The 56,693-nt window shown below is 68.3% G+C and carries 50 protein-coding genes and 1 pseudogene (2 of these 51 only partly in view); 28 read left to right on the top strand and 23 right to left on the bottom strand.

The genetic code is table 11. The annotated features are described in order from the left end of the window. From AC1RJ9_RS04890 to AC1RJ9_RS04875, 4 genes are all read right to left on the bottom strand, one after another. Positions 1-258, bottom strand: the 5' portion of a protein-coding gene (locus tag AC1RJ9_RS04890) for a hypothetical protein (RefSeq protein ID WP_492836496.1). It extends 1,908 nt beyond the left edge of the window; the window shows 258 of its 2,166 coding nt (coding positions 1-258); it begins with the start codon at positions 256-258; the stop codon falls past the left edge of the window. 117 nt (positions 259-375) lie between these two features. After that, entirely contained in the window at positions 376-1,773 is a 1,398-nt protein-coding gene (locus AC1RJ9_RS04885) for an efflux transporter outer membrane subunit (protein WP_492836494.1), read from the bottom strand. Positions 1,774-1,856: 83 nt separating this feature from the next. Continuing rightward, on the bottom strand, positions 1,857-5,036 hold the full coding sequence (locus AC1RJ9_RS04880; RefSeq protein WP_492836492.1) for an efflux RND transporter permease subunit: 3,180 nt from the start codon (positions 5,034-5,036) through the stop codon (positions 1,857-1,859). Positions 5,037-5,185: 149 nt separating this feature from the next. Then, positions 5,186-6,364 carry an efflux RND transporter periplasmic adaptor subunit gene (locus tag AC1RJ9_RS04875; protein WP_492836490.1) on the bottom strand — a complete coding sequence of 393 codons (1,179 nt, stop codon included), beginning with the start codon at positions 6,362-6,364 and terminating at the stop codon, positions 5,186-5,188. Between the two features lie 426 nt (positions 6,365-6,790). On the opposite strand from AC1RJ9_RS04875, the gene AC1RJ9_RS04870 reads away from it, so the two are divergent. Next, complete coding sequence (locus tag AC1RJ9_RS04870) at positions 6,791-7,432, top strand: TetR/AcrR family transcriptional regulator (RefSeq protein WP_492836488.1); 642 nt, start codon at positions 6,791-6,793, stop codon at positions 7,430-7,432. 57 nt (positions 7,433-7,489) lie between these two features. Here AC1RJ9_RS04870 and modB read toward each other — a convergent pair whose 3' ends face one another. Further along, a complete protein-coding gene (modB, locus tag AC1RJ9_RS04865) occupies positions 7,490-8,164 on the bottom strand; it encodes a molybdate ABC transporter permease subunit (RefSeq protein ID WP_492836486.1) in 675 nt (224 codons plus the stop codon). Between the two features lie 2 nt (positions 8,165-8,166). After that, positions 8,167-8,916 (bottom strand): molybdate ABC transporter substrate-binding protein, encoded by a 750-nt coding sequence (modA, locus tag AC1RJ9_RS04860; RefSeq protein WP_492836484.1) that lies wholly within the window; start codon positions 8,914-8,916, stop codon positions 8,167-8,169. Between the two features lie 71 nt (positions 8,917-8,987). On the opposite strand from modA, the gene AC1RJ9_RS04855 reads away from it, so the two are divergent. Further along, positions 8,988-9,770 (top strand): TOBE domain-containing protein, encoded by a 783-nt coding sequence (locus AC1RJ9_RS04855; RefSeq protein WP_492836483.1) that lies wholly within the window; start codon positions 8,988-8,990, stop codon positions 9,768-9,770. 23 nt (positions 9,771-9,793) lie between these two features. Here the strand turns inward: AC1RJ9_RS04855 and AC1RJ9_RS04850 are convergent, their stop codons facing one another. Further along, entirely contained in the window at positions 9,794-10,243 is a 450-nt protein-coding gene (locus AC1RJ9_RS04850) for a MarR family winged helix-turn-helix transcriptional regulator (protein ID WP_492836482.1), read from the bottom strand. Positions 10,244-10,343: 100 nt separating this feature from the next. Between AC1RJ9_RS04850 and AC1RJ9_RS04845 the strand changes: the two genes are divergently transcribed. Next, positions 10,344-11,789, top strand: a complete 1,446-nt coding sequence (locus tag AC1RJ9_RS04845) for an FAD-dependent oxidoreductase (protein ID WP_492836480.1) — start codon at positions 10,344-10,346, stop codon at positions 11,787-11,789. Here AC1RJ9_RS04845 and mtgA read toward each other — a convergent pair. Continuing rightward, positions 11,786-12,463 carry a monofunctional biosynthetic peptidoglycan transglycosylase gene (gene mtgA, locus AC1RJ9_RS04840; protein ID WP_492836478.1) on the bottom strand — a complete coding sequence of 226 codons (678 nt, stop codon included), beginning with the start codon at positions 12,461-12,463 and terminating at the stop codon, positions 11,786-11,788. The genes AC1RJ9_RS04845 and mtgA overlap by 4 nt on opposite strands. A 121-nt stretch (positions 12,464-12,584) precedes the next feature. On the opposite strand from mtgA, the gene AC1RJ9_RS04835 reads away from it, so the two are divergent. After that, positions 12,585-13,247, top strand: a complete 663-nt coding sequence (locus AC1RJ9_RS04835; RefSeq protein ID WP_492836476.1) for a nitroreductase — start codon at positions 12,585-12,587, stop codon at positions 13,245-13,247. Positions 13,248-13,389: 142 nt separating this feature from the next. On the opposite strand, the gene AC1RJ9_RS04830 is transcribed toward AC1RJ9_RS04835, so the two are convergent. Beyond that, positions 13,390-14,421 carry a WD40 repeat domain-containing protein gene (locus AC1RJ9_RS04830; RefSeq protein WP_492836474.1) on the bottom strand — a complete coding sequence of 344 codons (1,032 nt, stop codon included), beginning with the start codon at positions 14,419-14,421 and terminating at the stop codon, positions 13,390-13,392. A gap of 263 nt (positions 14,422-14,684) precedes the next feature. Between AC1RJ9_RS04830 and AC1RJ9_RS04825 the strand changes: the two genes are divergently transcribed. Together AC1RJ9_RS04825 and AC1RJ9_RS04820 are read left to right on the top strand one after the other, a co-directional pair. Continuing rightward, positions 14,685-15,134 (top strand): biopolymer transporter ExbD, encoded by a 450-nt coding sequence (locus tag AC1RJ9_RS04825; RefSeq protein ID WP_125156952.1) that lies wholly within the window; start codon positions 14,685-14,687, stop codon positions 15,132-15,134. A 132-nt stretch (positions 15,135-15,266) separates the two neighbouring features. After that, a complete protein-coding gene (locus AC1RJ9_RS04820; RefSeq protein ID WP_492836472.1) occupies positions 15,267-16,022 on the top strand; it encodes a hypothetical protein in 756 nt (251 codons plus the stop codon). Between the two features lie 5 nt (positions 16,023-16,027). Here the strand turns inward: AC1RJ9_RS04820 and AC1RJ9_RS04815 are convergent, their stop codons facing one another. Beyond that, a complete protein-coding gene (locus AC1RJ9_RS04815; RefSeq protein ID WP_492836470.1) occupies positions 16,028-17,143 on the bottom strand; it encodes a CobW family GTP-binding protein in 1,116 nt (371 codons plus the stop codon). Positions 17,144-17,183: 40 nt separating this feature from the next. Continuing rightward, the gene (locus AC1RJ9_RS04810; protein WP_492836468.1) at positions 17,184-17,813 is read right to left on the bottom strand and encodes a hypothetical protein; all 630 of its coding nucleotides are present in this window, start codon (positions 17,811-17,813) and stop codon (positions 17,184-17,186) included. Between the two features lie 201 nt (positions 17,814-18,014). Here AC1RJ9_RS04810 and rplU point away from each other — a divergent pair, with 201 nt between their 5' ends. The 3 genes from rplU (at position 18,015) to AC1RJ9_RS04795 (ending at position 19,612) form a co-directional block, all read left to right on the top strand. Further along, positions 18,015-18,587, top strand: a complete 573-nt coding sequence (gene rplU / locus AC1RJ9_RS04805; RefSeq protein WP_492102102.1) for a 50S ribosomal protein L21 — start codon at positions 18,015-18,017, stop codon at positions 18,585-18,587. A 31-nt stretch (positions 18,588-18,618) separates the two neighbouring features. Continuing rightward, positions 18,619-18,888: a 50S ribosomal protein L27 gene (gene rpmA, locus AC1RJ9_RS04800; protein ID WP_096052697.1), complete on the top strand. Its 270-nt coding sequence runs from the start codon at positions 18,619-18,621 to the stop codon at positions 18,886-18,888. A 190-nt stretch (positions 18,889-19,078) separates the two neighbouring features. Continuing rightward, positions 19,079-19,612: a GNAT family N-acetyltransferase gene (locus AC1RJ9_RS04795; protein WP_492836465.1), complete on the top strand. Its 534-nt coding sequence runs from the start codon at positions 19,079-19,081 to the stop codon at positions 19,610-19,612. Positions 19,613-19,663: 51 nt separating this feature from the next. On the opposite strand, the gene AC1RJ9_RS04790 is transcribed toward AC1RJ9_RS04795, so the two are convergent. After that, positions 19,664-20,623 (bottom strand): hypothetical protein, encoded by a 960-nt coding sequence (locus AC1RJ9_RS04790; protein ID WP_492836463.1) that lies wholly within the window; start codon positions 20,621-20,623, stop codon positions 19,664-19,666. A 218-nt stretch (positions 20,624-20,841) separates the two neighbouring features. Between AC1RJ9_RS04790 and obgE the strand changes: the two genes are divergently transcribed. From obgE to AC1RJ9_RS04740, 10 genes are all read left to right on the top strand, one after another. Then, positions 20,842-21,906, top strand: a complete 1,065-nt coding sequence (obgE, locus tag AC1RJ9_RS04785; RefSeq protein ID WP_492836461.1) for a GTPase ObgE — start codon at positions 20,842-20,844, stop codon at positions 21,904-21,906. After that, positions 21,903-23,033 carry a glutamate 5-kinase gene (gene proB, locus AC1RJ9_RS04780; RefSeq protein ID WP_492836459.1) on the top strand — a complete coding sequence of 377 codons (1,131 nt, stop codon included), beginning with the start codon at positions 21,903-21,905 and terminating at the stop codon, positions 23,031-23,033. The genes obgE and proB overlap by 4 nt, the downstream gene beginning before the upstream one ends. A gap of 21 nt (positions 23,034-23,054) precedes the next feature. Then, positions 23,055-24,584 carry a UbiD family decarboxylase gene (locus tag AC1RJ9_RS04775; RefSeq protein ID WP_492836457.1) on the top strand — a complete coding sequence of 510 codons (1,530 nt, stop codon included), beginning with the start codon at positions 23,055-23,057 and terminating at the stop codon, positions 24,582-24,584. A 41-nt stretch (positions 24,585-24,625) separates the two neighbouring features. After that, positions 24,626-24,886 (top strand): AbrB/MazE/SpoVT family DNA-binding domain-containing protein, encoded by a 261-nt coding sequence (locus AC1RJ9_RS04770; protein WP_492836455.1) that lies wholly within the window; start codon positions 24,626-24,628, stop codon positions 24,884-24,886. Then, a complete protein-coding gene (locus AC1RJ9_RS04765) occupies positions 24,880-25,197 on the top strand; it encodes a type II toxin-antitoxin system PemK/MazF family toxin (RefSeq protein WP_492836453.1) in 318 nt (105 codons plus the stop codon). The genes AC1RJ9_RS04770 and AC1RJ9_RS04765 overlap by 7 nt, the downstream gene beginning before the upstream one ends. A 45-nt stretch (positions 25,198-25,242) precedes the next feature. Further along, positions 25,243-27,018, top strand: a complete 1,776-nt coding sequence (locus AC1RJ9_RS04760) for a M14 family metallopeptidase (protein ID WP_492836451.1) — start codon at positions 25,243-25,245, stop codon at positions 27,016-27,018. 180 nt (positions 27,019-27,198) lie between these two features. After that, on the top strand, positions 27,199-27,600 hold the full coding sequence (locus tag AC1RJ9_RS04755; protein WP_492836449.1) for an MAPEG family protein: 402 nt from the start codon (positions 27,199-27,201) through the stop codon (positions 27,598-27,600). A 57-nt stretch (positions 27,601-27,657) separates the two neighbouring features. Then, on the top strand, positions 27,658-28,989 hold the full coding sequence (locus AC1RJ9_RS04750) for a TldD/PmbA family protein (RefSeq protein WP_492836447.1): 1,332 nt from the start codon (positions 27,658-27,660) through the stop codon (positions 28,987-28,989). Continuing rightward, positions 28,986-29,765, top strand: coding sequence for a 3'(2'),5'-bisphosphate nucleotidase CysQ (locus AC1RJ9_RS04745; RefSeq protein WP_492836445.1), 780 nt, complete (start codon positions 28,986-28,988; stop codon positions 29,763-29,765). The genes AC1RJ9_RS04750 and AC1RJ9_RS04745 overlap by 4 nt, the downstream gene beginning before the upstream one ends. A 20-nt stretch (positions 29,766-29,785) precedes the next feature. Beyond that, positions 29,786-30,019: a DUF4170 domain-containing protein gene (locus AC1RJ9_RS04740; RefSeq protein ID WP_492836443.1), complete on the top strand. Its 234-nt coding sequence runs from the start codon at positions 29,786-29,788 to the stop codon at positions 30,017-30,019. Positions 30,020-30,141: 122 nt separating this feature from the next. Here AC1RJ9_RS04740 and AC1RJ9_RS04735 read toward each other — a convergent pair whose 3' ends face one another. After that, positions 30,142-30,807: a fused DSP-PTPase phosphatase/NAD kinase-like protein gene (locus AC1RJ9_RS04735; RefSeq protein ID WP_492836441.1), complete on the bottom strand. Its 666-nt coding sequence runs from the start codon at positions 30,805-30,807 to the stop codon at positions 30,142-30,144. A 144-nt stretch (positions 30,808-30,951) separates the two neighbouring features. Here AC1RJ9_RS04735 and AC1RJ9_RS04730 point away from each other — a divergent pair, with 144 nt between their 5' ends. Genes AC1RJ9_RS04730 through lpxK form a run of 5 tightly spaced genes read left to right on the top strand, consistent with a single transcriptional unit; the run spans position 30,952 to position 36,770 of the window. Continuing rightward, a complete protein-coding gene (locus AC1RJ9_RS04730) occupies positions 30,952-32,772 on the top strand; it encodes an ABC transporter ATP-binding protein (protein WP_492836439.1) in 1,821 nt (606 codons plus the stop codon). Then, on the top strand, positions 32,769-33,470 hold the full coding sequence (locus AC1RJ9_RS04725; protein ID WP_492836437.1) for a lysophospholipid acyltransferase family protein: 702 nt from the start codon (positions 32,769-32,771) through the stop codon (positions 33,468-33,470). Before AC1RJ9_RS04730 ends, AC1RJ9_RS04725 begins: the two co-directional genes overlap by 4 nt. A gap of 31 nt (positions 33,471-33,501) precedes the next feature. Further along, on the top strand, positions 33,502-34,497 hold the full coding sequence (locus AC1RJ9_RS04720; protein ID WP_492836435.1) for a cation diffusion facilitator family transporter: 996 nt from the start codon (positions 33,502-33,504) through the stop codon (positions 34,495-34,497). Positions 34,498-34,506: 9 nt separating this feature from the next. Continuing rightward, the gene (locus AC1RJ9_RS04715) at positions 34,507-35,766 is read left to right on the top strand and encodes a 3-deoxy-D-manno-octulosonic acid transferase (RefSeq protein WP_492836433.1); all 1,260 of its coding nucleotides are present in this window, start codon (positions 34,507-34,509) and stop codon (positions 35,764-35,766) included. Next, positions 35,763-36,770, top strand: a complete 1,008-nt coding sequence (gene lpxK / locus AC1RJ9_RS04710) for a tetraacyldisaccharide 4'-kinase (RefSeq protein ID WP_492836431.1) — start codon at positions 35,763-35,765, stop codon at positions 36,768-36,770. Before AC1RJ9_RS04715 ends, lpxK begins: the two co-directional genes overlap by 4 nt. Position 36,771: 1 nt before the next feature. Here the strand turns inward: lpxK and AC1RJ9_RS04705 are convergent, their stop codons facing one another. The 10 genes from AC1RJ9_RS04705 to AC1RJ9_RS04660 form a co-directional block, all read right to left on the bottom strand. Further along, positions 36,772-38,070, bottom strand: coding sequence for a metal-dependent hydrolase family protein (locus tag AC1RJ9_RS04705; protein WP_492836429.1), 1,299 nt, complete (start codon positions 38,068-38,070; stop codon positions 36,772-36,774). Between the two features lie 6 nt (positions 38,071-38,076). Continuing rightward, positions 38,077-39,159, bottom strand: a complete 1,083-nt coding sequence (locus AC1RJ9_RS04700; RefSeq protein WP_492836427.1) for a phosphotransferase family protein — start codon at positions 39,157-39,159, stop codon at positions 38,077-38,079. A gap of 62 nt (positions 39,160-39,221) precedes the next feature. Continuing rightward, positions 39,222-40,505 carry a phosphoribosylamine--glycine ligase gene (gene purD / locus AC1RJ9_RS04695; RefSeq protein ID WP_492836425.1) on the bottom strand — a complete coding sequence of 428 codons (1,284 nt, stop codon included), beginning with the start codon at positions 40,503-40,505 and terminating at the stop codon, positions 39,222-39,224. A gap of 61 nt (positions 40,506-40,566) precedes the next feature. Next, on the bottom strand, positions 40,567-42,468 hold the full coding sequence (locus AC1RJ9_RS04690; protein WP_492836423.1) for a HAMP domain-containing methyl-accepting chemotaxis protein: 1,902 nt from the start codon (positions 42,466-42,468) through the stop codon (positions 40,567-40,569). A 494-nt stretch (positions 42,469-42,962) separates the two neighbouring features. Then, positions 42,963-43,655, bottom strand: a complete 693-nt coding sequence (gene phoB, locus AC1RJ9_RS04685) for a phosphate regulon transcriptional regulator PhoB (RefSeq protein ID WP_492836421.1) — start codon at positions 43,653-43,655, stop codon at positions 42,963-42,965. 20 nt (positions 43,656-43,675) lie between these two features. Then, complete coding sequence (phoU, locus tag AC1RJ9_RS04680; protein WP_492836419.1) at positions 43,676-44,368, bottom strand: phosphate signaling complex protein PhoU; 693 nt, start codon at positions 44,366-44,368, stop codon at positions 43,676-43,678. A 23-nt stretch (positions 44,369-44,391) separates the two neighbouring features. Continuing rightward, positions 44,392-45,234 (bottom strand): phosphate ABC transporter ATP-binding protein PstB, encoded by an 843-nt coding sequence (gene pstB / locus AC1RJ9_RS04675; RefSeq protein WP_492836919.1) that lies wholly within the window; start codon positions 45,232-45,234, stop codon positions 44,392-44,394. Between the two features lie 58 nt (positions 45,235-45,292). Continuing rightward, complete coding sequence (gene pstA / locus AC1RJ9_RS04670; RefSeq protein WP_492836417.1) at positions 45,293-46,591, bottom strand: phosphate ABC transporter permease PstA; 1,299 nt, start codon at positions 46,589-46,591, stop codon at positions 45,293-45,295. Next, on the bottom strand, positions 46,584-48,017 hold the full coding sequence (gene pstC / locus AC1RJ9_RS04665; RefSeq protein WP_492836415.1) for a phosphate ABC transporter permease subunit PstC: 1,434 nt from the start codon (positions 48,015-48,017) through the stop codon (positions 46,584-46,586). The genes pstA and pstC overlap by 8 nt, the downstream gene beginning before the upstream one ends. Before the next feature lie 211 nt (positions 48,018-48,228). Then, positions 48,229-49,644, bottom strand: a complete 1,416-nt coding sequence (locus AC1RJ9_RS04660) for a sensor histidine kinase (protein WP_492836413.1) — start codon at positions 49,642-49,644, stop codon at positions 48,229-48,231. A gap of 162 nt (positions 49,645-49,806) precedes the next feature. On the opposite strand from AC1RJ9_RS04660, the gene AC1RJ9_RS04655 reads away from it, so the two are divergent. The 4 genes and pseudogenes from AC1RJ9_RS04655 to lovK all read left to right on the top strand — a co-directional run. Beyond that, on the top strand, positions 49,807-53,067 hold the full coding sequence (locus AC1RJ9_RS04655; protein WP_492836411.1) for an autotransporter outer membrane beta-barrel domain-containing protein: 3,261 nt from the start codon (positions 49,807-49,809) through the stop codon (positions 53,065-53,067). A 264-nt stretch (positions 53,068-53,331) separates the two neighbouring features. Beyond that, the gene (locus tag AC1RJ9_RS04650; RefSeq protein WP_492836409.1) at positions 53,332-54,792 is read left to right on the top strand and encodes an OprO/OprP family phosphate-selective porin; all 1,461 of its coding nucleotides are present in this window, start codon (positions 53,332-53,334) and stop codon (positions 54,790-54,792) included. A gap of 75 nt (positions 54,793-54,867) precedes the next feature. Then, positions 54,868-55,905 carry a sulfate ABC transporter substrate-binding protein gene (locus AC1RJ9_RS04645; RefSeq protein WP_492836407.1) on the top strand — a complete coding sequence of 346 codons (1,038 nt, stop codon included), beginning with the start codon at positions 54,868-54,870 and terminating at the stop codon, positions 55,903-55,905. Between the two features lie 248 nt (positions 55,906-56,153). Continuing rightward, a pseudogene (lovK, locus tag AC1RJ9_RS04640) lies at positions 56,154-56,693 on the top strand (photosensory histidine protein kinase LovK); its annotated part runs 96 nt beyond the window's last position; the annotation flags it as partial.

Here is a 56,693-nt window from a genome sequence, read left to right as displayed (position 1 = left end):
GTTCGGCGAGATCAGATAGTCCAGGCCAAGCGCCGTCGGCGTCGCCCCGGTGAAGAAGTTGTACGAGAGATTGGCCACCGTGGTGGACGCGGTCACCAGCTTGCCGATCTCGATGCGCGCGTCGGCCAGGCTCAGGGTCGAGGCGTCGACGCGCCCGGCCAGGGTCTGCAGGGCGGTCAGGTCCGCCGCGGGGATGTTGGCGAACGGGAGACGCGAGACGTCGCTGTAAGCGGATTTCAGAATTTGAAGCGTAGCCATGACTCAACCTCCGGCACATGTCGCCAGGATTGGTATTGAGTTTGCTGTACACATGCAAGCGGAGCCGTGAAAAATAGTTCGCCCCGGTCGCGCAATGGCCGGGGCGAACTTTCGGTGTCAGGCCTTCCAGCCGCCGCCGAGGGCCTTGTAGATGGCCACGACGTCGGTGTTGACGCCGGTCTCCGCGACGCTGAGGCTGTCCTCGGCGGCCAGCAGGGTGCGCTCGGCGTCCAGCAGCACCAGGAAGTCGATGCCGCCCTCCTTGTACTGGATCCGGGCCAGCTCGGCCGCGCGACGCGAGGCGGCGGCCTGGCTGGTCAGGCTGACCAGTTGGGCCTGCTGCTGGCGGTAGGAGACCAGGGCGTTCTCCAGGTCCTCCAGCGCCCGCAGCACGGTCTGGTCGTAATTGGCCAGGGCCGCGTCGTCGCGGGCCCGCGCCGCCCGCAGGCGGGCATGGGCGCTGCCCAGGTCGAGCGCCGGCCAGCTGACGCTGGGGGCCACGGACCAGGCCTTGCTGGCCCCGGCGCCGAAGCCGGCCGAGGTTCCCGACAGGAAGCCGACGAAGCCGGTCACCGAGACGCGCGGGAAGAGGTCGGCCGTGGCCACCCCAACCTGGGCGGTCTGCGAGGCCAGGCGACGCTCGGCCGCCTGCACGTCCGGACGGCGGCGCAGCAGATCGCCGGCCTCGCCGATCGGCAGGGCGGTGATCAACGGACGGGTGTCGACATCGCGCGGGACCAGCAGGGCGTCCAGCGCGCCGGGACGCTGACCCGTCAGGACCGCCAGGCGGTAGTTGGCGCGCTTCTCGGCCGTGATCAGGCCCGGAATCGCCGCTTCGGTGGCGTTCAGGCGGGCCTGAGCGCTGGCCACGTCGATCGGGCTGCCGGCCCCGGCGTCGAACCGCACCTTGGTCAGGCGCAAGGTCTCGCGCTGGGTCTCGAGGTTGCGGTTGGCGACCTTCAGCCGGGCCTGGGCGCCGCGCAGTTCGAGATAATTTCGAGCGACTTCCGCCGCGACCGTGACCTGGGCGTCGCGCAGCTCGGCCTGGGCCGCGCCGGCTTCCGCCCCCGCCGCCTCGACGCCGCGACGGACGCGCCCGAAGAGGTCGATCTCCCAGCCGGCGTCGAAGCCGGCCTGGTAGGTCTGGCTCTCGACGCGCTGGCCGTTCGAGCCGGGCTGCTGCTGGTTGCTCTTCACATAGGTCCCGTCGGCGGTGACATGCGGCAGCAGATCCAGCTTCTGTTCGGTGAACAGGGCCCGGGCCTCGGCCACACGGGCCACGGCGATTTTCAGGTCCAGATTGGCCGAGAAGGCCTGGCCGACCAGCTGGTCCAGCACCGGGTCACCGAACGCCTTCCACCATTCGGCTTCCGGATTGGCGGCGGTGAAGACGGCCGGGTCGGCGTTCTGGAAGGCCGCCGGCGGGGTCGCCGGCGCCTTGTAGTTCGGCCCCACCGCGCAGGCGGCGGCCGTCAGGGAAATGCCGGCGATGAGGGCCAGCTTGAAGAGGGTCATGGCGGACCTCGAAGGTCTCCCTTCCCCCTTTGACGGGGGAAGGGTGGGGATGGGGGTGGAAGCGGTTCCGGAGGTGGCGCGCATCAGTGGCTCTCCACCGGCGCAGCCGCGATCCGCGCCGCCTTGCTCGCGGCCCGGCGGGCGGCGGAGCGACGGATGACGTAGTAGAAGATCGGCGTCAGGATCAGGCCGAAGACCGTGACGCCGAGCATGCCGGAGAACACCGCCACGCCCATCGCCTTGCGCATCTCGGAACCCGCGCCGTGGCTGACGACCAGCGGCCACACGCCCATGATGAAGGCGATCGAGGTCATCAGGATCGGCCGCAGGCGAAGGCGACAGGCTTCCAGCACCGCTTGCAGCGGCGTGTCGCCATGTTCCTCGCGCTCCTTGGCGAACTCCACGATCAGGATGGCGTTCTTACAGGCCAGCCCCACCAGCACGATCAGCCCGATCTGGGTGAAGATGTTGTTGTCGCCGTGGGTCAGCAGGACGCCGGCCAGGGCGGACAGCAGGGTCATCGGCACGATCAGGATGACGACCAGCGGCAGGCTCCAGCTTTCGTACTGGGCGACCAGCACCAGGAAGGCCAGCAGCACGCACAGCGGGAAGATGTAGACCGCCGAATTGCCGGCCAGGATCTGCTGGTAGGTCAGCTCGGTCCACTCGTAGCCCATGCCATTGGGCAGTTCCTTCTTGGCCAGGTCTTCCAGCGCCTTCTGGGCCTCGCCCGAAGAGTAGCCGGGGGCCGGGCCGCCGTTGATCTCGGCCGTGAGCACGCCGTTGTAGTGGCTCTCGCGATCGGGACCGGTGGCTTCCTTGAAGCTGACGAAGCTGCCCAGCGGGATCATCTGGCCCGACCCGTTGCGCGTCTGCAGGCGCAGCATCTGCTCGGGCTGCAGGCGGAAGCTCTGGTCGGCCTGGACGTTGACCTCGTAGGTGCGGCCAAAGCGGTTGAAGTCGTTGACGTACAGCGAGCCCAGATAGACCTGCATGGTCTCGAACAGGTCGGTCAGCGACACGCCCGAGGCCCGGGCCTTTTCGCGGTCGATATTGGCTTCGATCTTCGGCACGCTGACCTGGTAGGTCGAGAACACCCCGACCAGGGCCGGATCCTTGCGGGCCTTGTCGATCAGGTTCTGGGTCTGCTTGTTCAGCTCGTCAGGACCCAGGCCCGCCTTGTCGACGATCTGCATGCGGAAGCCGCCGATCGTGCCCAGGCCCTGCACCGAAGGCGGCGGGAAGACCGCGATCTGGGCGTCGGGAATGGCGCCGAACTTGGCGTTCAGCTCGCCGACGATGGCGTTGGCCGACATCGACTTGTCCTTGCGCTCCTTGAAGTCGGCCAGCGGGAAGAACACCGCGCCGGAGTTGGGGCTGTTGATGAAGCCGTTGGCCGACAGGCCGGGGAAGGCCACCGAGTGCTTGATGCCCGGCACCTTCATGGCGATGTCGCCCATCTGACGGATGACGGCTTCGGTGCGGTCCAGCGACGCGGCGTCGGGCAGTTGCACCACGGCGACGACATAGGCCTTGTCCTGCTGCGGCACGAAGCCGCCCGGGGTCTTGGCGAAGGCGCCGAACGTCAGCAGCAGCAGCACGCCGTAGATGATCAGGCCGGCGGTCGACTTGCCCAGGCTCTTGGCCACGCCGTTGACGTAGCCGTTCGAAGCCCTGGCGAAGAAGCGGTTGAACGGGTTGAACAACCAGCCCAGCGCCGCGTCGATCATCTTCTGGAAGCGGTCCTTCGGCGCGTCGTGGCTCTTGAGGAGCACGGCGGCCAGGGCCGGCGACAGGGTCAGGGAGTTGAAGGCCGAGATCACCGTCGAGATGGCGATGGTCAGGGCGAACTGACGGTAGAACTGGCCCGACAGGCCGGTGATGAAGGCGGTCGGGATGAACACCGCGCACAGCACCAGGGCCGTGGAGATGATCGGTCCGGTGACCTCGCTCATGGCCTTGCGGGTGGCCGCGGCCGGTTCGAGGCCGTTGGAGATGTTCCGCTCGACGTTCTCGACCACGACGATGGCGTCGTCGACGACGATGCCGATGGCCAGGACCAGGCCGAACAGGGTCAGGGCGTTGAGGCCGAAGCCCAGCATCAGCAGCACCGCGAAGGTGCCGACCAGCGAGACGGGCACGGCGATCAGCGGAATGACCGAGGCGCGCCAGCCCTGCAGGAACAGCACCACCACCAGAACCACCAGGATGATGGCCTCGATCAGGGTGTGGACCACCGAGTCGATGCTCTCCTGCACGAAGGCGGTCGTGTCGTAGATGATCTCGTAGTCGACGCCTTCGGGGAACTCCTTCTTCAGCTCCTTCATCGTCTTCTTGATGTCGGCGGCCATCTGCAGGGCGTTCGAACCCGGACGCTGGAAGATCGGCATGGCGACGGCCGACTTGTTGTCGAGCAAGCTGCGCAGGGCGTAGTTGTTGGCGCCCAACTCCACGCGGGCCACTTCGCCCAGGCGGGTGATCTCGCCGTTCTCACCCGAGCGGATGATCACGTCGCGGAACTGCTCCTCGTCGGTCAGGCGGCCGGGGGCGTTGATCGACAGCTGGAAGTCCGCGCCCGTGTTGGTGGGCGGCGCGCCCAGCTGGCCGGCGGCGACCTGAACGTTCTGCTCGCGCAGCGCCTTGACCACGTCGCCGGCCGTCATGTTCAGCGAGGCCAGCTTTTCCGGATCCAGCCACACGCGCATCGAGTACGCGCCCGCGCCGAAGATCTGCACGTCGCCCACGCCATCGACGCGCTTGAGGCGGTCGCGGACGTTCAGCTGCGCGTAGTTGCTCAGATAGAGCATGTCGTAGCGGTTGTTGGGCGAGATCATGTGCACGACCAGGGTCAGGTCGGGCGAGGCCTTGTCGGTGGTCACGCCGATGCGCTGCACCTCCTGGGGCAGCTTCGGCAGGGCCTGGGCGACGCGGTTCTGCACCTGCACCTGGGCCTTATCGAGATCGGTCCCAAGGGCGAAGGTGACGGTCAGGATCATCGCGCCGTCGGAGGCCGACTGCGACGACTGGTAGATCATGCCCTCGACGCCGTTGATCGCCTGCTCCAGCGGAGCGGCGACGGTCTGGCCGATGACGGAGGGGTTGGCGCCCGGATAGGCGGCGCGCACGACCACGGTCGGCGGCACCACTTCGGGATATTCGCTGATCGGCAGCTGGGGCAGAGCCACCAGGCCGGCGATGAAGATGACGATGGAGAGCACGGCCGCGAAACGCGGTCGGCTCACGAAGAATTTCGAGAAGTTCATGGCGGTCGATCCGGGGAGGAGCCGATGGGGTAAGCGTCGGGCATGCAGGGCCCCTCCCCGCCATCCGGCGAGCGACAGGAACCGAGAAAACCCTGGAAAAAGACGCCCGACTCGTCACGCGAGCCGGGCGTTACGCTTCAGGTTCGAACCTAGTTCTGGCCGGCGGAGCGACTGACCGCGATCTGGCGGCCGCCGACTTCCAGTTGGCTGAGGTCGGCCAGGTCGGTCTTGACCTTGACCGGCGCGACGGTGTCGCCCGGCTTGACCTTCTGCAGGCCGCCGACGACCACCCGGTCGCCGGGCTTCAGACCCGAGCGGATGATGCGCAGGTTGCCGGCCAGCGGACCAACCTCGACCGGGCGGTACTCGGCCTTGTTGTTTCCGTTCACGACCACGACGAAGCGCTTGCCCAGGTCGGTCGCGATGGCGCGATCGGGGGCCAGGGCCACGACCTGGCTCTCGGCGCTGACCAGGCGAATGCGGGCGAACAGGCCCGGCGTGAAGCGGCCGTCGGCATTGGCGAAGATCGCCCGGCCGTTGATGGTGCCGCTCTTGGCGTCCAGGGCGTTGTCGATGAACGACAGCTTGCCCTCGTGCGGATAACCGTCCTCGGTGATCAGGCCCATATAGACCGGGCTGCCCTTGCCGCGTTCGGCCGAGGCGTACTTCAGGAAGGTCTGCTCGTCGGCGTTGAACTCGGCGTAGATCGGGGTGTCGGACACCACGGTCGTCATCAGCGAGGACTGGGTGACCAGGTTGCCGCGGGTGATGATGGTCTTGGAGATCCGGCCGTCGATCGGCGAGGTCACCTTGGTCCATTCCAGGTTCAGGCGGGCGGTCTGGTAGGCCGCCTGGGCCGCCGAGACATTGGCCTGGGCCGCGCGCTCTTCCGAGGCGAGGCGGTCGAATTCGCTCTGGGCCAGGGCGTTCTGATCGATCAGGCGACGGCCGCGTTCGCGGTTGATGCTGGCCAGGTCCAGCTGGGCCTTGGCGCGCGACACCTCGGCGGCGGCGCGGTCGGCCTCGGCCTTGTAGGGGCGCGGGTCGATCTGGAAGAGCACCTGGCCCTTACGGACGCGAGCGCCCTCGGCGAACTGCGCGCCGTCGACATAACCGCTGACGCGCGGACGGATCTCGACGGTGTCGATCGGCTCGAGGCGGCCGGTGAAGTCGTCCCACTGGCGGAGCGACTTGAAGGCGACGTCGGCGACGGTGACCTGAACGGGCGGCGGGGCGGCGGCCTCCTGCTTGGCCTGGGCCGAGCAAGCGGCCAGCACGGCCACGGCGGCCAGGCCGGCGAAGGACGTGATGACGGGTTGAATACGCATGGGGGAGGACCCTGTCGGGAGGTGAAGCGGGGAGGCGGAAGGAGGGGTTCTTGTTGTCATTCCCAGACTCTCGTCACTCGAAGACGGGCCGCCGTGCGGAGCGTCGGGTGCTCGAGGACCAGGTGTCGCCCAGAGCGCGCACCGTGGATTGTCCAATCCACTGCCGGCTGGGACGCGCCTGAGCTTTTAACAAACCCAGCAAACCCTTGGCTGGCTTGGCCTGGGGCGCGGCGTCGTAAACGTTTGTTTGCGAGGGCATTGGCGCGCGCTCCTTTTTTGGGGTTTAAGGGAGGAAATGTCGCAGGGGCTGTTACTTGACCCGGGCGACCGGAAGGACGATTTAGGATGTGACGAGACCGTTCGGTATCATCGACAAGCCGAGAGATACTGACCGGTAACTCGCACGTCAAGGAGAGCACTGCCAAAATGGCGACGAGAAATTCTGGGGACGTTGTCGGGGGCGACACGGAAACGGCAGGGGCGACCCCTAGCGTGGCCGTATCCAAGCGCCCCGCGCGGGACCGGATCTTCGAGACCGCCCGCGAGCTGTTCTATCAGCACGGCATCCGCGCGGTCGGCGTCGAGACCATCGCGTCCGAGGCCGATGCGACCAAGATGACGCTCTATCGCAACTTCCCGTCCAAGGACGAGCTGGTCGCCGAGGTGCTGCGCGAGCAGGAGCGCGACTACTGGGCCTGGTGGGAAGAGGTGACGTCGTGCTGCTGCACCGACCCGCGCGCCCAACTGGAAGCGATCTTCGACGCCTTCGAGACCAAGGCCTGCAACGCCGACATCCATGGCTGCCCGCTGTCGAACGCCGCCATCGAGCTGCACGAGGAGAACCACCCGGCCCAGGTGGTCTCGGTCAACTACAAGAAAGAGCTGTACCGCCGGATCAACGCCCTGACCCGGGCCGCGGGAGCCAAGGACGACGACCTCGCGGACTCTCTGATGCTGCTGATGGAAGGCGCCTCGGGGGCTCGCGTAACGCTCGGCGCCGGCGGTCCGGTTAAGGCCGTGGCGCGCTCGGCCAAGGCGCTGATCAAGTTCCACCTCGACGGCCGCTGAGCGCAAGGCGCGTCCGATTTCGGTCGGCTGGAGCGCGGCGGCGAAGCCGCGCGCCGTCTATGACCGGGTGCGCAGCAGGATCTTCGAGCGCGCTTCCAGCCCCAGCAGGGTGAACAGCACCAGGAAGGCGAAGGCCAGCAGCATCAGCGACAGCTGGTGCGCCCTCCCCCACTCCATGCCCTCGACCAGGCGATAGATCTCGGTCGAGAGCACGCTGGTCTCGCCCGGGATATTGCCGCCCAGCATCATCACCACCCCGAACTCCCCCACCGTGTGGGCGAAGACCAGGATGGCGGCGGCGACATAGCCCGGGATCGACAGCGGCAGGGCCACCCGCCAGAAGCGCTGCCACGGCGAGGCGCCCAGGGTGGCGGCGGCCTCCATCGGCTCGTCGCCGATCGCCAGGAACGCATTGCGCAGCGGCTGCACCGCGAACGGCAGCGAATAGATCAGCGAGCCGATCACCAGTCCCTCGAAGGTGAAGGCCAGGGTGCGGATCCCGAACGGCTGGAACAGGGCCATCAACGGGCTTTTCGGCCCCAGGGCGATCAGCAGATAGAAACCCAGCACGGTCGGCGGCAGCACGATCGGCAGGGCGACCAGCGCCGTCACGGGCGCGCGCAGGGCCGAGCGGCCGCGCGCCAGCCACCAGGACAGGGGCGTGGCCAGAGCCAGCAGCAGGATCGTGGTGATCCCCGCCAGCTTGCCCGTCAGCCACAGGACCTCCGTCATCCCTAGCGGACCTCGTAGCCGTAGCGCTTGATGATCGCCTTGGCCTCGCCGCTCTTCAGGAACTTCAGGAAGGCCTTGGCGGCCTCGCTGTCCGCGCCGGTCTTCAGCAGCACGGCCTGCTGGTCGATCGGCGTGTGGTGCGACGCCGGCACGATCCAGCGCGAGCCGCCCGGCTCGGCGATCACCTGCGACAGGGCCACGAAGCCCAGCTCGGCCGCGCCCGTCTGGACGTATTGGAAGGCCTGGGTGATCGACGCGCCCTGCACGATCTTCGGCTTCAGCGCGTCGTAGAGTTTCAACCTGGTCAGGGTCTCGACCGCCGCCTGGCCGTAGGGCGCGGTCTTGGGATCGGCGATCGACAGCTTCTCGAACTTGCTCCTGGCGAGCATCGCGCCTCTACCGTCCACCAGGCCCGGGGTCTTGCTGAACAGCACCAGACGGCCGGTGGCGTAGGTGAAGCGCGATCCCGGAACCGCAAGGCCCTCGGTCTCGGCCTTCCGAGGCCGCTCGGCGTCGGCCGACAGGAACACCTCGTAAGGCGCGCCGTTGGCGATCTGGGTGTAGAACTGGCCAGACGCGCCGAAGCTCAGGCTCGCGTCATGGCCGGTTCTGGCCTTGAACTTCGCGGCGATCTCCTTGGCCGCCTCGGTGAAGTTGGCCGCCACGGCCACTTTGGTCTCGCCGGCGAAGGCGGTCCCGCCCAGGACCACGGACAGAAGCGCGGCGATCAGCATCGGACGGCGGGCGATCATCTGGTAATCCTAGCCTCTCAACGGTGTTTTCGGGCTGCGGTTATGTAGCTCCTGTACATAACGGTGAAACAGTGGCCCGCGAAGACGATTTCAGCGCCTCCCTGATCTTGAGGCGTGGCGGCCTGGCCCGCGTGGGGCTGGACCGCATCGCCCTGCTGGAGGCCGTCGCCGGCCTGGGTTCGATCAGCGCCGCCGCCAGGCAGGTCGGGCTCTCCTACAAGGGCGCCTGGGACGGGATCCAGGCGCTGAACAACCTCTTCGACGCCCCCCTGGTCAGCGCCGCGCCCGGCGGCAAGAGCGGCGGGACGGCCGAGGTCACGCCGCGAGGGCAAGCGGTGATCCGCGCCTTCCGCGCCGCCGAGCGCGAGGTGAGCGCGGCCTTCGCGCGGCTGGAGGCGGATCTGTCCGGCGACGCCGAACCGCTGTGGAGCCTGGGTCTGCGCACCAGCGCCCGCAACGCCTTGCGCGGCGAGGTGATGGCGGTCGAGGGCGACGGCGTCACGGCGACCGTGACCCTGGCGCTGGGCGAAGGCCTCGTCCTGCGCGCCTCGATCACCCAACGCAGCGTCGAGGACCTGGGCCTCGCACCCCGCCAGGCGGTGATCGCCCTGATCAAGTCCAGCTTCGTGCGGATCGGAGCCGATCCTCCCGGGGACGACGGCGACAACCGCCTGCCCGGCGAGATCGTCGACCGCGAGGCCGGCGACGCCTCGGCCGAGGTGACGATCGCCCTGACGGCCGGGAAGAGCCTGACGGCCACCTTGAAGCCGGAGGATGCGGCCTGGGGGTTGGCGGTCGGCGCCAAGGTCGAGGCGCGGATCGCGGCGGCGGATGTGATCCTGGCGGTCGACTGAGGGGCCGAAACCTCGCGGGCCCGCTAGCCCTTCAGCGCCTCGTTCGCCCCGTCGACGAACTTGCGCAGCAGCCGCGCCAGGTCCTTGAGCTCCTGGTCGCTCCACGCCGCCATCATCGGCCCGACCAGCCGCTGGCGCGCCGCGTCCAGCCTGTCGACCACTTCCGCGCCCTTCTCCGTGACCACCGCCTCGCGCACGCGCTTGTCGGTGGCGCCGGGGCGGCGCTCGACCAGGCCCAGGCTCTCCAGCTTGGCGACCTGACGACTGACCACCGAGTGGTCACGGCCGGCGAGGTCCGCCAGCTCGACCACGCCGATCGGCCCTTTTCGACCAATGCGCCCGAGCAAGGGGAAAAGCGCCCGGTCCAGCGACACGCCGGCCTCGCGCAGCAGCAGATCATCGGCTTGAGGACGATTGAGGAAACCCGCGAGGTCCATCATCGCCAGGTGAATGTCGCGAAGCTCGGGATTCATAACGTGCATTTTGCACGTTTTTAATTGACCCCGTCCAGTCTCGGATTTATGTGCCTTTTGCACGCGATATATGTGCATAATGCACCAGATAGGAGATGCGATGACCTTCGCCCAATCCGCTCCCGAAAACACGGACGTCCTGATCGCCGGCGCGGGTCCGGCCGGCCTGACCCTGGCCATCGACCTGGCCCGCCGGGGCGTCGCCTTCCGCCTGATCGACAAGGCCGAGCGCCCGTTCCAGGGCTCCCGCGGCAAGGGTATCCAACCCCGCAGCCTGGAGGTGTTCGAGGATCTCGGCGTCCTGGCGCCCATGCTGGCCACGGGCGGCCCCTATCCGCCGGTGCGGAACTACGCTCCGGACGGCGGCTTCGAGGAGACCGTCATCGCCGAAGGCGCGAGCCCCTCCCCGGCCGAGCCCCACGCCACGCCGCTGATGCTGCCGCAGTTCCTGACCGAGACCATCCTGCGCCAGCGCCTCGCCGAACTGGGCCACTCGCCGGAATACGCCGCCGAGCTGGCCGGAATCGACCAGGACGCCGAGGGCGTCACCGCGACCCTGGCGGATGGCCGGACAATCCGCGCCCGCTGGCTGGTCGGCGCCGACGGCGGCCGCAGCTTCGTGCGCCACGCGCTGGCCATCGACTTCCCAGGCAAGACCCTGCCGGGCCTGGCCATGGTCGCCGACACCCGGCTGACAGGCCTGTCGCGCGAAGCCTGGCACGTGTTTGGCGACCGCCACACGGGCCAGGTCTCGTTCTGTCCGCTGGCGGGGACCGACCTCTTCCAGATCCAGGGCCACGCGCCGGCTACCGGCGAGGCGGGTCTGACGGTCGAGGGCCTGAACACCTTGATCCGCGAACGGACGGGCCGCGACGACATCGTGGTCCATGACATGTTTTGGGCCTCGGTCTACGGCCTCAACGCCCGCCTAGCCGATCGCTACCGCGTCGGGCGCGTGCTGCTGGCCGGCGACGCGGCCCACATCCATCCCCCGACTGGCGGTCAGGGCCTGAACACCAGCATCCAGGACGCCTATAACCTGGGCTGGAAGCTGGCCGCCGTGCTGGACGGCGCGCCGGAAGGTTTGATTGATAGCTACGAGGCCGAGCGCCGCCCGATCGCCGCCGACGTGCTGGGCCTCTCCACCGATCTCCTGGCCAAGGCCCTGACGCGCCAGGGCATGAGGCGCGGCCGTGAGGCCCGGCAGCTTGACCTCGGCTACGAAGGCTCGACGCTGTCGCTGGACCTGGGCGTCGAGGCCAAGGTCGCGCCGGGCGATCGCGCACCGGACGCGCCCTGCCAGGGTCGGCGCGTGTTCGAGGTGCTTGCGGGGCCGCACTGGACGCTCCTGGGCAAGAGCGCGATCGCGCCGCGCCCCGGCCTCGTCGTCGCGGACCTGACGGACACCGATGGCTGGTTCGCCGACGCCTACGGCCTGCCGCCTGACGGCTTCGTGCTGGTGCGCCCAGACGGCTACGTCGCCACGATCGGCCAGGCGGGGGACGAGGCGGCGGTCGAGGCCTATCTCCCCCAGGTCGGCGTCTAGCCCAAGCAATCGGCCAGGCCGTCGCGGCGCACCGCGCCCGAGGCCTTGCCGATCTTCTGGGTCCGCTTGGCCACGTACTTGCCCGGCTTGATCACCCGCCACTTCAGCGGGCTGGGCAGGATGGCCGCCAGCCGCGAGGCCTGGGCCTGGGTCAGCTTGTCCGCGTCGACGCCGAAATAGCGCTGCGAGGCGGCCTGGGCGCCATAGATGCCCGAGCCGAACTCGATGGAGTTCAGATAGACCTCCATGATCCGCTCCTTGCCCCACAGCAGCTCGATCAGCACCGTGAACCAGGCCTCCAGCCCCTTCCGGACATAGGAACGCCCCGGCCACAGGAAGACGTTCTTGGCCGTCTGCTGGCTGATGGTCGAGCCGCCCCGGATCTTCTTGCCCGCCTCGTTATTGGCATAGGCCTTCTGCAGGGCGTTGAAGTCGAAGCCGTGGTGCTCGCAGAACCTCGCGTCCTCGGCGGCGATCAGGGCGCGCGGCAGCGCCGGCGCGACCTTGTCGATCGGCCTCCAGCGGTGATCCAGTCCCCGTCCCTCGACGGCGCGGATGACCATCAGCGGCGTCACCGGCGGCGGGATGAAGCGATAGAGAATCACCGTCACCACCGGCCCGGCCACCAGCACGATGAACAGAGCCAGCGCGATATTCCGCAGAAGCCGCCGCACGAACGTCCCCCCAAGAAGCGTAACCGAGAAGTCTACTTGTCTTGACCTTGCGGACGGATGCTAACCAGACGCATCGCCGCTGTCGCGCGGCATAAATGCTCACGGGTTAAGGGAGCCTTCGATGGACGTGATCGACGCCGTCAACCGCCGCATGTCGGTGCGCGCCTTCAAGCCCGATCCGGTCGACGGGGCCCTGGTCCGCGAGCTGCTGGAAGCCGCCGCCCGCGCGCCGTCCGGCGGCAACCTTCAGCCCTGGCGGGTGCAGGCCATCGCGGGCGAGCCGCTGCAAAAGCTGAAGGCGACCATGCTGGCCCGCGTGGCAGCGCCCGACCCGACGGAATACGACGTCTATCCGGCCAATCTGTGGGAGCCGCTGCGGACGCGCCGCTTCCAGGTCGGCGAGGACATGTACGGCGCTCTGGGCATCCCGCGCGAGGACAAGCTGCAGCGCCTGCAATGGTTCTCGACCAACGGCCAGGGCTTCGGCGCGCCCGTGCAGCTGTTCTTCTCGATCGACCGCCGCTGTGGCCCGCCGCAGTGGAGCGACGTCGGCATGCTGATGCAGACCTTCATGCTGCTGGCGGTCGAACGGGGCCTGGACACCTGCCCGCAGGAGTTCTGGTCGCACTACAACAGGATCGTCGACGACCATGTCGGCCTGCCGGAAGGCCATATGCTGTTCTCCGGCATGGCCCTGGGCTATCGCGACGAAGCCGCGCCGGTGAACACCTTCCGCTCGCGGCGCGCGCCGTTCGAGGAGTGGGCGGAGCTGAAGGGGTTCTAGCTCTTCTTCCGCTCTCCCCGGCGAAAGCCGGGGCCCAGATCCCAAAGCGCTGGGGTTGGTTGGAATAGCGCCGCGCCAATGGCGCCACCTCAGCGCTTTTTCATCTGGATCCCGGCTTTCGCCGGGAAGAGCGGGCTGAAAATCATCCCGCGAACTGGCGCGGGCCGCTCAGGTCCGGGATCTCCAGCACGCCGGCCTCGCCGCTCTCGTCGCCCCAGGCGAAGAACTTGCCGTCGGGGCTGGTCGAGAGGGCGCTGATCGAAGCGCCCTTCTCGGCCTTCAGGGTCTCGATGCGGCCGTTGCGCATGTGGGCGGCCCAGATCTTGCCGTTGTCCTGGGCGGCCAGGCAGACCGGCTGGGCGTCGATCCCCGCCACCCGGACGACCATCGAATCACGGGAGAAGCCGATCTCGGCGGCCTCCTTGCCCATGGGGCCGTTGGCGCCGGCGAACGGCCAGATGACCGCGCCCGAGGCGCCGGCCGTGGCCAGCAGGTTACCCTTGTCGAAGAAGGCCACGCTCTTGATCTTGGACGGGTAGCCGCCCATCCGCATGTCCTTGCCGTCCGACAGGCGCCAGCCATGCAGCTGGTTTTCCTGCATCGACGAGATCAGGAACTTGCCGTCCGGGCTGAAGGCCACGGCGATATGGCTGCCGGCCCACTTCAACACGGTCGGCTTCTGGTCGGCGATACGGGCGTACCACAGCTGGGCCCCGCCATAGGTGGCGCTGGCCAGGCGGCGGCCCTTGGGCTCGAAGGCCAGGCCCGACACCGTCTTCTCGTGCTGGAACGTCCGGGCGAAGGCCGGGTCGGCGGCGTCGCGGACGTGGACCTCCTTGCCGGCCGTGAAGGCGATCAGACCCGAGGCGGCGCTGGTCGCCACATGCTCGATCCACCGGTTCTTCACCTCGGCGATCAAGGTGGCGACCACCTCGCCCCCCTCGATTCGGCTCCAGACCACCTTGCCGTCGTCGCCGCCGGTGACGACGCCGGCGCCGCTGGGATGGACGGCCGCGGCCAGAACCGCTCCGCCCGTCGCGCCGCCATGGGCCTCGACCGTGACGAATCCCCCCTCGGTCTGGAGGCGGACAGTGCCGTCGCCCAGGGCGAACATGGCGCGGCCCGAGCGGTCGAACAGGGCTTCGGTGACAAAGGCGTCAAAAGAAAAGATCATGCGCGCCAGATAAGGCGCCGGCCCCTCGACGACCAGACTCTTTCAGAAAGCCCGCCGTTGCGGCGCATTTCGCGCCTCGGGCGAAGCGGCGCCCGCGAAGCTGCACGTTCGAACGGCGTTCGGTCAAAAAGAGTCGAAAAGGGGGTTGCTATTGCGATGCGTCGTCGGGCTTTACTTCCGCGCCCGTCTACGCCAGACGTGGCGAGGTAACGACATTTCAGGCGCGCCCGTGTCGGCGCGGCCTTCTGGGAGACAGTCAGGCTATGGCGGCTAAACTTGCTGGCGGCGGCGGTGGCCGTTATTCGCTGGGCCAGAATTCCGAAATCAATGTCACGCCCTTTGTGGACATCCTTCTGGTTCTGCTGATCATCTTCATGGTCGCCGTGCCGATGGCCGTGACCTCCATCAAGATCGACCTGCCCCCGGCGGTTCCGCCGCCCCCGAACGCTCCGAAGCCGAAGGAACCGGTCTTCATCTCGATCCAGAAGTCGGGCGCGATCTTCATCGCCGAGAAGCAAACCAGCCTCGACGGCCTGGAAGCCGATCTGAACGCCAAGTTCGCCGCGACCGGCCAAACCGGCCCGAAGGACGAGCAGCGCGTCATGATCCGCGCCGACGCCGACGTGCTGTACGCCGACTTCATGGGCGTGCTGAACCAACTCCAGACCTCGGGCTGGTTCAAGGTCGGCCTGATCAACGAAGACCTTCACTAGGCTCTTCGGCGACAGCCAAGAACACGAAGGCCCCGGAGCGCGAGCTCCGGGGCTTTTTGTTTGCTCCAAGCTCTACCTTGGCGCGATCCTTGCTTGTCCTTTCGCCGTCCCTTAACGGCGGAGCCCAGACGGATGACGACGATCGGCGGCGGCGCGCTCACTCAGCAGCTGTATCAGAAGCTTTTCGACAAGCTGGACACCGATACCGACCAGACCTTGAGCTTCGACGAGCTCAAGGCGGCGGACTCGGGTCGATCCGGCGATGCGTTCGCCACGATGATGCGGGGCCTGGACGCCGACCAGGACGGCAAGATCGGCCGGGCGGAAATAGCCGCCGCCCCTTCGGCGGGCGGCAATCTGCCGGGCGGCTCCGCCTCTGAGGCGGTGGCGAGCCTCTTCGCCCGCGCCGATATCGATGGCGACGGCAAGCTGTCCGACGACGAGATGGAGGCCGAGAAGGCCCTGCGCCGGGCCGACACCCTGGACAACGGCTTCCTGTCCGGCCCGGTGTTCCTGGCGCGCGACGCCGACGGCGACGGTTTGCACTCGCGGGACGAGATGGTCGCGGCGCTGCCGCAGAGGCTGCCGGCGAGCGCGCTGCGGGTCGATGTCGAGCCCGCGCAATGGAGCCAGATCCGCTCCGGCCCCGATGGCGAGACCGTGGCGGCGCCCCTGGCCCGCACGGACGAGGACAGGCAGAAGCTCCTTGATCAGTTCGCCGCCGACCAGGCCGAGCGCGAGTCGGGCCCGGCCGGGACGATCAAGTATCTGACGCGCGAGATCGGCGGCCTGCGCGACAAGGCGGCGGCGGACTTCGCCGCCTCGCCGATGACGCAGACCCTGTCGAGCCGGCTCTTGGCCCAAATCCTGGGCGGCCTGGCCGCCTAGAAAGTCTAGGCCGCCGTCGCCTCGAAGCCCTTGCGCAGCTCGGCCTCGTCCAGGTCGCGGCCGATGAACACCATGCGGCTGTAGCGCTTGTCCTTGTCGGTCCATTCGCGCTGGAAGTCGCCTTCCAGGATCATGTGGACGGCCTGGAACACGAGACGCTTGTTCTCGCCCTTCACGTCGATGATGCCCTTGGCGCGCAGGATGTCGGGGCCGCGCTTGGCCAGCAGGTCGTTCAGCCAGGCGGTGATCTTCTGGCCGTCGACGGGCTTGTCCAGGGTCAGGGAGATCCCCTTGACGCCATCGTCGTGGATGGCGCTGGCGTGGCCGTGGTCATGGCCGTGGTGGTGATCATGACCGCAGTGTTCGTCATGGACGTGCCCGTGGTCGTGCCCGTGGTCATGATGGTGGTGATCATGGCCGCAGTGCTCGTCGTGGACGTGACCGGCCTCGCCGTGGGCCGGGTTCAGGAACGACGGCTCCAGCTCGGTGATCCGCTCCAGGTCGAAGCTGTGCTTGCCCAGGATGGCGTCCAGCGGGACGTTCGAGCGCTGGGCGCGGTGGATCGGGGCCAGCGGGTTGATGCGGCGGATACGGGCCTCGACGTGGCGCAGATCGTCCTCCGACACCAGGTCGGTCTTGTTCAGCACGATCTGGTCGGCGAAGGCGATCTGCTCGACGGCCTCCTTGCTGTCGGAGAGGCGCAGCATGATGTGCTTGGCGTCGACCACGGCGGTGACCGAATCGAGGGCCGTGCGCGCCTTGACGTCGTCGTCGACGAAGAAGGTCTGGGCCACCGGGCCCGGATCGGCCAGGCCGGTCGTCTCGACGATGATGGCGTCGAAGCCGCCCTTCCTCTTCATCAGGCCCTGGAGGACGCGGATCAGGTCGCCGCGCACCGTGCAGCAGACGCAGCCGTTGTTCATCTCGAACACTTCCTCGTCGGCCCCGACCACCAGGTCGTTGTCGATGCCGACCTCGCCGAACTCGTTGACAATCACGGCGTAGCGCTTGCCGTGCTCCTCGGTGAGGATGCGGTTGAGCAGGGTGGTCTTGCCGGCGCCGAGATAGCCGGTCAGCACGGTGACGGGGATCTTGCCGGGAGCGGGAGCGGTCTGGGTCATGGCCGCTATTTAGGAGGCCGGGACGCGGAGCGAAAGCCGCTTACGTCTTGAAGAACGCAACGGCGAGGCCGACCAGGACCAGGGCCACGCCCAGGATGGTCTCCTCGTAGCGCTCGACCCATTGCAGGCCCAGGCGCTTGAAGCCGGCCAGGGACAGGCTGGTGAAGATCAGCATGCCGGCCGAGGTGGCGGCCAGCAGCACCGCGCTCAGCACCAGGAAGGCCTGCCAGCCGTGCTGCATCCCGGCCAGGTAATAAGGCAGGAAAGCCTCGCAGGGCGACAGGGTCAGCAGGGTGACCAGGGCGATGATCGCGGCGCGGTCGGAGGCGTAGACGCGTCTGCCCGCTTCCGGCAGCGCGTGGTTGTGACGCCCGCGCGCTATATAGAAGAGGCCCACGGCGACCATCAGGCCGCCGACGATCCAATGGAAAAAGCCGCCCAGCTTGGGCTCCAGCGCCAGGCCGGCGACCACCAGGCCCAGGCCGAGGGCGATCGTCAGGCCCACGTGGCCGAGGCCCGCCAGCAGGGTCACGCCCAGGGTTCGGCTCGTGGACCATTTCTGGGCGCGGCCGACCAGCACGAACGGCAGCCAGTGCGTCGGCAGAGCCGCATGCAGGAAGGCCACGGCGAAACCGGTCACGGCGATGGAGGTGAAAAAGGTCGAGTTCACGTCACGGCATATAGCGCGTTATAAAGTAACGTCCCAGGGGGCGTGTCCGCCTAATCGCACTTAAGCGCCGTGTCGTCGGATTCCGGCCCAACGGCGTTGACTCCCGCCCTTCTGGCTGTATAAGTCGCGCCCTCTTCGCCCGCCGGGTTTCCGAGCGGGCGTTCCCTATTTTGCGAACGCACGTTTTTAAGGCGCTAACCTATGTACGCGGTGATCAAAACCGGCGGCAAGCAGTACCGGGTTCAAGCCGGCGACCTGCTGGTTGTCGAAAAGCTCGAAGGTGAACCCGGCGCTGCCGTGGCCTTCGGTGAAGTCCTGATGCTTGGCGAAGGCGAGGCCGTGACGGTCGGCGCCCCTACCGTGGACGGCGCTGTCGTCTCCGGCACCCTGCTCGAAACCCGCAAGGGCGAGAAGGTGAAGATCTTCAAGAAGATCCGTCGCCAGGGCTATCGCCGCACCCGCGGTCACCGCCAGTTCGAATCCGTCGTGCGCGTCACGTCGGTCGTCGGCGCTGGCCTGGAAGCCAAGTGGGAAGGCGCTATCGACCTGACCCCGAAGGTCATCCTGAACGCCCGCGCCCGCGGCCTCGGCGACGCCGCCGTTCCGGCGACGATCCCGACCGGCTCGACCGAAGCGGCTCCGGCTGCTCCGAAGAAGGCCGCCAAGGCTCCGAAGGCTGTTGACGTCGCCGCCGAGCCGGCCGCCGAAGCCGCCCCGAAAAAGAAGGCCGCCCCTAAGAAGGCCGCCGCCACCACGGAGGAAGGCGAAGCCTAAGGGCGACGCCTTCTAAAGGTAGGAGAGCAAGATGGCTCACAAGAAATCAGGCGGCTCGTCCAGCAACGGTCGCGACTCAGAGTCGAAGCGCCTTGGCGTGAAGAAGTTCGGCGGCGAGAAGGTTCTCGCCGGCAACATCCTCGTGCGTCAACGCGGCACGAAGTTCTATCCGGGCACGAATGTCGGCATCGGCAAGGACCACACCCTCTTTGCCCTCGTGCAAGGCGCCGTGGGCTTCGTGACCAAGAAGCATAACCGTACGTACGTGACGGTGACCCCGGCCGCGCAACCGGCCGAGTAAGCACGAACCAGAGTTTCTTCGGATCGTGCTTCTCAGACAGAAGACGATCCGGACAGACGATCTCTAGCGGGGAGTCCGGAACGCCGGGCTCCCCGCTTTTGTTTTGTCTCGCCGCCATGAAATCGAAAGCTTCGCCATGGCGGCGTCACGGTCCCGGATCAAAGAGGGCCGGAAACTCTGGGAGGCGCCGATGTGCGTCATCGAAGAAAGACCCGTCATCGAGACCCAGCGGCTGACGCTGCGCGCGCCGGCCAAGGCCGACGTCGAGCGCGTGGCGGCCTTCTGCGTCGATCATGACGTCGCGCGCATGACCACCCGCATGCCCGCGCCCTATACCCGCGGCCACGCCGAGGATTTCGTGGCCCGCTGCGGAACCCAGGATCGGTCTCGCGACAACACCTTCGCCATTGAACTGGCCGACGAGGGCCTGATCGGCGTCATCGGCCTGTTCACCACGCCAGAGGATCGGGTCGAGCTGGGCTACTGGATCGGCCGCCCCTACTGGGGTCGCGGCTACGCCACCGAGGCCACGCGCGGCGCGCTGGACTGGGCGCGCTCGGCCTGGAGGAAGCGCTATGTCGTGGCCGGCCACTTCGCCGACAACGACGCCTCGGGCCGCGTGCTGGTCAAGGCCGGCTTCCTGTACACCGGCGTCGTCGAGCACAAGCCCTCGATCGCGCGCGGCGAACCGGCGGCGACGCGGATGATGGTGTGGCTGGCCTAGGGATCCAGAGAATCTGCTCCCCCTGTGGGGAAGGAGAAATCTTTAGCCGCCTTAAGCCGCCCGGTGCGTGTGGATCACCTTCTGCGGACCTTCGCGGAAACGCTTCTCGGCCGTGATGATCCGCTCGCACAACGCGTCCAGGTCCGACAGCAGCGAATAGGTCGCGTAGATGGGGATCTCCATCAGCGCCACCTGCGCGCGCGGCATGAACTCGGTGTACTTCTTCCACGAGATATGGGCGTCCCGCGCGCTCGTCGCGCGCTGGCCCAGCGGATTCCACAGGTCCAGGTCCATCAGCTCGTCGCGGCACTGCTTCATGACCGGCAGGGCGATGTAGAGGAACAGGAAGGTCGGGGTGGCGGCGCGGCCGAACTGCGGCTGCACCTGCAGGTGCCAGATCCGATAGGCCTCGAAGAAGCCGGCCTTGCGGACCGGATCCGGCGGCAGCCAGGTGGCCTGCTCATTGATCAGTTCGTTGGCGGTGCTGGACCGCTTGACCAGTTCGTCGGCGGACGCGCCGGCCGGCATGGCCTTGGACAGGGCCGAAACCGGAATGGCCAGCTTGCGGGCGACGTCGGTGAAGGCCACGTGCCTGCCGGCCATCGGCGTGAACTGGCCGAACGACGGCGCGCCGGGCATGCTGGCGCGCTTGGTGGCGGCGGTCTTGTGCATCAGCAGCTGTTCTTCACGCTGCTGTTCCGCCCGCAGGCGGTCGAATTCGATCTCGTGGGCGGCCTGTTCCTCGGCCGTCATCCACTTGGCGCGGCCGGGACCATAGGTGCGCTCGTAGCGATTCAGCAGGACCAGGCTGTGGTCGCCGGACGGCCTTAGGCCCACCTCGGCCAGGAACGTCTTGAACTCGCGCCACTGCGGCGCGACGCCGGTGCCCCGGGCGATCAAGATGTTGCGGTGAACCGACGCCTCGGCGCTATACTTACGGTGAAGGTCCTGCGTCGACAAATCGCGCAGATCCCTCGCCAGTATCGCCTTGCTGTCTTCTGCCGTAGCCAAAGGTCAGCCTCCAGTTCCGTCGCATGAAGCGCCGGTTACGCTGCCAAGACACTTTGTCGCACTTTGTGTTTTAACATTTCGTCACGATGACGAATAGCGGTCACGCTTTTCGACGCGGTCAAGCGTCACAGTTCGAAGAGCCGGTGTGGTGGGCCGGCGTGAGGGCCTTAGGCCCCTTTGGGCTCGACGCGCGGGACGCCTTGGGACTAAAGAGCGCCATGAAATTCTTGGACCAATGCAAGATCTACATCCGCTCGGGTAACGGCGGCGGCGGATCGGTGTCGTTCCGCCGCGAGAAGTACATCGAGTACGGCGGCCCGGACGGCGGCGACGGCGGTCGCGGCGGCGACGTGTGGATCGAGGCCGTCGAAGGCCTCAACACCCTGATCGACTATCGCTACCAGCAGCACTTCAAGGCCGGCACGGGCGTGCACGGCATGGGTCGCGCGCGCCACGGCGCCGCCGGCGACGACGTGCTGCTGAAGGTTCCCGTCGGCACCGAGATCCTCGAAGAGGACAAGGAGACCCTGATCGCCGACCTGGACCACGCGGGCGCGCGCCTGCTGCTGGCCAAGGGCGGCAACGGCGGCTGGGGCAACCTGCACTTCAAGGGTCCGGTCAACCAGGCGCCGAAATACGCCAACCCCGGCCAGGAGGGCGAGGAGCGCTGGATCTGGCTGCGGCTGAAGCTGATCGCCGACGTCGGCCTGGTCGGCCTGCCCAACGCCGGCAAGTCGACCTTCCTGGCGGCCGCCAGCGCCGCCAAGCCGAAGATCGCCGACTATCCCTTCACCACCCTGACCCCGAACCTCGGCGTCGTGGATCTGTCGAGCAGCGAACGCTTCGTGCTGGCCGACATCCCCGGCCTGATCGAGGGGGCGTCGGAAGGCGCGGGGTTGGGCACCCGCTTCCTGGGCCACGTCGAGCGTTCGGCCGTGCTGATCCACCTGATCGACGCCACCCAGGACGACATCGCCGGCGCCTGGACCACGATCCGGGGCGAGCTGGAAGCCTATGGCGACGAGCTGGCCGACAAGTCCGAGATCCTGGCCCTGAACAAGATCGACGCCCTCGACGAGGAAACCCTCGCCGAGAAGGTGGCCGAGCTGACCGCCGTCTCCGGCACCAAGCCTTTCCTGGTGTCGGGCGTCTCGGGCCAGGGCGTCACCGAGCTGCTGCGCGCGGCCTATCGCCAGGTCCGCATCCGTCGCGGCGATCTCGAGGAAGAGATCGACGAGGACGAAGACCATATCGAGGAGACCCCCGGGGGCTGGACGCCGTGAGCCAGGCCGCCAGGGCGTTTTCAAACGCCCGCCGCATCGTGTTCAAGGTCGGCTCCGCCCTGCTGGTCGACGCCGAGACGGGCCGAGCCGACCGCGCCTGGCTGGAGGCGTTCTGCGCCGACGCGGCCGCCCTGCGCGACGCCGGCAGGCAGGTGCTGGTGGTCTCGTCGGGCGCGGTCGCCCTGGGCCGCCGTCGCCTGGGCCTGACCGGTCGAAAGACGACCCTGCCCGAGAAGCAGGCCGCCGCCGCCGCCGGCCAGTCCCTGCTGATGCGCGCCTGGGAGGAAGCCTTCGAACCGCATGGCGTCGGCGTCGCCCAGATCCTGCTGACCCGCGACGACACCGAGACGCGCCGCCGCTGGCTGAACGCCCGCGCCACCACCGAGACCCTGATGGGCCTGGGCGTCGTGCCGGTGGTCAACGAGAATGACACGGTCGTCACCGAAGAGATCCGCTACGGCGACAACGACCGCCTGGCCGCCCGCGTGGCCCAGATGGCCGGCGCCGACCTGCTGGTGCTGCTGTCCGACATCGACGGCCTCTACACCGCCGATCCGCGCAAGAACCCGAACGCCGCGCACATCCCGCTGGTCAGCGAGATCACGCCAGAGATCGCCGGCATGGCCGAGGGCGCGAACGCCGCGGCGGGGGTCGGCACCGGCGGCATGGCCACCAAGATCGCCGCCGCCCGCATCGCCCGCGCCGCCGGCTGCGCCACGCTCATTACGCTAGGCTCGCGCCCGCGTCCGCTGGCCGCCATCGCCGACGGCGAGAAGGCCACGCTGATCGAGGCCAACGCCTCGCCCGCCGCCGCCTACAAGGCCTGGATCGCCGGCTCGCTGGCCCCGCAGGGCTGGGTCACGGTCGACGCCGGCGCGGCTGCCGCCCTCGCCTCGGGCAAAAGCCTGCTTTCGGCCGGGGTCCGCGCCATCGAAGGCCCGTTCGAGAAGGGCGACGCCGTCCGCGTCCGCGACGAGACCGGCCGCGAGGTCGCGCGGGGCCTGGTCCGCTATGACAGCGCCGACGCCCACCGCATCGCCGGCCTGCGCTCCGACGCCATCGAGGCCGAACTCGGATTTACCGAAGGCCCGATGATCCACGCGGATGATCTGGCCGTAGCTAACTAGACCGCACGCACGAGTATCCCCATGGCCTACCGATCCCTCCGCGAATTCATCGACGTCCTGGAGGCCAAGGGCGAACTGGTGCGCGTCAAGGAGCCCGTCTCCAGCGTGCTGGAGATGACCGAGATCCAGACGCGCCTGCTGGCCACGGGCGGCCCGGCGGTGCTGTTCGAGCATGTCCTGCTGCCCGACGGCTCGCGCTCGTCGATGCCCGCTCTGGCCAACCTGTTTGGCACGGTCAAGCGCGTGGCCATGGGCGTGACCCTGGGCGGCGAGCCGCGCGAGACGGCCGGCGAGTTGCGCGAGGTCGGCGAACTGCTCGCCTTCCTGCGCCAGCCTGCTCCGCCCAAGGGGCTGAAGGACGCCCTGGACATGCTGCCCCTGGCCAAGACCGTGATGGCCATGCGGCCGGGCACGGTTAAGAAGGCTCCGGTGCAGGAGGTCGTCCTGACCGGCGACCAGATCGACCTGACCCGGCTGCCGGTCCAGACCTGCTGGCCGGGCGAGCCCGCGCCGCTGATCACCTGGCCGCTGGTCGTCACCAAGGGTCCGGGCAAGGATCGCGAGGACGACTTCAACCTCGGCATCTATCGCATGCAGGTGCTGGGCAAGGATCGCTGCATCATGCGCTGGCTGGCCCATCGCGGCGGCGCCCAGCACTACGCCCGCCACAAGAAGGCGGGAAACAAGGATCCCCTGCCCGCCTGCGCGGTGCTGGGCGCGGATCCCGGCACCATCCTGGCCGCCGTGACGCCGGTGCCCGACACCCTGTCGGAGTACCAGTTCGCCGGCCTGCTGCGCGGCGCCAAGGTCGACCTCGTACCGGCCAAGACCGTGCCGCTGATGGTGCCCGCCCACGCCGAGATCGTCATCGAGGGCCACGTCCTGCTCGACGACTACGAGGACGAAGGCCCCTACGGCGACCACACCGGCTACTACAACAGCGTCGAGAAGTTCCCGGTCTTCCAGGTCAGCGCGATCACCATGCGCAAGGACCCGATCTACCTGACCACCTTCACCGGCCGGCCGCCGGACGAGCCCTCGGTGCTGGGCGAGGCGCTGAACGAGGTGTTCATCCCGCTGATCCGCCAGCAGTTCCCCGAGATCGTCGACTTCTGGCTACCGCCGGAGGGCTGCAGCTACCGCATCGCCGTGGTGTCGATGAAGAAGGCCTATCCCGGCCACGCCAAGCGCGTGATGCTGGGCGTCTGGAGCTATCTGCGCCAGTTCATGTACACCAAGTGGGTGATCGTCGTGGACCACGACATCAACGCCCGCGACTGGAAGGACGTGATGTGGGCGATCAGCACCAAGATGGATCCCGCCCGGGACATCACGGTGATCGAACACACGCCCATCGACTATCTGGACTTCGCCAGCCCCGAGAGCGGCCTCGGCTCCAAGATCGGCCTCGACGCCACCGACAAGTGGCCGCCCGAGACCAAGCGCGAATGGGGCCAGGAGATCCGCATGGATCAAGGCGTGGTCGACAAGGTCAGCGACATGTGGGGCCGGCTGGGTCTGCCTGGCGACGGCGCGCCGATCTGGAAATAAGTGGCCCGGCATGTTATTACTCCGTTCTAACGGAGAAGGTCATGTCCTCGGCTATCCGCAAGATCGGTAACTCGGCGGGCGTCATCCTGCCCAAGCCGGTGCTGGAGACCCTCGGCGCCAAGCTGGGCGATCGCATCGAGTTCGTGGCGGAGGACGGCCGCGTCTTTCTTTCGCCCGTAAAAGCCGATCCGCGCGAGGGCTGGGCTGAGGCAGCAAAGGCCATCGCCGCCGAGGGTCTGACCGAAGAAGAGCGGGAGTGGCTGGACGCTCCCCTGACTGACGACAAGGACTGGGTTTGGTAACGCGCGGCGACATTTGGCTGGTTCGGCTGGATCCAACCGTCGGCAGCGAAATTCGAAAGACCCGTCCGTGCGTCGTGGTGTCCCCTGACGGGCTGAACCATCTCCCCGTGCATATTGTAGTCCCCATGACGACGGGCAGCCGCCCATCGCCTTTCCGGCCGATGGTTGAGTTCGCCGGAAGAAGTGGCCTGCTGCTGCCCGATCAGATCAAGTCGGTTGATCGAGAGCGTATGCTCCGTAAGGTCGGCGTCCTGGAGCCACCCGTGCTTTCTGAACTCCTCGACGTTTTAAGGCGCGTGTTCGAAGACTGACCCTCTTCCAGCGCCACCGTCATCCTGCTGTCCGCGAGTCCCGTCATGTCCCAACCGCCGCCCGCCAAAGCCCCTTGGGATCAACCCTTCCTGCCGCCGGCCCCGCATTGGCAGGGCGCCAGCCAGGCGCTGATCCGCGACAAGGCCGATCCTTGGGTGACGGCGTTCGAGGCCGACGCCGAGCATGACTTCTCGCCCAACTACGCCGACACCCGCGCCTGGTTCGATCGCCTGGACAAGGCCAGCAAGCTGATCCGCGTCGAGGACTTCGGCGTCTCGCCGCAGGGCCGCGCGATCTTCGCGGTGATCGCCAGCAAGGACGGCGAGACGCTGGATCCGAAGAAGCCGCTGCTGCTGGTCCAGTGCGGCATCCACCCCGGCGAGATCGACGGCAAGGACGCCGGCATGATGCTGCTGCGGGACATGGCCTTTCACGGCAAGGACGCGCTTCTGGACAAGGTCAATCTGGTCCTGATCCCGATCCTGTCGGTCGACGGCCATGAGCGGGCCAGCGCCTATTCGCGCCCCAACCAGCGCGGGCCGCGCATCCAGGGCTGGCGCAACACGGCCGCCAACCAGAACCTCAACCGCGACTTCATGAAGCTGGACCAGCCGGAGATGCAGGCGCTGAAGCGTCTGCAGGCCAAGTACAAGGCCGATCTCTATGTCGACGTCCACGTGACCGACGGCCTGGACTACCAGTACGACGTCACCTACGGCTTCAACGGCGAGAACGGCGTCTGGAACCGCTCGCCGGCCATCGCCCAGTGGCTGGACGACGTGCTCAAGCCGGTCATGAACCGCAGCCTGGAGGCCGAGGGCCACATCCCGGGCGAGCTGGTGTTCGGCATAGACGACCAGGATCCCAAGGCCGGCTTCAACGACGGGGGCCTGGGTGAGCGCTTCTCCAACGGCTGGGGCGCGGCCGCCCACGTCCCGACCATCCTGATCGAGAACCACAGCCTCAAGCCCCACGCCCAGCGCGTACTGGGAACCTATGTCTTCATCGAAACGGCCCTCAAGCTCTTAGCCGACAAGGGCGGCGACCTGCGCGCCGCCATCGCCGCCGACAGCGCCCTGCGGCCGGCCGAGATCCAGGCCAACTTCGTCTCCGACGACAAGCCCAGCTACACGCGTCACTTCAAGGGCATCAAGTACGAGACCTATGACAGCCCCGCCTCGGGCCGGAAGGAAATCCGCTGGCTAGGCGAAGCCGATCCCGAGATCTGGCAAACGCCCTTCTACGGCTCGCATTCGACGCTGAGCCTGAAGCGTCCAGTCGCCTACTACGTGCCCAGCTACCGCGCCGACATCATCGAGCGGCTGAGGCTGCACGGCGTGACGCTGGAAACCCTGCCGGCCGACAAGGTCGTGAACGTCGAGATGATCCGCCTGCTCGATCCCAAGCTGGCCGACCGCGCCAACGAGGGTCACGTCCAGATCAGCGTCGACAACGTCGTCGCGGAGACCCGCGCCTGGACCTTCCCGAAAGGCTCGATTCGCGTCCCCACCGACCAGCCGCTGGGCGACCTCGTGGTGCTGCTGCTGGAACCGCAGTCCAGCGAGAGCTTCTTCGCCTGGGGCATGGTCCCCGAGGTGCTGAGCCGCGTCGAATATATCGAGTCCTACGCCATCGCGCCGCTGGCCGAGAAGATGCTGGCCGCCGATCCCGCGCTCAAAGCCGAGTTCGAGGCCAAGCTGGCCGCCGAGCCAAGGTTCGCCGCCGATCCGGACGCGCGCCTGGCCTGGTTCTACGAGCGCACGCCCTTCTATGATGACCACTACCTGCTGTACCCGATCGCCCGCGAAGTCGCGCGATAGGCGGGTCGACTTGCCGACCATGGGCGGAAGGCCTCATATGGCGCCTTCGCCGAGCCTGTCCGCGCGAAGGCGCGGATAAACAGGCTCGGTTTATGTCAAAGAGCGTCATACCGCCGAAACCGGGACCACTTTCGGCTATGACGCTCTGGCGGCGGATTCGTCACTAGGGCTTGAATACCGATGGATACGATTGCTTCGGGCCACGCCGCCGCGTTGTGGGCCGGCCTGCACCTTTTCCTGCTGCTGATCCTGTCGCTGCTGGTCGTGCGCCTGCGCCAGAAGCACAAGGTGGCCCTGGGCGACGAAGGCATCCCGGAGCTGGCCCGCGCCATCCGCGCCTTCGGCAACGCCACCGAATACGTGCCGACCGGCGTCGCGGCCCTGGCCGTGCTGGCCGTGGCCGGCGCCTCGCCGCTGGCCATCCACGTGGTCGGCTTCATCCTGTTCGCCGGCCGCGCGATCCACGCCTTCGGCCTGTCCACCAACGGCGGCGCCTCGATCGGGCGCTCTGTCGGCATGGTGGCGACCTGGCTGGCCTACATCTTCGCGGGCGTGGCCCTGCTGCTGTCGGCGATCGGGTAGCGGACCGAACCCGCCTCCCCCGTTGCACCGGGGAGGCGATAAAGTCCATAAGACCGCATGGACGATAATCTGCTGCATGACGTGGTCGCCGCCGCGCGCAAGGCCGGGGCGGACGCCGCCGAAGCCGTCTTCGCCGAGCGCCAGTCGCTCTCCGTCTCGGTCCGCCTGGGCGAGCTGGAAGAGGTCGAGCGCGAAGAGGCCCGCGACCTTGGCCTGCGCGTCTTCATCGGTAGCCGCAGCGCCACCGTCTCCGGCTCCGACATCTCGGCCGAGGCGCGCGCCAAGCTGATCGAGCGCGCCGTCGCCATGGCCCGCCTGGCCCCGGAAGATCCCTATGCCAGCCTGGCGCAGCACGATCGCCTGGCCAAGGGTCCGTTCCCCGAGCTGGACCTGATCGACCCCTACGAGCCCACCGCCGAAACCCTGGAGACCCAGGCCCGTATCGCCGAGGCGCACGCCCGCGAGGTCAAGGGCGTGACCAATTCCGACGGCGGCTCGGCCACATGGTCGTCGTCGAAATGGGCGCTGGTGACCACCGCCGGCTTCCACGGGACCCATGCGGCCACCGGACACTCGATCTCGGCCTCGGCCATCGCCGGCGAGGGCGCGGGCATGGAGCGCGGCGGCGAGGGCCGCTCGGCCCGTCACTTCGGCGACCTGCCGGCCGCCGGCGACATCGGCATGGAGGCCGGCCGCCAGGCCGTGGCGCGCCTCAACCCGCGCAAGATCGCCTCGACGGTCGCGCCGGTGATCTTCGAAAACCGACTGGCGATGAGCCTGATCGGCCCCCTGCTGGGCGCGATCTCCGGCCCCTCGGTCGCACGGGGCGCCTCGTTCCTGAAGGACAGGCTGGGCCAGCGGATCTTCGCCCAGGGCGTCAACCTGCTGGAAGACCCGCACCGCGCGCGCGGCCTGGGCTCGGCCCCGTTCGACGACGAGGGCGTGGCCACGCAGGCCCGCGCCCTGATCGACGACGGCGTGCTGACCACCTGGCTGCTCAACACCAGCTCGGCCAAGCAGCTGGGCCTCGTCACCACCGGCCACGCCTCGCGCGGCCTCGCGGGTCCCTCCAGCGTCTCGACCCACAATCTGACGCTCCAGCCGGGCGCGCGGGATCTGGAGGGCCTGATGAAGGACGCAGGGACCGGCCTACTGGTCACCTCGATGTTCGGCCCCTCGCTGAACGGCAACACCGGCGACTGGTCGGTGGGCTGCTCGGGCGTCTGGTTCGAGAACGGCGAGAGCACCGGCCCGGTCACCGAGATCACCGTGGCCGGCAACCTGATCGACATCTACGCCCGCCTCGTGCTTGGCTCGGATCTGCGGTTCCGCGGCGCCAGCAACAGTCCGTCGATCCTGGTCGACGCGCTGGCGATCGCGGGCAAATGAACGATCTGGATCTGATCCTCCGAGCCGCCCGAGAGGCCGGCGAGCTGGCGCTCTCAGCGCGCGAGGGCGGTCTGAAGATCTGGTCCAAGGAGGGCGGCTCGCCGGTCACCGACGCGGACCTCGCCGTCGACACCCTGCTGAAGACCGGCCTCGGCGCCGAGCGCCCCGGCTACGGCTGGCTGTCGGAGGAGACGGTCGACGATCCGGCCCGCCTGACCACGGCCCGCCAGTTCGTCGTCGACCCCATCGACGGCACGGCCGCCTTCATGAGGGGCAAGCCGTGGTTCGCGGTGTCGATCGCCGTGGTCGAGAACGGCCAGCCCGTGGCCGGCGTCGTCCACGCTCCGGCGCTGAATGAGACCTACGCCGCCACGGTCGACGGTCCGGCGACCCTGAACGGCGTGATCATCGAGCCCAGCGCCACCCAGCGCCTGGAAGGCTCGGCCATGCTCGGCGACGCCAAGATGTTCGCCCACCCGGCCTGGCGCGAGCCCTGGCCGGACATGCGCATCGAGAGCCGCAATTCCATCGCCTACCGCATGTGCCTGGTCGCCGCCGGGACCTTCGACGCGGCCATCGCCCTGTCGCCCAAGAGCGAATGGGACGTCGCCGCCGCCGACCTGATCTGCCGCCGCGCCGGCGCGTGGCTCAGCGACCACAAGGGCCGGGATTTCGCCTATAATCGCCCCGTTCCGCTGGTTCCGAGCCTGGTTTGCGCCAATCGGACGCTTGCGCCATTGATCCTGTCGCGCGTCGGGCATATCGAGCTGCCATAAAACCAATTCCTCGCAGGAACTTGCTCCAAATGCCCGATAAGCAGCTTCTTCATATCGTCATTGGTGGCGAACTCTCGGACGTGGCGGGTGTCGAATTCCGCGACCTGTCCAAGGTCGAGTTCGTCGGCGCCTATCCCAGCTACGAAGACGCCCACAAGGCCTGGAAGGCCAAGGCCCAGGCGACCGTGGACAACGCCCACGCCCGCTATTTCATCATCCACGCCCACAAGCTGCTGGACCCGAGCGAGGGCTAAAACCCCCGCCTGACCTGCCGCGCAGGTCTGTCCGCCCCCAAAGGGGTGGCGGAGAAGATCTCTCCTCCCCCTTCTGGGGGAGGGGGACCGCCGAACGGCGGTGGAGGGGGTCAGCTCCGCCCCTACTCCCGCCGCAGAATCCTGTCCGTCAGCACCTTCCCCAGCATCCCCGCCCGGAAGGTCTTTTTCATCGCGACGGGATCATAGTCGTCGCTCTCGACCCATTCGCTGAACGTCAGCCCCTTGGGTTCGCCCCGCTCAAGATATTGCTCGAACACGTAGTCCAGCACGCCGGTGTTGCCGTGCTTGATGTGCAGGTAGCGCGGCGAGAGCTGCTTCATCGCCTCGCGGATCGGCAGGCCCAGGCGGTAGTGGGCGTAGAACACGCTCATGATCCCCGCCCGGTCCGCGCCCGACTTGCAGTGCATCAGGGCTGGATATTCGATCGTCTCGAACAGTTCCTTCGCCCCGCGCACCCGCTCGCGGATGGGGACCTCGCGCGAGGTGATGGTGAAGTCGACGAAGTTGAGGCCCAGGCGCTGGCAGGCGTCCTTCTCCAGCGCATAGAAGCTGCCGTCGAAGCCGCCGCGCAGGTTCACGATCGTCTTGATCCCCTGCTTCTTCCACCAGGCCAGCTGGAACGGCCAGGGCTGGTTGGCGCGGACCAGCTCGGGGCTGATCCAGTGGGCGTTCGAAAAGCCCAGGCGCAGATAGGCGTGGTCGTTCCACAGATAGTGGAGATAGGTCTTGAACCGGCCCCAGGGCGTGGCGAGGTCGAACTTGGCCAAGGCGGCGCGATCCTTCGGAAATTCCGAGCCTAGGTAAGGGTATCGGCCCTGAAAGGCAAAAGCCGCCCTCATGGCGTCGCTTTTCGTGGGCAGTGCGTCCGCCACGTCCTTGACAGCTCCGCCCACAAATCCGACCCCTCCGCCATGACCTCACCGGATGCTCAGCCCTCGAACCGCGCCCTGATGGGCCGGATGTGGCGCGAGTTCCTGAAACCCCGCTGGAAGGGCCTCGCGGTTTCGGTCGTCAGCGCCGCGATCGTGGCCGCGCTTTCGGTCAAGCTGGCCAAGATCATCGAGCCGGCCATCGACCAGCTGATCACCCATCCGCGCGCCGGCGCGATCTGGACCATTCCGCTGACCATCGCCGGCTTGGCCCTGGCGCGCGGCGTGTTCCAGGTCATCCAGGCCAATGTCATCAACCGCATCGGCAACGGCGTGGTCGGCGACATGCAGGTGCGCCTGTTCGGCCGCCTGGTGCGCTCGGACCTGCAGCGCCTGCGCGGCGCCCACTCCGGTTCCTATGTCGCCTCGGTGCTGTACGACGCCGGTCTGATCCGCGAGGCGGCGACCACCGGCGTGGTCAACTATGTCCGCGAAGCCCTGACCGTGGTCGGCGCGCTGCTGGCGATGTTCAGCCTGGAGCCGATCCTGGCCGCCGGCGTGCTGGTCGTCGCGCCGCTGGCCAGCCTGATCATCCGGAGCTTCTCGAAGCGCACCACCAAGGCCGCCAAGGGCGCCATGGGCGAGACCTCCAACCTCTCGACCGCGATCATGGAGAGCCTGGACGGGGTCAAGATCGTCAAGATGGAGAACCGCGAGGCCTATGAGGAGGCGCGGGTCGCCGCCGTGGTCGCGCGTCGCCAGCGCCACCTGATGAAGGGCAGCAACGCCCGCGCCATGGCCGCCCCGGCCACCGAGACCTTCACCACCTTCATCGTGGCCGTGGTCTTCGCCTATGCCGGCTGGCGCGCGACGACCGGCGCCTTGACCCTCGGCCCGTTCGCCCTGGCGCCGCTGACGGCCGGCGTGTTCTTCGCCTTCATGACCAGCCTCTTGATGGCCGCCCAGTCGCTGCGCCAGGTGGCCAACCTGCAGACCGTGTTCGCCGAGGGGCTGACCGCCGGCCGCCGCCTGTTCGCCGCCCTCGACGTCGCCCCGGCCATCGTCGACCCCGCCGACGCCAAGACCCTGCCGGCCGGCGACAGCGCCATCGCCTTCGACCACGTCAGCTTCGCCTATGGCGAGGACGCCCCGGCCCTGTCGGACGTCTCGATCACCGCGCGGAAGGGTGAGACCGTGGCCCTGGTCGGCCCCTCGGGCGGCGGCAAGAGCTCGATCCTCAACCTGATCCCGCGCTTCTACGACGTGACGGCCGGCGCGGTGACCATCGACGGCCACGACGTCCGGTCGGTGACCCTGGCCTCCTTGCGCGACCGCATCGCCCTGGTCACCCAGGAGCCGTTCCTGTTCGACGACAGCATCCGCGCCAACATCGCCTATGCCCGCCCCGACGCCAGCCAGCTGGAGATCGAGGCCGCCGCGCGTCAGGCCGCCGCCCACGACTTCATCCTGGAGCTGCCCGAGGGCTACGACACCGTCGTCGGCGAGGCCGGGGCGCGGCTGTCGGGCGGTCAGCGCCAGCGCATCGCCATCGCCCGCGCCTTCCTCAAGGACGCCCCGATCCTGCTGCTGGACGAGGCCACCAGCGCGCTCGACACCGAGAGCGAGGCCCAGGTCCAGGCGGCGCTGGAGCGGCTGATGGCCGGCCGCACCACGATCCTGATCGCCCACCGCCTGTCGACCGTGAAGAACGCCGACCGCCTCTACGTCATCGAGAAGGGGCGTGTCGTCGAGACCGGGACCCACGCCGAGCTGGTCCGCGCCGGCGGTCTCTACGCGCGCCTCGCCAAGGCTCAGGACCTCGACCACGCTTCGGAGGCCCCCGCCTTGGAGAAGGACGCTTGAGACCTCTGCGTTCGCCGTTCGTGATCTGGCTCCTGTCGTCGCTGTTCGCCGGCTATTCCAAGCTGGTCTACGCCACCCTGCGGATGACCGAGGAGGGCCGCGAGCAGGCCGAGGCGGTCTGGGCGCAAGGCCGCGAGACCGGCGTCGGCGCGATCCTGTGCTTCTGGCACTCGCGCATCCCGATGTCGCCGCTCAGCTGGCCGCAGGCGCCCGCCCAGCGCCAGGACATGCGCGCCCTGATCTCGCGCTCCAACGACGGCGAGTTCATCGCCCGCACGGTCGAGAAACTGGGCTTCCCGGCCATTCGCGGCTCGTCGGCCAAGAAGACCGACCTGGCCAAGAACAAGAACGGCGAGCAGGCCTTCCGCGACATGGTCCAGTGGGTCCGGGGCGGCGGCGGGATCGCCATCACCCCCGACGGCCCGCGCGGCCCGGCCGAGCACATGGAGAAGGGCACGCCCTCCCTGGCCCGCGTCACCGGCGCGCCGGTGATCTTCGTGGGTCTGGCCGCGAAGCCCTGCCTCCGCCTGGGCTCGTGGGACCAGACCGTGATTCCCCTGCCCTTCGCCAAGGCCGCCATGGTCTGGGACGGCCCGACCCGCGCCGGGCGCGCCGACGATGTCGACCAGTTGGTCGAAAGCTGGGCCGCGCGCCTCTCGGCCGTCACCCGCCGCGCCGAACATTTGGTGCAAGATTGATCCGGCTCGTCCTTGGTGGGATGTAGGACCCATGCCGCACGATCACTCCGGACACACCCACGACCACGATCATGATCATGATCACCACGATCATGCGCACGCTCACGGTCATGGGCACGACCATGGGCATCATGGGCACAGCCACGCGCCGAAGGATTTCGGCCGCGCCTTCGCGATCGGCACGGCGCTGAATCTGGGCTTCGTGCTGGTCGAGGCCGGCGCCGGCCTGATCACCCATTCGCTGGCCCTGCTGGCCGACGCCGGCCACAACCTGTCGGACGTGCTGGGCCTGCTGCTGGCCTGGGGCGCGGCGGTGCTGGCCAAGCGCGCGCCCAGCGCCCGCCGCACCTACGGCCTGCGCAAGGGCACCATCCTGGCCTCGCTGGGCAACGCCGCCCTGCTGCTGCTGGCTGTCGGCGCGATCGCCTGGGAGGCCATCCGCCGCTTCGCCACGCCCGAGCCGATCCAGACCGGCCCGGTGATGATCGTCGCCGCCATCGGCATCGTCATCAACACCGCCACGGCCCTGATGTTCATGAAGGGGAGCAAGGACGACCTGAACGTCCGCGGCGCCTTCCTGCACATGGCCGCCGACGCCGGCGTCTCGGCCGGGGTGGTGGTCGCGGCCTTCGCCATGGGCCTGACCGGCTGGCTGTGGCTGGACCCCGTGGTCAGCCTGGCCATCGTCGCGGTCATCGTGCTGGGCACCTGGGGCCTGCTGCGCGACTCGCTGGACATGGCCCTGGACGCCGCGCCGCGCGGGATCGACACCGGCAAGGTCCGCGCCTGGCTGGCCGCGCGCCCCGGCGTCAGCGAGGTTCACGACCTGCACATCTGGGCGATGAGCACGACCGAGACGGCTCTCACGGCTCATGTTGTCCGCCCGCTGGACGGCGACCACGACCAGTTCCTGCACGATGCGTGCGCGGAGCTGTCCCGCCAGTTCAAGATCGGCCACGTGACCATCCAGGTCGAGTCCAGCGCCGGCGCCCACGCCTGCGCCCTGGCGCCTGCCGATGTCGTTTAGGGGCGTGGTGTGATCCGGCCCTCCGCCCTGGCGCTCTACCGGGCCGCCACGGGCCTTCTCGAACCGCTCGCGCCTGCGCTGCTGGCCAGTCGGGCGCGCAAGGGCAAGGAAGATCCGGCGCGGATCGCCGAACGCCTGGCCAAGGCCCCGACCCCGCGTCCCGACGGACCGCTGGTCTGGCTGCACGGCGCCAGCGTCGGCGAGAGCCTGTCGATCCTGCCGCTGGTCGAGCGCCTGCGGGCCGAGCGTCCCGAGGTCGCGGTGCTGGTCACCTCGGGCACCACCACCTCGGCCGCCCTGCTGGCCAGGCGCCTGCCGGCCGGCGCGATCCATCAATACGTCCCGATCGACGCCCCCGGCGCGGCGCGGCGGTTCATCGCCCGCTGGAAGCCCAGCCTGGCCGTGTTCGTCGAGAGCGAGCTGTGGCCGAACCTGTTGCTGGAGGCCAAGGCCGCCGGGACGCGTCTGGCCCTGGTCTCGGCCAAGCTGTCCGACCGCAGCTTCGCCAGCTGGCAAAGGCGTCCCGACGCCGCCCGCCTGTTGCTGTCGAACTTCGACCTGATCCTGGCCCAGGACGCGCGCGCCCACGAACGCTTCGAGATCCTGGGCGGCCAGGTCGCCGGCGAGGCCGACCTGAAGTTCGGCGCCGCGCCGCTGCCGGCGGACGAGGCCACCCTGGTCGCCGAACGCGCCCGCTTCCCGCGTCCGCCCCTGCTGATCGCCAGCACCCATCCGGGCGAGGATGAGATCGCGCTGGACGCCATCGCCGCTTTGCCCGACAGGCCGCCCGTCGTCCTGGCCCCACGCCACGTCGAGCGTGGTCCGGCGATCGTCGCGTTGGCCAAGGCCCGGGGCTTCACCGCCAGCCTGCGCGGTCATCCCAGCGACACCGCCGACATCCTCGTCGCCGACACCCTGGGCGAGATGGGCCTGTGGTTCCGCCTGGCCGAAACCTCGGTCATCGCCGGCAGCCTGGTCCCCGACATCGGCGGCCACAACCCGCTGGAGGCCGCGCGGCTGGGCTGCCCGGCCATCAGCGGCCCGTTCGTCGACAACTGGACCTCGGCCTTCGCGGGCCTGGACGCGGCCCGCGGCGTGGTCATGACCTCGCCGGAAGCCTTAAGCGACGCGATCGCCGCCGACCTCGCCGATCCTATCGCCGCCCAGGCCCGCGCCGCCCGCGCCCGCGCCTTCGTCGACGCCCGCGACGCCGAGGCCCGCGCCGGCCTTTCCCGCATCCTCGAGCTGGTCCCCAAGATAGCCTCATGAAACTCGGCACGCCCCGCTGGTGGTATGTGAAGAGCGGCGGCCCCGCCCCGCTGACCCGCGCCCTGCTGACCCCGCTGTCGTGGATCTGGGCCGACGCCACCCGTCGCCGCATCGCCCGCACCACGCCCGCCATCGTCGGCGCGCCGGTGATCTGCGTCGGCAACGTCACCATGGGCGGGGCGGGCAAGACGCCGATCGTCCGCGAGCTGCTGCTGATCCTGACCCGCCGGGGCGTCGCGGCCCACGGCCTGTCGCGCGGTTATGGTGGCAAGTCCAAGGGTCCGACCCGCGTCGACACGGCGCGCCACACGGCCAGGGACGTCGGCGACGAGCCGCTGATGCTGGCCCAGGACTTTCCGATGTGGGTGGCGGTCGACCGCGTCGCCGGCGCCAAGGCGGCGGTGCGCTGCGGGGCCCAGGCCATCGTCATGGACGACGGCCACCAGAACCCGACCGTCAAGAAGGCCCTGTCCCTGGTCGTGGTCGACGGCGAGACGCGCGGCGGCGAGTGGCCGTTCGGCGACGGCCGCGTCTTCCCCGCCGGCCCGATGCGCGAACCGCTGAAGGTGGGGCTGTCGCGCGCCGACGCGGTGATCGTGCTGCTGCCGATCGACGTGGCCCAGCCCGACTTCGACCTGCTGGTCCAGTTCGGCGACATGCCGGTGCTGGTGGCCCGCCTGGAAGCCGCCGCCCCCGTGCCCAAGGGCCCGCAGGTCGGCTTCGCCGGCATCGGCAAGCCCTGGAAGGTCGAGAAGGCCCTGACCGCCGCCGGCTGCCAGCTGGTCGACTTCGCCCCGTTCCCCGACCACGGCGAGTACGACGAGGCGACGCTGAAGATGCTGGAGAGCCGCGCCCAGGCTTATGGCGCGGGCCTGGTGACCACCGAGAAGGACTGGGTCCGCCTGCCGGCCAAGTGGCGCGAGAAGATCACGCCCTGGCCGGTCCGCGCCCGCTTCGACGACGAGGCCGCCGTCGAGGACCTGCTGGCGAAGGCGGGCTTGTAGCCTACTTGTAGACCACCCCGCCCTTGATCACCGACGTCACGTGCCGCAGCACCGTCACGTCGCTCAGGGGGTCGCCCTTCACCGCGATCAGGTCCGCCGCCTTGCCGGGGGCCAGGCTGCCGATTTCGCTGCTCAGCGAGAAATGGTCGGCCGCGTTGACCGTCGCGGTCTGGATGGCTTCCAGCGGCGTCAGACCCGCCTTGACCAGCAGGGCGAACTCGCCGGCGTTGTCGCCATGGGCGCTGACGCCCGTGTCGGTGCCGAACGCGATCTTGACCCCGCCCTCGTGCGCCCGCTTGGCCATGGCCAGCATTTTCGGGCCGGCCTCCAGGGCCTTGGCCGTCTGGTTGGGCGTGAGGAAGTTGTTCGGGCTAGAGGCGATCCGGTAGACGAAGTCGCCGGCCATCAGGGTGGGGATCAGATAGGCGCCGTTCTTCTTGAAGAGGGCGATGCTGTCGCCGTCCAGATAGGTGCCGTGCTCGATCGAGTCGCCGCCGGCCCGCAGGAAGCTGTTGACGCCGTCGACGCCGTGGGCGTGGGCGGTGACCCTGCGGCCCATACGGTGGGCGGCGTCGACGATGGCCTTCAGCTCGTCGTCGGAGAACTGCTGCGAGAGGCCCGCGGCGGTGTTGGAGAGAACGCCCCCCGTGGCGGTGATCTTGATGATGTCGGCGCCCAGCCAGACCTGCTCGCGCGTGGCGCGGCGGCAGTCGTCGGCGCCCGAGCACACCGAGGTCGGCCGCAGCACGTGCATGACCTCCTCGCTATAGCCGTTGACGTCGGCGTGGCCGCCGTGGATCGACACGGCCGAGCCGGCGGCGATGATCCGGGGACCCGCCACGTCGCCGCGCCTGATCCCGTCGCGCAGGGCGAAGATCGCCTTGTTGTCGGCCCCGAGGTCCGCGACCGTGGTGAAGCCGGCCATCAGCGTCTTGCGCGCGAAGCCGGCCCCGACCATGGCCTCGTCGGCGGGCCCGCGCGTCACCGCGTTGAGGCGCGAATTGGGGCTCTGCTCGTGGGTCAGGTGGACGTGGCTGTCGATCAGCCCCGGCAGGACGAAGCTGTCCTTCAGGTCGACGACCTTGCCGCCGGGCTCGGCGACATAGCCATCGACGATCCTGGTGACCTTGCCGTTCTCCAGCACCAGGGTCTTGGCCGTCTCGACCTTGCCGGTGGCCGGGTCGGCCAGCAGCTTGCCGGCCTGGACAAAGACGGTTTCGGCGCGGGCGACGCCGGAGAGCGCCCCGGCCAGAGCCCCAGCCAAAGCAAAGGCGCAGACGCCCGTCAGCAGTTTCTTCATCGGTCGCTAGGCCCCCGCCTTCTGCGCGAACGACCAGGCCCCCTTGGCCAGGATCGGCACGCGCGCCTCCATCAGCTGCGCATGGGCGCTGGCGGCGGTGCCGTCACGGACGCGGCCGACGATGCCCTGGCAGATGCCGGCCAGTCTGAAGAGGTTGTAGCTGAAATACCAGTCCAGCTCGGGCAGGCCGTCGCGGCCGGTGGCCTTGCAGTAGCGCTCGACCGCCTCGGGAATGGTCGGGATGCCGTAGGCCGTCAGGTCCTCGACGCCGGAAAGGCCGCCGCGCTGGTCGGACGGCATCACCCAGTTCATCAGGAAATAGCTGAAATCGGCCAGGGGGTTGCCCAGGGTCGACAGCTCCCAGTCCAGCACGGCGATGACGCGCGGCTCGGTGGGATGCAGGATCATGTTGTCGAGGCGGTAGTCGCCATGGACGATCGAGGTCTTGTCGTCGACCGGGCAGCTCTTGGGCAGCCAGTCGATCAGCTGGTCCATCTCGTCGATCTTGGTCGTCTCGCTGGCCCGGTACTGCTTGGTCCAGCGGTCGATCTGGCGGGCGAAATAGTTACCGGGCTTGCCGTAGTCGGCCAGGCCGACGGCGGCGTAGTCGACATTGTGCAAGGCGGCCAGGGTGTCGATCTGGGCCTCGTAGATCGCCCGGCGCTCAGCGGGCTGGTAGTCGGGCAGGGTTCCGTCCCACAGGATCCGGCCCTCGACGTTCTCCATCACGTAGAAGATCGTGCCGATGACGTCCTCGTCCATGCACAGGGCATAGGCCTTGGCGACGGGGAAGTCGGCCTTGTTCAGGCCCGAGATCACCTTGTATTCGCGGTCGACGGCGTGGGCGCTGGGCAGCAGCTTGCCCGGCGGCTTGCGGCGCAGGACGTATTTCTTGCCCGGCGTGACCAGCTGGTAGGTCGGGTTCGACTGGCCGCCCTTGAACTGGCGGACCTCCAGAGGACCGGCATAGCCCTCGACGTTCGCTTCCAGCCAGGCGGCCAGCCTGGCCTCATCGATCGCGTGGCGCGGGTCGACCGGCTTGGTGCCCGAGTTCAGGTCCTGGGCGGACTGTTCGGCGGCTTCGGCCATGGCGGTTCTCCCCAACGCTTGTTTGAACGGGGAGTTTAGAGGGTGAAGCGCGGGGCGCAAGCCTAGTGCTGCTTAAGCGCCCGCCAGCCGATGTCGCGGCGATAGAAGCCGCCTTCCAGCGAGATCGTCCCCAACGCCGCATAGGCCACGTCGCGGGCCTCGCTCAGGGTCGCGCCCAGAGCGCAGACGTTCAGCACCCGACCGCCCGAGGCCCGCAGGCTCCCTTCGGCGTCGCGGGTCGTGCCGGCGTGGAAGACCACGGCCTCGTCGCCGAAGTCCCCCTCGGCGCCCTGGATCAGGCCGCCGGTCTTGGGGGCGTCGGGATAGCCCTCGGCGGCCAGGACCACGCAGATCGCCGCCTCATCGCGCCACTTCGGCGGCTCGGCCTGAGCCAGCTCGCCCTTGGCCGCGGCCAGCAGGATCGGGACGATGTCGCTGTCCAGGCGCAGCATCAGGGTCTGACACTCGGGGTCGCCGAAGCGGGCGTTGTATTCCACGAGCTTCGGACCCGCGGGCGTCAGCATCAGGCCGGCATAGAGCACGCCGACATACGGATTGCCCTCGGCGGCCATGCCCTCGACGGTCGGCACGATCAGCTCGCGCCAGGCCTGGTCGATCAGGGCGTCGGTCAGGACGGGCGGCGGGGAATAGGTGCCCATGCCGCCGGTGTTGGGGCCTTCGTCGCCGTCGTAGGCGCGCTTGTGGTCCTGGGCCGCGCCGAAGAAGACCGAAGTCTCGCCATCGCAGATCGCGAACAGCGAGGCCTCCTCGCCGTGCATGAATTCCTCGATCACCACCCGCGCGCCGGCCGAGCCGAAGCGGCCGCCCAGCATGTCGAGCACGGCGGCGTCGGCCTGATCCCTCGTCGCGGCGATGACCACGCCCTTGCCGGCCGCCAGGCCGTCGGCCTTGATCACGAACGGCGCCTCCAGAGTGTCGAGGAAGGCGCCGGCCGAGGCCGCGTCCTCGAACACGCCATAGGCCGCCGTCGGCAGGCCATGGCGCTGGCAGAAGTCCTTGGTGAAGGCCTTGGAGGTCTCCAACTGGGCCGCGCGCTGGCTGGCGCCGAAGCAGGGGATGCCGACCCCTGCCAGCTTGTCGGCCAGGCCGACCTCCAGCGCCGATTCCGGGCCGACCACCACGAGGTCCGCGCCGATCTCCCGGGCCAGAGCCACCAGGCCGTCGGCGTCGGTCGCCTTGACGTTCCGCAGCTCGGCGACGGCTGCGACGCCAGGGTTGCCCGGGGCGGCGACGAGGCGGCCGCACAGCGGCGACTGGGCGATCTTCCAGGCCAGGGCGTGCTCGCGCCCGCCGGACCCGACGAGGAGGATGGTCAGCTTTTCCATGAGCGCGGGGTGTGGCGCGCGCGGCCCGGCGGGTCAAGGCCGAACGGCGCGCGCCTCGCGCTCAGGCATAGTCGCGGAAATCGGCGTCGGCCTCGTCCGGTCCGCCCTGGGTCAGATCCAGGGCGAAGCCGGCGACGCGGGCCTGCTGGGTCGCGACCGCGCGGGCCGGGGCCTTGCGGGCCGGCGCGGCCGGACGCTTGACGGCGGCGCGGACCGGCGCCCGGCGCCCGCGCTCTTCGTCGCCCGTGCGGAAGTAGGCGATCGAGGCCTGCAGTTCATCGGCCTGGGCGGCGAGCTCTTCCGAGGTGGCCGACATCTCTTCCGAGGCGCTGGCGTTCTGCTGGGTGACCTTGTCCAACTGCTGGATGGCCTCGTTGATCTGCGAGGAGCCGATGTCCTGCTCGCGGCAGGCGGCGCTGATCTCGGCGACCAGTTCGGCCGTCTTGCGGATGTTCGGCACCAGGCTGGTCAGCATCTCGCCGGCCGACTGGGCGGCCTTGACGGTGTCGGACGACACGGCGCTGATCTCGGACGCGGCGATTTGCGAGCGCTCGGCCAGCTTGCGCACCTCCGAAGCCACGACCGCGAAGCCACGGCCATGTTCGCCAGCGCGGGCGGCCTCGACGGCGGCGTTCAGGGCCAGCAGGTCGGTCTGGCGGGCGATCTCCTGAACGATCGTGATCTTCTCGGCGATGGTCTGCATGGCGTCGACGGCCTTGTTGACAGCCATGCCCGAAGTCTCTGCGTCGATCGCCGACTGGCGGGCGATCTTCTCGGTCTGGGTGGCGTTGTCGGCGTTCTGCTTGATGTTGGCGGCCATTTCTTCCATCGAGGCCGAGGCCTGCTCGGCGGCGGAAGCCTGCTCGGTGGCGCCCTGGCTCATCTGCTCAGAGGTCGCCGAAAGCTCCTGGCTGCCGGCCGAGACGTTCTCCGAGGCCGTGATCGCGTCGCCGACCACGCCGCGCAGGCGCGCGATCATCCGTTCCAGCGCCAGGCCCATGATGTCCTTGTCCGACAGCGGCTTGACCTGGACGGTGAGATCGCCGTCGGCGACCTTGTCGGCGACATCCGCGCTCTGGCGCAGATTGACGACCATGCCGCGCAGAGAATGGCCCATGACGTCCCTGTCCGACAGCGGCTTGACCTCGACCGACAGGTCGCCGGAGGCTACCTTGTCGGCGAGCGAGGCCGTGGCGCGCAGATTCACGGTCATCCGGTTGATGGTCTCGACCAGGTCCTTGATCTCGTCATTGGCCTTGACGGTCACGTTCTGATCGAGGTCGCCGAGGGCCACCGCCTTGGCCAGGCCATCGATCTTCCCAAAGCCCTGCGCGATGGTGCGGCCGATCCAGATGGCGGCGCCGGCGCCGATCAGGATGGATGCGAGAACCAGCACGATCAGGGCGTTGCGCGACGTCGCATAGGCGTGCTCGCTAGCGGTCACCGATGCCCGCAAGCGCGCCTCCTGAGACTCGACCAGATCATCGACCGCCTGGGTGATATTGTTGGTGATCTTACGTTGGGAGGTGCTCATTTGCTCCAGAGCGCGGTCGCGATGTCCGCCCAGGATATCGCTGCGCAAGGTCTCGTCGCTTTCGGCGTAGAGAGTCCAGCCCCGCGCCAAGGCCTCCCATTTGGCCTTACCCTCGTCGCTGGCGTTGCCGAGCCCAGCTTCCAAAAGCTTCTGGGCCTTTTGCTTGTTAGCCTCGGCGTTGGCGTTCTGGCTCCGCAGTTCCTCGGCGTCGTTCGCCAAGGCCATGTTCTTCTGCGCCCGGCCGATTTGCAGCAATGCAATGCTGAGCCCCTGGCTCCGCCGCAGCTGCTCGACAGGTCCTTGGACCATCGCCTTCTGACCGGCGTTCAACAGCCACAGTTCGCGGACGCCGAACAGGGTCGCGCCCGCCATCATCAGAATGAGCGCCCCTATGGTCAGGGTAAGTTTGAGCTTGATCGTCATACGCATGGAAGACTCCGGCCAGCTTCGGGCCTTGGCTGAGGAAATGGAAAAGCAGCGGAAGGAATCTCTATTCTTCTTCATAGCGACATGGAGACAATCCCCCTGATCTCCACGCCCACTTTCAGGTGCGATAAATTGAGCACTTCGATCACTAAATTGCGAACAAGCGTTTCGATAATCTTCTATGCCTAAGCGGACTTACTCATGACCCGTCGACGACAAACTTCCGCACTGCCCCGGATAGACCCAAGGCACGCGATAATTACTTCTCGAGGTTCAGTCGCGCGCGGTTAACGGGCCATGAATTCAACAACCCAAGGGCAGCGACATTCTGCCTCACCACCCTCAGGCGAAGTCGCGGCTTCGTTGCGAAAACACGTCAGGCTACCCGCCGCGGCGCCGCGGCGGGCGCGGCCCGGCCAAAACAAAAAACCGCGCGCCAGGATATGGCGCGCGGTCTCTTGGTCTCTCGATCTCGGGCGACGGCCGCCGATGGCCCGTCAGGCGGCGTCCAGGTCCAGGGAGTAACCCGCCGAACGGACCGTGCGGATCGGGTCGCCGTCCGACGTGCCGTTCAGCGCCTTGCGAAGGCGGCCGATATGGACGTCGACCGTGCGGGCCTCGACATAGACATCCGAGCCCCAGACGGCGTCCAGCAGCTGTTCGCGGCTGAACACCCGGCCCGGGTGCTGCATCAGATAGTCCAGCAGGCGGAACTCGGTCGGGCCGAGATGGATCTCCTTGCCGCTTCGCTTCACGCGGTGGGCGACCCGGTCGATGACGATGTCGCCGACCGTGATGCGGTCATCGGCCAGACCCGGACGGATCCGGCGCAGCACCGCGCGGACGCGGGCGGTCAGCTCGACCATCGAGAACGGCTTGACCACGTAGTCGTCGGCGCCGGTGTCGAGGCCGCGGATGCGGTCGCTCTCCTCGCCGCGCGCCGTCAGCATGATGATCGGCACGTTGCGGGTTTCCGACCGGCCGCGCAGGCGGCGGCAGACCTCGATTCCCGAGACCTTGGGTAGCATCCAGTCAAGGATGACCAGGTCCGGGGCCCGCTCGTTGGCCATGATCAGCGCTTCCTCGCCATCTCCGGCCACGCCGACGCGATAGCCTTCCTTGTCGAGGTTGTAGTGCAGCAGCGTGGCCAGGGCGTCTTCGTCCTCGACCACCAGAACGTACGGAGTCACTTCAGGCCGCCCCTAAGTTATTATTGCGAGAGCACGTCCAGCTTCGGGCGCTGCGAGATCAGCTCGTCGCCCGTCAGCTCGAAGTGGATGATTTCAGCGATGTTGGTGGCGTGGTCACCGATGCGCTCGAGGTTCTTGGCCACGAACAGCAGGTGGGCGCAGGCGTTGATCGTGCGCGGGTCGCCCATCATGTAGGTGAGCAGTTCACGGAAGATCGAGTTGTAGTGCTCGTCGACTTCCTCGTCGCGGCTCCACACGCCGATGGCGCGCTGCAGGTCCGAGCTCGTATAGGCGTCCAGAACGTCCTTCAGGCGGCTCTGCACCAGGCGGCCCATGCGCTCGATCGAGCGGGTCAGGGCGGTCATCGGGTCGGCCTCGGTCAGGATCAGCGCGCGCTTGCCGATGTTCTTGGCCATGTCGCCGCAGCGCTCGAGGCTCATCGAGATCTTCAGGGCCGCGACGGCGTGACGCAGGTCCACGGCCATCGGCTGGCGCAGGGCGATCAGCTTGAAGGCCTTGCGCTCGATCTCGGCCTGGAGGACGTCCAGGCGCTCGTCGCCAGCGACCACGGCCTGAGCGAGAGGCCCGTCGCGACGGGCGATGGCGGCGATGCAGTCGGCCACCTGGGCCTCGACCAGGCCGCCCATGCGGGTGACCTCGGCCGTGAGGTGGGCCAACTCTTCGCCGTACGACTTGACGGTATGTTCAGTCATCTGTGTCGCTCCCGCGCGCCTGGTTAGCCGAAGCGGCCGGTGATGTAGTCCTGGGTGCGGCTGTCGCGAGGATTGGTGAACATCTCCTCGGTCGGACCGCTCTCCACCAGCTTGCCGAGGTGGAAGAAGGCCGTGCGTTGCGAGACGCGGGCGGCCTGGGCCATCGAGTGGGTGACGATGACGATGCAGAACTGGCTGCGCAGCTCGTCGATCAGCTCCTCGATCTTGGCGGTGGCGATCGGATCGAGCGCCGAGCAGGGCTCGTCCATCAGGATCACTTCCGGCGACACGGCGATGGCGCGGGCGATCACCAGGCGCTGCTGCTGGCCGCCCGACAAACCCGTGCCCGGCTGGTGCAGACGGTCGGCGACCTCGTTCCACAGGCCGGCCTTCTTCAGGCTGCTCTCGACGATGGCCTCCAGCTCGGCCTTGCCGGTGGCCAGGCCGTGGATCTTGGGGCCGTAGGCGACGTTCTCGAAGATCGTCTTCGGAAAGGGGTTCGGCTTCTGGAACACCATGCCGACCCGCGAACGCAGGACCACGGGGTCGACGCTCTTGGCGTTGACGTCCGAACCGTCGATCTCGATCACGCCTTCGACACGGGCCGAGGGAATGGTGTCGTTCATGCGGTTGATGCAGCGCAGGAAGGTCGACTTGCCGCAGCCCGACGGGCCGATGAAGGCGGTGACCGACTTGGCCGGGATGTCGATGTTGACGTCGAACAGCGCCTGCTTGTCGCCGTAGAAGACCTTGACGTCGCGCGCCTTGATCTTGGCCTCGCCGACCGAGGCGGCGGCCTGGGCGTGCGAGACGGTGGTGTGGATCACCGGCGTGTGGGCGTTGTCGTCGGGGCTTTGGACGGTCATGGCGTGTCCGCGGAGAAGGGGCGAAGCGTTGGGGTTCAGGATCAGGGTCATGTGAAACCTACCAGCGGCGTTCGAAGCGGCGGCGCAGGATGACGGCCGCGGCGTTCATGACGATCATGAAGACGAGCAGGACGATGATGGCGGCGGCCGTGCGTTCATGGAAGGCCCGCTCGGAAGCGTTCTCCCAGATGAACACCTGGACCGGCAGCACGGTGGCCGCGCCGGTGAAGCCTTCCGGCACGCCGGGCACGAACGAGACCATGCCGATCATCAGCAGCGGGGCCGTCTCGCCCAGGGCGTGAGCCAGCGACAGGATGGCGCCGGTCATCACGCCGGGCATGGCCAGCGGCAGCACGTGGTGGAAGACCGTCTGGGTCTTCGACGCGCCGACGCCGAGGGCGGCTTCGCGGATCGAGGGCGGCACGGCCTTCAGCGCCGAGCGGGTGGCGATGATCACGGTGGGCAGAGCCATCAGGGCCAGCACGAGACCGCCGACCAGGGGCGAACTGCGCGGCACGTGCAGCCAGTTGATGAACAGGGCCAGGCCCAGCAGGCCGTAGACGATCGACGGCACGGCCGCGAGGTTGTTGATGTTGACCTCGATGATGTCCGTCCAGCGGTTCTTCGGGGCGAACTCTTCCAGATAGGTGGCCGCCATCACGCCGACCGGCACGGCGATCAGAGCGGTGATGATCAGCATCATGGCCGAGCCGACCACCGCGCCCAGCACGCCGGCCTGCTCGGGCTCGGTCGAGTCGGAATGGGTGAAGAAGGCGAAGTTGAAGCCCGACTTCACCGAGCCGTCCTTCTCGAGCTTGTCCAGCCAGTCCAGCTGCTGGTTGTCGAGCTTGCGGTCGCCCTCGGCGGTCGAGCGCTTGATCTCGCCCTTGAAATAGAGGTCGGCGTCGGCCTTCAGCGGGCCGGTGACGGTGATCGTCTTGCCGATCAGCGACTGGTCGGCCTTCAGCTTGTTCAGCAGCTGGAAGCCGAAGTCGCGCGACAGCAGATCCTGGACCTTGGTCGACGTGGTGCCCAGGTCGTCGTCCTGCACGCCCAGTTTCTTCATCATCGCCTCGGCGACGATATAGTCGTAATTGACGCCCGAGAGGTCCGAGCGGTCGATACGATCCGGGTTCAGGTAGACCGGCACGCTGAGCGTGTGGGTCTCGAAGGTCGTGTAGCCCTGGGCCACGATGCGGCCGACCAGCACCACCAGGAAGATCAGCGCGACGATGATCGCGGCCAGACCCTGGGCCTTGAAGGTGCGCTCGGCGGCGTGGCGCTTCTTCAGCCGGGCCTGCATGGCTGTCGAGGCGGCGGAGCGCGGGGCGGCCGCGCCGAGGGTCGCGTCAGTCATATTGTTCCCGGTACTTCTGGACGATGCGCAGGGCGACGATGTTCAGGCAGAGCGTCACCACGAACAGGGTGAGGCCCAGGCCGAAGGCCGACAGCGTCTTGGGACTGTCGAATTCCTGGTCGCCGGTCAGCAGGGTGACGATCTGGACGGTGACCGTGGTCACGGTGTCGAGCGGGTTGATCGTCATCTTGGCCTGCAGGCCGGCGGCCATGGTCACGATCATGGTCTCGCCGACAGCGCGGGACACGGCCAGCAGCATGGCGGCCATGATGCCGGGCAGGGCGGCCGGCAGGACGACCTTCTTGACCGTCTCCGACTTGGTGGCGCCCATCGCGTAGCTGCCGTCGCGCAGCGACTGCGGCACGGCGTTGATGATGTCGTCCGACAGCGAGGAGACGAACGGGATCAGCATGATCCCCATCACCACCCCGGCCACCAGGGCCATCTGGTTCTGGACTTCCATCAGGTAGGTGGCGAGCGGGCCGGGCGGCAGGGCCGCGCCGATGGCGTTGAAGCCGGCGCGGAAGATCGGCCCCACGGTCAGGGCGGCGAAGAAGCCGTAGACCACGGTCGGGACGCCCGCCAGAATCTCCAGCAGCGGCTTGACCACGCCGCGCACGGTGCGGCTGGCGTATTCCGAGAGGTAGATCGCCGAGTAGAGGCCGACCGGAGCCGCCACCAGCATGGCGATGAACATGATCAGGAAGGTGCCGGCGAACAGCGGCACGGCCCCGAAGGCGCCCGCCGAGGCGACCTGATCGGCGCGCATGGCGATCTGCGGGCTCCACTCGGTGCCGAACAGGAACGACAGCGGGTTGACGCTCTGGAAGAAGCGCCAGCTTTCCCAGACCAGCGAGAGCACGATGCCCAGGGTGGTCAGGACGGCCGCGACCGAGCAGCCGATCAGCAGGATGCTGGTCCAGCCCTCGACCCGGTTGCGGGCCCGGAAATCGGGCTTGATGCGCGGGAAGGCCAGCAGGAAACCCGCCAGGGCCAGCACGCCGGCGCCGGCCAGCATGCCGACGTTCAAGGTCATCCCGATGCGCTTGGCTTCGGCGACCTTGGCGTCCAGCGCCACCTTCAGGTCGCCTTCGTAGGCGACCTCCGACGGGGCCTGCTTGGCGGCGATCGCGTGGGCGTCGCTGAAGAAGACGTTCTGACGGTCCGGATCCAGGGCCGAGACGGCCGCCGGACGCGTGGTCTTCAGCATCGCGTCCTCGACGCGGCCGCCGAAGGCGGTCCCCAGCAGCAGCAACAGCGCGGCGGGAACGCCGGCCCACAGGGCGGCATAGGTCCCGTAGTAGTCCGGCAGGGAGTGGAGGACGCGGGCGCGGCCTCCCGCGGCGGCCACGGCGCGACGACGTCCGGCGGCGAAAGCCAGGCTGGAAAACAGCGTCAAGACGATGAGCGAGAGCCAGGTCAGCATGCGTGAGGCTAATCTTGCGCGAAGTGTGTCGAAGGCCCCGCACGATCGCGCGCCTTCCCCCGTCCCGATCTATGCCGGGCGGGCACTGAGCTTATGCGACGGATATGTGACAGTTTGACGACAGCGCCCCGTTCGCCGCGCGCGTTTCTTCGGCCGGAGGATCGACGGGTGGCGTGACATGGGTTCGAGACCGCGGCGCTCGGCTGGAGGGTCAGGCCTCGGTGGTCACGGGCGGAGGCGGCGCGATCTCGGCCCCGGCCTTGGCCATCGGCAGGTAGACCCCGAACGTGGCGCCCTCGCCTTGGACGCTCTCGACCGTCAGCCCGCCGCGATGGCGGTTCATGATGTGCTTGACGATCGCCAGGCCCAGACCGGTGCCCGAGCGGTCGCCGCTCTTCTGGCCCTCGACCCTGTAGAAGCGCTCGGTCAGGCGCGGCAGGTGCTCGCGCGCCAGGCCGGGCCCCCGGTCGGTGACGCGCAGCACGGCGTAGCGCTCGGTCGTGTCGTGGTCCGGGGTCAGCAGCGACATCCGCGCGGCGGCCGGGTCACGGGCGGCGGCGGCGGCCTCGGCGGACAGGCCGGGGAAGATCTCGACCCGCACCGTCCCGCCCTTGGGCGTATATTTGATGGCGTTGTCGATCAGGTTCTGGATCACCTGGATGATCTGGTCGCGATCGCCGTCGACCACCGCGCCGCCGCGCGGCGGCAGGACAGGATCGAAGGCGACCTGCTTGTCGCGGGCCTGCGGAGCGAGGGCGTCGATCACGTCGACCGCCGCCATGGCCAGGTCCACCCGGCCCAGTGGCGCGATGTGCTCGTTCAGCTCGATCCGCGACAGGCTCATCAGGTCGTCGATCAGACGCGACATGCGCTCGGCCTGGGCCAGCATGATCCCCAGGAACTTGTCGCGGGCGCCCGGATCGTCCTTGGCGTGGCCCCGCAGGGTCTCGATGAAGCCCGACAGCGAGGCCAGCGGCGTGCGCAGTTCGTGGCTGGCGTTGGCCAGGAAATCGGCGCGGGTGCGTTCGCTGCGGCGGGCGTCGGTCTCGTCGCGCAGGGCCAGCAGGGCCAGGCGCGAGCGGCCGTTGGTCTCGCGCAGCGGCCGGGTGTGGGCCAGCCAGGCCCGGCCTTGGGTTCCGCCGGTCTCGAACTCGGCCACGCCCTCGACGCCGCCAAACAGCGCCTCATCCACGGCCTCCAGCACGCGCGGATTGCGCACGGCGGTGATCAGCAGCCCGCCCTGGTGCTGGATCTTGAACAACTCGCGCGCGGCGGCGTTGGCGAACAGGAAGCGGCGACCCGTCAGGTCGTCGGCCTCCTCGGCGGCGATGACCATCAGGGGGTCGGGCAGCCGGTCGAGAATGGCCACGAACGGCGGCGTCTCCTCGACGGCGGCGGCCGGCGCCAGCGCCGCGCCCATGATCGGGCGGACCCGTCCGCGACTCGCGCGCCGCGACAGGAAGACGCCGGCCGCCCCGGCGACCGCGGCCGCCAGCAGGGCCGGGGCCGGCTGGGCCAGTCCCGTGACGGCCAGCCCCAGAATGGCGCCGGGCCCGATCATCACGGGCCAGAACGCGCTCGTCGCGGCGCTGTCTTGTCCGTCCGGGGGCGTCTGCGCCAGCGGCATGGGAAGGCTCTTCGATTCAAGCGAGAGGCGATTCGTCGATCCAGATATGGCGCCCCGCCATGCCATGCGATAGACGGTTGGCGCCTTAGTACGTGTCGCGAGCGGGACTCACCGCAATTTCGCCGCATCATGACATGAATTAATGGCGCCGGTTTCTATGGGGTGTCGTTCGTAATGCAGCGCAAGGTCCTGGTCGCGACGGTCGCGGCCGCTCCTCTCTTGGCCATGGGTTTCGCCGCGTTGGCTGAAACCACGGTCACCACCGCGCGGACGACGCCGATCGCCACCAGCACGGCTGCGGGCGCGACGACCGCCGACGACATCAAGATCACCGCCGACGGCTCGATCAAGCCGACCACCGCGGGCGCGATCGTCACCCTGGACAGCAACAACAAGGTGACCAACGCCGGCACCCTGCAGACCACGGGCGTCAACGACAGCGTCGGCGTGCTGGTGATCGGCGGCAGGACGGGCGCGTTGACCAACTCGCTGGCGATCACGCTGGACGAGGACTACACGCCGACCGACAGCGATTCGGATGGCGACCTCGACGGCCCCTTCGCCCAGGGCAATGGCCGCTTCGGCATCCGGCTGACCAACGCCGGAACCTTCACCGGCGATATCATCAACGACGCCGCCGGCACGATCACGATCGAGGGTAACAACTCGGCCGGCATCCTGCTGGAAGGCCCGGTGCTGGGTAACGTCACCCACCTGGGCGCGATCAGCGTCATCGGCGACAACAGCTACGGCGCGCGGATCGCCGCGCCGGTCACCGGCAAGGTGACCCTGGGGGGCTCGACCACCGTCCAGGGCGCGAACGCGGTGGCCCAGGCCATCGACGCCAACATCAACGGGGCCCTGGTTCTGCAAGGCAGCGCCAGCGCGACCGGCTATCGCTACACCTCGCGCCCGACGACGACCGACGCGCTGGGCAAGCTGGACGCCGATGACCTGCTGCAGGGCGGCCCGGCCGTCCGCATCGCCGGCGACGTGACCGGCGGCGTGCTGCTGCAAGGGACCAACTACTCTTCCAAGGTCGGCGCGGACGGCAACACCGTCACGACGACGATCACCTCCAGCACCACCGGCTCGTCCAGCATCAGCGCCTTCGGCGCGGCGCCGGCCCTGCAGATCGGCTCGGCCACGCAGAACGTCACCCTGGGCGCGGTCGGCGCCGGCGACCTGGCCTACGGCCTGGTGGCCAAGGGGGCGATCGCCGCGGCGGGCGTCTATGACAAGGTCACCGCCACCGGCGTCTCGATCGGGGCGGGCGGCGGCAAGACCACCACCCTGGCCAATGGCCTGCGCAACGACGGCACCGTCACGGCCACGACCTACGAAGCCGACGCCACCGGCCTGATCCTGAACTCCGGCGCCAGCGTCGGGGAAATCCTGAACCGCGGCTCGATCACGGCCACCGCGGGCTCGTTCGCCAGCTCGGGCGTCACGGCCACGGCGCGGGCCGTGGTGCTGGGCGCGGGCTCGAACACCACCGCCATCAACAACAGCGGCTCCCTGGTCGCCACGCGAACGGGCGAGGCGGGCGACGCGGTCGCCATCCTCGACCAAGCCGGCGCGCTGAAGACCATCACCAACACCGGCTCGATCCGCGCCACCCTGACAGCGCCGGCCTACAAGGCCGACGGCACGGCCGTGACCGTGACGACCAGCGGCCAGGCGATCGCCCTGGACCTGCGCGCCAACAATTCGGGCGTGACCTTCACCCAGAAGGGCCCGACCGACTACGCCTCGACCTCGACCTTCCCCAGCACCGACACCGTCACCAGCGCCGACGCCACCAGCACCACCTCGGCGCCGGTGACCGTCGGCGACGTGCTGTTCGGCGGCGGCAATGACACCCTGAACCTGTGGAGCGGCACCCTGGTGGGCGCCATGTCGTTCGGGACCGGCCAGGATCGCCTGTCGATCGACGGCGGCGGCGTGGCCCTGGGCAAGCTGACCGACAGCGACGGCAAGCTCGACATCGCCATAGCCAACGGCAGCCTGGGCATCGTCAACACCGACACGATCAACGTCAGCAGCCTGACGGTCGGCGACAAGGGCAAGATCCTGTTCTCGGCCGATCCGGCCGCCGGCCAGAACACCAAGCTGGTGGTCTCGGGCGCGACCAACATCGCCTCCGGCGCCGAGCTGGGCATCCGCCTGGCCAATCTGGTCAAGCAGCCCACCACCTTCACGGTGATCCAGGGCAGCAACGTCAATGTCGGCTCGATCGGCAACGGCCTGCTGGCCCAGGCGCCGTTCATGTACGTGGCCACCAGCCGCGCCGACACCAACAACGTCTATATCGACGTCCGCCAGAAGACGGCCGCCGAGATCGGCCTGAACCGGTCCGAGACCTCGGCCTATGACGCCGTCTACCAGGCGCTGGGCAAGGATTCGGCCCTGGCCGGGACGTTCCTGAACCAGACGACGCGAGACGCCTACCGCGACCTCTACGACCAGATGCTGCCCGACCAGGGCGAGGGCCTGTTCGCGGCCCTGCAGTCGGTCAACCAGCAGGTCTCGCAGGCCACCATGTTCCGCCCCGATCCGGGCGACCGCTATGGTCCGGACAGCATCTGGGTCCAGGAAATCACCTCGCTGACCCGTCGCGACACCGGCCAGACCCTGGGTTCGGACACCCAGGCGTTCGGCTTCGTCGCCGGCTATGAGGCCATGGGCGACGCCGGCGGCGCGCTGGGCCTGACCCTGGCCTATACCAGCCTCGAGGAACACGACACCGTCGCCAAGGTCGGCGAGCAGACCACCGCCTCGTTCGTCCAGACCGGCGCCTACTGGCGTCGTTCGGTCGGCGGCTGGCGGATGAACGCCGGCGGCGGCCTGGGCTACGGCTTCTTCAAGGGCGACCGCCGCTTCATCTCGCCGGACGGCAACGCCGATGGGGTCGCCGACCTGATCCTGAAGAACACCGCCGACTGGAAGGGCCTGACGGCCAACGCCTTCGCGGGCGTGGCCTACGAGCAGAAGTTCGGCCGCTTCTTCGCCCGTCCGGAAGGCCGCGTGGACTATGTCTGGCTGCGCGAAGGCAAGCGCGCCGAAAGCGGCGGCGGCGATGGCTTCGACCTGACCGTCGCCAAGCGCACCTCCAGCAACCTTTCGGGCGAGCTGGGCGTGGTGGTCGGCGCCGACTTCGGTAAGAATGTCTGGTGGCGCCCGGAAGTGCGGGTCGGCTATCGCCAGACCCTGGCCGGTTCGGTCGGCGATACGGTCGCGGCCTTCAAGGGCGGCAACCCCTTCACCCTGGCCGCGCTGAACGACAAGGACGGCGCGGTGACCGCCGGCTTCGCCCTGCGGGCCGGCACGGCGATGTCCTACGTGGGCATCGAAGGCGGCGTCGAAGCCACCAAGAAGCAGAAGCGCTACAACCTGCGCCTCGCTGGCCGGGCGATGTTCTAGGGTCCAGCGGCCCCTCACCCTTCTCTGCAAAAATGTCGCAGGCCGTCGCGGGAAACCGCGGCGGCCTTTTCCGTGAACGGAACCTTTACGGGTTTAAATGTCTGATAAGGCTGAAGATTCGCAGCGTATTTCGCGACACTTTGCCGCGCCTACAGAAAAACTCACGGCCGGTTTTCCTAAATCTCGATTCCGCAACTAGGGATAATCGTCTTCCCTAGCTCGGCAGGTCGGCCCGCCCAGCGGCGCCGAAAGGGGACAGACACGATGACCAAGACCTGTATCGCATTTCGCGTGGCGTTGATCGCCGGCGCGTCTCTGCTGGCCACCGCCGGCGCCGCATCCGCCCAGGACACCGCGCCGCGCTCGCCCGCCGAAGCCGAGGCTCGCATCGCCGCGCTCGAAGCCCAGCTGGCCACGCTGGCCCAGCAGGTCGCCGACCTGAAGGCCGCCACCGCCGCCAGCCTCAAGGACGTTCGCGCCGCCCAGAGCGCCACCACCGTCAGCATCGCCGCCGGCAAACCGACCATCGCCTCCGGGGATGGCGCCTTCAGCGCCACGATCCACGCGGTGATGCAGCTCGACGCCGCCCAGTACTATCAGGACAAGGGCCTGCCCGCCGTGCTGGGCAACGCCCGCGACCTGAACAGCGGCACGAACTTCCGCCGCGCCCGCATCGGCGTCGACGGCAAGTTCTACAAGAACTTCGAATACAACGCCCTGCTGGACTTCGGCGGCGCCGGCACGGATGGCCAGGGCACGCTGCAGGAGTTGTGGGTCCAGTACAACTACGCCCCGTTCAAGGTCCGCGTCGGCGCCTTCGCCCCGAACGTCGGCCTGGAGGACGCGGCCTCGACCAACGGCTCGCTGTTCGCCGAACGCCCGTCGGGCTCGGAGCTGGCGCGCGGCCTGGCCGGCGCCGACAAGCGCATCGCCTTGCAGGGCCAGGCCCTGGGTGAGCGCTGGCTGCTGTCGGGCGCGATCACCGGCGCCAAGGCCGGCGACGGCCAGACCTTCGACGAGCAACTGGGCTATCTGGGCCGCGTCGCCTTCGTGCCGTTCAAGGGCCTCGACTGGCTGGTCCATGTCGGCGCCAACGCCAGCAAGGTGGTCACTCCGGCCCAGACCGCCGTCGGCGGCGCCTATCCCGTCGCCGTCAGCGACCGTCCGGAGCTGCGCGTCGACGGGACACAGCTGATCACCACCGGCGCGATCGACTCGACCGGCGCCCGCCACTACGGCTTCGAGGCCGCCGCCCAGAAGAAGAATTTCCTGATCCAGGGCGAATATTTCGACATCGCCATCGACCGCCGCAACCCGGCGGCCGGCGTCACCGATCCGAAGCTCAAGGCCTGGTACTTTGAAGGTTCTTGGGTGCTGACCGGCGAGGCCCGCAAGTACAACGCCAACACCTTCGCGTTCGACGCCCCGGCCATCGCGCACCCGTTCGACCCGAAGAAGCGCCAGTGGGGCGCCTGGGAGCTGGCGGCGCGCTATTCGGTCTCCGACCTGAACTATCATGCGCTGGCGACCCTGGCCGCCGACCGCGTCCGCGGCGGCGAGCAGAAGATCACCACCGTCGGGATCAACTGGTTCCCCAACCCCGTGACCAAGTTCTCGCTGGGCTATTACGATGTCTCGATCGATCGCCTGGACCCAGCCGGCGGCGCGGTTCCGCTGAGCCAGGACTACCAGGTGGTCAACTTGCGCAGCCAATACGCGTTCTAGAGCCGTCGGCGCGGCGTCTCGGGCGCCGCGCCGGCTCCACAGATCCTTGGAAGACCTCCGGAAGGGACCGTCTCGATGAGCGACTTCACCCAGGCTCCGACCCGTCGAGGTCTTCTGGCCGGCGCCGGCGCGGGCGCGGCGGTCCTTGCCGCGGGCGGTTCGGCTTTCGCCCAGGCCAAGCCCGTCACCCTGCTGAACGTCAGCTACGATCCGACGCGCGAGCTCTACAAGGACATCAACGCCGCCTACGCCAAGTACTGGAAGGAAAAGGTCGGCCAGACCCTGGTGATCAACCAGAGCCACGGCGGCTCGGGCAAGCAGGCCCGCTCGGTGATCGACGGCCTGCAGGCCGACGTCGTCACCCTGGCTCTGGCCTATGACATCGACGAGATCGCCGGCAGGGCCAGGCTGCTGCCCGCTAACTGGCAGTCGCGCCTGCCGCAGAACTCCACGCCCTACACCTCGACCATCGTGTTCCTGGTCCGCAAGGGCAATCCCTGGAAGATCAAGGACTGGGGCGACCTGGTGAAGCCGGGCATCGACGTCATCACGCCGAACCCGAAGACCTCGGGCGGCGCGCGCTGGAACTACCTGGCCGCCTGGGCCTGGGCCCTCAAGCAGCCGGGCGGCAATCCCGCCAAGGCCGAGGCCTTCGTGAAGACCCTGTTCGAGCATGTGCCCGTGCTGGACACCGGCGCCCGCGGCGCCACCACCAGCTTCACCCAGCGCGGCCTGGGCGACGTGCTGCTGGCCTGGGAGAACGAGGCCTACCTCGCCCAGGACGAACTGCCCGGCAAGTTCGACATCGTCTATCCCAGCCTGTCGATCCTGGCCGAGCCGCCGGTCGCCCTGATCGACAAGAACGTCGATCGCCACAGGACCCGCACCGTCGCCGAAGGCTATCTGAACTTCCTGTACAGCCCGCTGGCCCAGGAGCTGATCGCCAGGAACTACTATCGCCCGCGCAACGCCGACGTGACGGCCAAGTACGCGGCCCGCTTCAAGAAGATCCCTCTGGTCACGATCGATGACACCTTCGGCGGCTGGAAGAAGGCCCAGGCCACCCACTTCAACGACGGCGGCGTGTTCGACCGCATCTATCAGCCGAAATAACACCTTCCAACGGCCCGCCTGCTCCGGGAAGCGCGGGTCGGCCTTCGGATCGGCGGAGATCCAGCCTTGGGATCTCCGCCGTCTACCTTTCCCGTCTAGGTCTATGTTGGGAACTCGACACGATCAGGTACGTTGAGCGTCCACGGGGTGGCGGGAGCTTAGCCTTACGCATGAACGACATTTCGGAACCGGCGCGCGACACCGATCAGGCCGCGGCCCGTCGTCCCGAGGACTTCGAAGCGATCATCGAGGCGCGCACCCGCGAGCTGACCGAGGCGCTGGAGCAGAAGACCGCTCTGCTCCACGAGGTGGACCACCGGGTCAAGAACAACCTGCAACTGATCTCCAGCCTGCTGCTGCTGCAGAACCGCCGGGTGACCGACCCCGCGCTGAAGGCCTCGCTGCGCGGCATGCTGGGCCGGGTCAACGCCATCGCCACCGTCCACCGCCGCCTGTTCCAGAGCGAGGACGTCGAGCGCTTCGACGTCTCGGCCTTCATCCGCGACATGGTCGCCGACCTCATGGGCTCGGCCAGCCGCGACGACATCCGCATCGAGCTGGATCTGGAGCGTGTCGAGATCCCCGCCGCCAAGGCCGCGCCGTTCGCCCTGGTGGTCAACGAACTGCTGACCAACGCTCTGCGACACGGCTTCCCCGAAGGTCGCGGCGGTCGGATCTTCGTCGGCGTCCGACGCGAGAATGGCGATTTCCGGATCGAAATCGCCGACGACGGCGTTGGGTTCGATAAGGACACCACGCCACCCGGCTTCGGTCTCACCATTGTTCAG

This window comes from Caulobacter sp. GW822-FHT07D08, assembly GCF_058798735.1.
The sequence above is the reverse complement of the archived record's forward strand: the minus strand, read 5'-3'. Positions and strand labels throughout refer to the sequence as shown.

Excerpts from the sequence above, each read along its gene's own strand:
- purD (WP_492836425.1), bottom strand. The coding sequence starts at position 40,505 with ATGGAAAAGCTGACCATCCTCCTCGTCGGGTCCGGCGGGCGCGAGCAC.
- AC1RJ9_RS04660 (WP_492836413.1), bottom strand. The coding sequence starts at position 49,644 with ATGCCGCTGGCGCAGACGCCCCCGGACGGACAAGACAGCGCCGCGACG.
- AC1RJ9_RS04850 (WP_492836482.1), bottom strand. The coding sequence starts at position 10,243 with ATGAATCCCGAGCTTCGCGACATTCACCTGGCGATGATGGACCTCGCG.
- AC1RJ9_RS04750 (WP_492836447.1), top strand. The coding sequence starts at position 27,658 with ATGGACGATAATCTGCTGCATGACGTGGTCGCCGCCGCGCGCAAGGCC.
- AC1RJ9_RS04770 (WP_492836455.1), top strand. The coding sequence starts at position 24,626 with ATGTCCTCGGCTATCCGCAAGATCGGTAACTCGGCGGGCGTCATCCTG.
- AC1RJ9_RS04885 (WP_492836494.1), bottom strand. The coding sequence starts at position 1,773 with ATGACCCTCTTCAAGCTGGCCCTCATCGCCGGCATTTCCCTGACGGCC.
- lpxK (WP_492836431.1), top strand. The coding sequence starts at position 35,763 with ATGAAACTCGGCACGCCCCGCTGGTGGTATGTGAAGAGCGGCGGCCCC.
- AC1RJ9_RS04730 (WP_492836439.1), top strand. The coding sequence starts at position 30,952 with ATGACCTCACCGGATGCTCAGCCCTCGAACCGCGCCCTGATGGGCCGG.
- AC1RJ9_RS04755 (WP_492836449.1), top strand. The coding sequence starts at position 27,199 with ATGGATACGATTGCTTCGGGCCACGCCGCCGCGTTGTGGGCCGGCCTG.
- AC1RJ9_RS04880 (WP_492836492.1), bottom strand. The coding sequence starts at position 5,036 with ATGAACTTCTCGAAATTCTTCGTGAGCCGACCGCGTTTCGCGGCCGTG.
- AC1RJ9_RS04645 (WP_492836407.1), top strand. The coding sequence starts at position 54,868 with ATGAGCGACTTCACCCAGGCTCCGACCCGTCGAGGTCTTCTGGCCGGC.
- AC1RJ9_RS04820 (WP_492836472.1), top strand. The coding sequence starts at position 15,267 with ATGACGACGATCGGCGGCGGCGCGCTCACTCAGCAGCTGTATCAGAAG.
- AC1RJ9_RS04700 (WP_492836427.1), bottom strand. The coding sequence starts at position 39,159 with ATGGCCGAAGCCGCCGAACAGTCCGCCCAGGACCTGAACTCGGGCACC.
- AC1RJ9_RS04815 (WP_492836470.1), bottom strand. The coding sequence starts at position 17,143 with ATGACCCAGACCGCTCCCGCTCCCGGCAAGATCCCCGTCACCGTGCTG.
- AC1RJ9_RS04795 (WP_492836465.1), top strand. The coding sequence starts at position 19,079 with ATGTGCGTCATCGAAGAAAGACCCGTCATCGAGACCCAGCGGCTGACG.
- AC1RJ9_RS04845 (WP_492836480.1), top strand. The coding sequence starts at position 10,344 with ATGACCTTCGCCCAATCCGCTCCCGAAAACACGGACGTCCTGATCGCC.
- modA (WP_492836484.1), bottom strand. The coding sequence starts at position 8,916 with ATGATCGCCCGCCGTCCGATGCTGATCGCCGCGCTTCTGTCCGTGGTC.
- AC1RJ9_RS04745 (WP_492836445.1), top strand. The coding sequence starts at position 28,986 with ATGAACGATCTGGATCTGATCCTCCGAGCCGCCCGAGAGGCCGGCGAG.
- AC1RJ9_RS04690 (WP_492836423.1), bottom strand. The coding sequence starts at position 42,468 with ATGCGTATGACGATCAAGCTCAAACTTACCCTGACCATAGGGGCGCTC.
- AC1RJ9_RS04825 (WP_125156952.1), top strand. The coding sequence starts at position 14,685 with ATGGCGGCTAAACTTGCTGGCGGCGGCGGTGGCCGTTATTCGCTGGGC.
- obgE (WP_492836461.1), top strand. The coding sequence starts at position 20,842 with ATGAAATTCTTGGACCAATGCAAGATCTACATCCGCTCGGGTAACGGC.
- rpmA (WP_096052697.1), top strand. The coding sequence starts at position 18,619 with ATGGCTCACAAGAAATCAGGCGGCTCGTCCAGCAACGGTCGCGACTCA.
- phoU (WP_492836419.1), bottom strand. The coding sequence starts at position 44,368 with ATGACTGAACATACCGTCAAGTCGTACGGCGAAGAGTTGGCCCACCTC.
- AC1RJ9_RS04760 (WP_492836451.1), top strand. The coding sequence starts at position 25,243 with ATGTCCCAACCGCCGCCCGCCAAAGCCCCTTGGGATCAACCCTTCCTG.
- AC1RJ9_RS04775 (WP_492836457.1), top strand. The coding sequence starts at position 23,055 with ATGGCCTACCGATCCCTCCGCGAATTCATCGACGTCCTGGAGGCCAAG.
- AC1RJ9_RS04650 (WP_492836409.1), top strand. The coding sequence starts at position 53,332 with ATGACCAAGACCTGTATCGCATTTCGCGTGGCGTTGATCGCCGGCGCG.
- AC1RJ9_RS04870 (WP_492836488.1), top strand. The coding sequence starts at position 6,791 with ATGGCGACGAGAAATTCTGGGGACGTTGTCGGGGGCGACACGGAAACG.
- pstC (WP_492836415.1), bottom strand. The coding sequence starts at position 48,017 with ATGCTGACCTGGCTCTCGCTCATCGTCTTGACGCTGTTTTCCAGCCTG.
- modB (WP_492836486.1), bottom strand. The coding sequence starts at position 8,164 with ATGACGGAGGTCCTGTGGCTGACGGGCAAGCTGGCGGGGATCACCACG.
- AC1RJ9_RS04705 (WP_492836429.1), bottom strand. The coding sequence starts at position 38,070 with ATGAAGAAACTGCTGACGGGCGTCTGCGCCTTTGCTTTGGCTGGGGCT.
- AC1RJ9_RS04830 (WP_492836474.1), bottom strand. The coding sequence starts at position 14,421 with ATGATCTTTTCTTTTGACGCCTTTGTCACCGAAGCCCTGTTCGACCGC.
- AC1RJ9_RS04720 (WP_492836435.1), top strand. The coding sequence starts at position 33,502 with ATGCCGCACGATCACTCCGGACACACCCACGACCACGATCATGATCAT.
- pstB (WP_492836919.1), bottom strand. The coding sequence starts at position 45,234 with ATGACCGTCCAAAGCCCCGACGACAACGCCCACACGCCGGTGATCCAC.
- rplU (WP_492102102.1), top strand. The coding sequence starts at position 18,015 with ATGTACGCGGTGATCAAAACCGGCGGCAAGCAGTACCGGGTTCAAGCC.
- pstA (WP_492836417.1), bottom strand. The coding sequence starts at position 46,591 with ATGACTGACGCGACCCTCGGCGCGGCCGCCCCGCGCTCCGCCGCCTCG.
- AC1RJ9_RS04835 (WP_492836476.1), top strand. The coding sequence starts at position 12,585 with ATGGACGTGATCGACGCCGTCAACCGCCGCATGTCGGTGCGCGCCTTC.
- AC1RJ9_RS04875 (WP_492836490.1), bottom strand. The coding sequence starts at position 6,364 with ATGCGTATTCAACCCGTCATCACGTCCTTCGCCGGCCTGGCCGCCGTG.